Origin of the sequence: Corallococcus terminator (genome assembly GCF_049194865.1) — a bacterium.
Taxonomy (GTDB): domain Bacteria; phylum Myxococcota; class Myxococcia; order Myxococcales; family Myxococcaceae; genus Myxococcus; species Myxococcus terminator_A.
In genome coordinates this window covers 1-48,084 of record NZ_JBLZWL010000118.1, presented here as the reverse complement: position 1 = coordinate 48,084, position 48,084 = coordinate 1, and the positions used below count along the sequence as shown (strand labels likewise).

The 48,084-nt window shown below is 69.3% G+C and carries 15 protein-coding genes; 9 read left to right on the top strand and 6 right to left on the bottom strand.

Features of this window, described 5'->3' with window-relative positions; all coding sequences use genetic code 11:
• Together ACN469_RS35885 and ACN469_RS35880 are read left to right on the top strand one after the other, a co-directional pair.
• Positions 1–32,851 (top strand): non-ribosomal peptide synthase/polyketide synthase (locus ACN469_RS35885; protein WP_498775571.1); only part of this gene is annotated, 32,851 nt, incomplete at its 5' end.
• 185 nt (positions 32,852–33,036) lie between these two features.
• On the top strand, positions 33,037–33,258 hold the full coding sequence (locus ACN469_RS35880; RefSeq protein WP_141648541.1) for an MbtH family protein: 222 nt from the start codon (positions 33,037–33,039) through the stop codon (positions 33,256–33,258).
• Between the two features lie 67 nt (positions 33,259–33,325).
• Here ACN469_RS35880 and fruA read toward each other — a convergent pair whose 3' ends face one another.
• Positions 33,326–34,015 carry a response regulator transcription factor FruA gene (gene fruA / locus ACN469_RS35875; protein ID WP_498775569.1) on the bottom strand — a complete coding sequence of 230 codons (690 nt, stop codon included), beginning with the start codon at positions 34,013–34,015 and terminating at the stop codon, positions 33,326–33,328.
• Positions 34,016–34,536: 521 nt separating this feature from the next.
• On the opposite strand from fruA, the gene ACN469_RS35870 reads away from it, so the two are divergent.
• Together ACN469_RS35870 and ACN469_RS35865 are read left to right on the top strand one after the other, a co-directional pair.
• Positions 34,537–35,307, top strand: coding sequence for an RDD family protein (locus tag ACN469_RS35870; protein ID WP_498775567.1), 771 nt, complete (start codon positions 34,537–34,539; stop codon positions 35,305–35,307).
• Position 35,308: 1 nt separating this feature from the next.
• Positions 35,309–36,295 carry a stage II sporulation protein M gene (locus tag ACN469_RS35865; protein WP_498775565.1) on the top strand — a complete coding sequence of 329 codons (987 nt, stop codon included), beginning with the start codon at positions 35,309–35,311 and terminating at the stop codon, positions 36,293–36,295.
• On the opposite strand, the gene ACN469_RS35860 is transcribed toward ACN469_RS35865, so the two are convergent.
• Positions 36,235–36,738: a J domain-containing protein gene (locus ACN469_RS35860; RefSeq protein WP_498775563.1), complete on the bottom strand. Its 504-nt coding sequence runs from the start codon at positions 36,736–36,738 to the stop codon at positions 36,235–36,237. The genes ACN469_RS35865 and ACN469_RS35860 overlap by 61 nt on opposite strands.
• A 134-nt stretch (positions 36,739–36,872) precedes the next feature.
• Between ACN469_RS35860 and ACN469_RS35855 the strand changes: the two genes are divergently transcribed.
• The 5 genes from ACN469_RS35855 to ACN469_RS35835 all read left to right on the top strand — a co-directional run bounded on the left by ACN469_RS35855 (position 36,873) and on the right by ACN469_RS35835 (position 40,329).
• Positions 36,873–37,418, top strand: a complete 546-nt coding sequence (locus ACN469_RS35855; RefSeq protein WP_498775561.1) for a HEAT repeat domain-containing protein — start codon at positions 36,873–36,875, stop codon at positions 37,416–37,418.
• Positions 37,419–37,532: 114 nt separating this feature from the next.
• A complete protein-coding gene (locus tag ACN469_RS35850; RefSeq protein WP_163870667.1) occupies positions 37,533–38,060 on the top strand; it encodes a DivIVA domain-containing protein in 528 nt (175 codons plus the stop codon).
• Between the two features lie 3 nt (positions 38,061–38,063).
• Positions 38,064–38,360 (top strand): DUF167 domain-containing protein, encoded by a 297-nt coding sequence (locus ACN469_RS35845; protein ID WP_163870666.1) that lies wholly within the window; start codon positions 38,064–38,066, stop codon positions 38,358–38,360.
• A gap of 12 nt (positions 38,361–38,372) precedes the next feature.
• Positions 38,373–39,608 (top strand): peptidase MA family metallohydrolase, encoded by a 1,236-nt coding sequence (locus ACN469_RS35840; RefSeq protein ID WP_498775559.1) that lies wholly within the window; start codon positions 38,373–38,375, stop codon positions 39,606–39,608.
• A 175-nt stretch (positions 39,609–39,783) separates the two neighbouring features.
• Positions 39,784–40,329 (top strand): hypothetical protein, encoded by a 546-nt coding sequence (locus tag ACN469_RS35835; RefSeq protein ID WP_498775557.1) that lies wholly within the window; start codon positions 39,784–39,786, stop codon positions 40,327–40,329.
• Between the two features lie 294 nt (positions 40,330–40,623).
• Here ACN469_RS35835 and polA read toward each other — a convergent pair whose 3' ends face one another.
• The 4 genes from polA to ACN469_RS35815 form a co-directional block, all read right to left on the bottom strand.
• Positions 40,624–43,350 (bottom strand): DNA polymerase I, encoded by a 2,727-nt coding sequence (polA, locus tag ACN469_RS35830; protein WP_498775555.1) that lies wholly within the window; start codon positions 43,348–43,350, stop codon positions 40,624–40,626.
• A gap of 45 nt (positions 43,351–43,395) precedes the next feature.
• A complete protein-coding gene (locus tag ACN469_RS35825) occupies positions 43,396–45,621 on the bottom strand; it encodes an FHA domain-containing protein (protein ID WP_498775553.1) in 2,226 nt (741 codons plus the stop codon).
• A 6-nt stretch (positions 45,622–45,627) separates the two neighbouring features.
• Entirely contained in the window at positions 45,628–47,418 is a 1,791-nt protein-coding gene (locus ACN469_RS35820; RefSeq protein WP_498775551.1) for a TadA family conjugal transfer-associated ATPase, read from the bottom strand.
• Between the two features lie 161 nt (positions 47,419–47,579).
• The coding region (locus ACN469_RS35815; protein WP_498775549.1) for a secretin GspD/PilQ domain-containing protein at positions 47,580–48,084 on the bottom strand (505 nt) is incomplete at its 5' end.

The following is a 48,084-nucleotide window of genomic DNA, read 5'->3' as shown; positions in this document are numbered from 1 at the left end:
GGAGAAGCTCGCCGAGCTCTTCCGCGCCGTCCTCAACCTGCCTCGCGTCAGCGTCACCGAGAGCTTCTTCGCCCTCGGTGGTCACTCACTGCTCGCCACCCAGGTCGTCTCCCGCATCCGCTCCACCTTCAACATCGAGCTGCCCCTCCGGGAACTCTTCGAGGCCCCCTCCGTCGCGCAGCTCGCCGAGCGGCTGGAGCAATACTCCGTCGACTCGAAGGTCCCCGCACTCGTCCCTGTCGACCGTGCTCGGCCGCTGCCGCTCTCCTTCGCGCAGCAGCGCCTGTGGTTCCTCGATCAGCTCCAGCCCGGCGGCTCCGCATACAACATCCCTTGGGCGCTCAAGCTCACCGGCACCCTGGATTCCAATGCGCTGACGCTGTCCCTCCGCGCGCTGATTCAGCGCCATGAGGTGCTGCGCACTCACTTCGCCATTCATGAGGGTCAGCCCGTCCAGCGCATCCTGCAGGACGTCGTGCTGGAGATGCCCCTCGTCGATCTCCGCGCGCTGCCGGAGCAGGAGCGAGACGCGGAAGCCCAGCGCCTGATGCGCGACGAGGCACTGCATTCCTTCGACCTGTCTCGGGGACCCCTGGTCCACGCGACCCTGGTGCGATTGAGCGACGACGAGCACCTCTTGCTCGCCACCGCACACCACATCGTCTCCGACGGATGGTCTGTCGCCATCATCGTCCGCGAGATCGCCGCCTTCTACCGTCAGTTCGCCGGGGGAGAACCCGCCCAGCTCGCGGCCCTGCCCATCCAGTACGCCGACTTCTCCGTCTGGCAGCGCGAGTGGCTCCAGGGCGACGTCCTCTCCGCCGAGATTGCCTGGTGGCGTCAGCAGCTCGCCGGAGTCTCGACGTCTCTCGAGCTTCCGACCGACAGACCTCGTCCCGCCGTTCAGACCTACGGGGGCGCTATCGTCCCCGTGGCCCTCTCCAGACAGTCGAGCGACTGGGTGAAGGCGCTCGCCCAGCGCGAGGGCGCCACGCCCTTCATGGTGCTGCTGGCTTCCTTCCAGCTCCTGCTCTCCCGCTACTCGGGACAGGAGGACGTTTCGGTGGGCTCGCCCCTCGCCAACCGCAACCGCTCCGAGACCGAGGGCCTCATCGGCTTCTTCGTCAACACCCTCGTCTTCCACTCGCGCCTCGACCCGAAGCAGTCCTTCCGTCAATTGCTCTCAAAGGTACGCACGTCCACCCTGGCCGCCTACGAGCACCAGGACGTCCCTTTCGAGAAGCTCGTCGAGGAGCTTCAGCCCCAGCGCGACCTGTCCCGCTCGCCGCTCTTCCAGGTCACCCTCACCCTTCAGAATGCTCCTGAAGAGGAACTCGAGCTGCCCGGCATCACCCTGGGCGCGCTGCAGCCGAGCGTCGAGTCCTCGAAGTACGACATCAGCCTCCTGCTCGAAGAGGGCATCAACGGCTTCGCCGGTGTCTTCAACTACAACACCGACCTCTTCGACGCGGCGACCATGGAGCGACTCTCACGTCACTTCGCGGTCCTGATTGAAGCGCTGCGTTCCGCCCCGGATGCCCAGATCGGTCTGATTCCCCTGCTTACGTTGGAGGAGAAGCAGCAGGTACTCACGGGCTGGAATGGGGTTGTTAGCGATTACCCGCGCGATGCGTCCATCCACGGACTCTTCGCCCAGCAGGCTTTGCGCACGCCGAATGCTGTCGCGGTTGTCGCCGGTGAGGAGTCGCTCTCCTACGCCCAGCTCGATTCGCGCTCCAATCAGCTCGCTCACTACCTGCGTTCGTTGGGCGTGCTTCCCGGCTCGCGCGTCGCTGTCCGCCTCGACCGCTCCGCTGACCTCATCGTCTCCCTCCTCGCCATCCTCAAGGCGGGGGCCTCCTACGTCCCTCTCGACAAGGCCTGGCCCTCAGAGCGCCTCGCCTTCGTCCTCCGTGAGTCCGCCGCTGGCGTCGTCATCTCCCACTCCGACGTCGTCGATGACTTGCCGGCCTTCGGTGCCGTCCTCCTCGTCATCGATGAGGAAGCCTCTCGCATCGCGAGCCAGCCTTCCTCACCTCTCGCGGGTGTCGTGACGGGGGATGACCTCGCCTACGTCATGTTCACCTCTGGCTCCACCGGCGAGCCCAAGGGTGTCTGCGTCCCTCACCGTGGCGTCACCCGCCTCGTCTCTTCTTCCTTCATCTCCTTCGGCGCCTCCGACGTCTGGCTCCACGCGGCTCCCGTCGCCTTCGACGCCTCCACCCTCGAAATCTGGGGGGCTCTCCTCCACGGCTCGAAGCTCGTCCTCGCTCCTCCTCACTCGCTGTCTCTGGAAGAGCTGGGCTCGCTGCTCGTCCGTGAGGGCATTTCCTCCCTCTGGCTTACCGCTGCTCTCTTCGAGCAGATGGTCGCGACCCAGCCCGTTGCACTGGCCGGCGTCCGCCAGGTCCTCGCCGGTGGCGACGTCCTTCCGCCGTCCCGCGTCCGCGAGCACCTCGCTCGCCTCCCTCCGGGCCACGTCCTCGTCAACGGCTACGGCCCCACCGAGAACACCACTTTCTCGGCGACTCACTCGCTGCGGCACGGGGACTCTGTCTCTCGCTCCGTCCCCATCGGCGCGCCCCTCTCCAACTCCTCCGCCTTCGTCCTCGACGCCTCCTTCCAGCCGCTTCCTCCCGGCGTCCCGGGAGAGCTCTTCGTCGGTGGTGACGGCCTCGCTTGGGGCTACCTCAACCGCGCTGACCTCACCGCTGAGCGCTTCGTCCCGCATCCCTTCTCTTCGTCGCCGGGTGCTCGCCTCTACCGCACCGGTGACCGCGTCCGCTGGCTCGCCGACGGCACGCTTGAGTTCCTCGGCCGCTCCGACTTCCAGGTGAAGGTGCGTGGCTTCCGCATTGAGCTGGGTGAAGTCGAGGCCGCTGTCCGCCTCTTCTCCGGCATCCAGGAAGCCGTCGTCCTCGCTCGCGAAGACGTCCCCGGTGACAAGCGCCTCATCGCCTACTTCACCTCAGCGCAGGACGTCGACTCGTCCGCGCTGCGCTCCTTCCTCCTCCAGCGCCTGCCCGAGTACATGGTGCCGGCCGCGCTCGTCTCCCTCTCCTCCTTCCCTCTCTCCGCCAACGGGAAGCTCGACAGGAAGGCCCTTCCTCCTCCCGACTTCGCCGCCGCTGACGCTTCCGGTGACGACTTCGTCGCGCCCTCTACTGCGAGTCAGATCCGCCTCGCCTCCATCTTCGCCGACGTCCTCGGCTTGGAGCGCGTCAGTGCCCACGGCGACTTCTTCGAGTTGGGCGGCCACTCCCTCCTCGCCACTCAGGTCGTCTCCCGCATCCGCTCCACCTTCGACGTCGAGTTGCCCCTCGGTGAGCTCTTCTCCTCTCCCACCGTCGCGCTTCTCTCCGAAAGGCTGGAGTTGCTCCACGGCTCTTCGTCCCGTCAGCCGGCACTCGTCCCCGTCGACCGCTCCCAGCCGCTTCCTCTCTCCTTCGCCCAGCAGCGTCTCTGGTTCCTCGACCAGCTCCAGCCCGGCGCTTCCACCTACAACATCCCTTGGGCTCTCAAGCTCACTGGCAACCTCAACGCGGAGGCCCTGCTCCAGTCCCTCAACGCGCTGATTCAGCGCCATGAGGTGCTTCGCACCCACTTCGCCATTCACGAAGGCCAGCCCGTCCAGCGCATCCAGTCCGATGTCCGCATGACGCTGCCCGTTGTCGACCTGCGCGCCCTGGACTCTTCCGCTCGCGATGCCGAAGCCCAGCGGCTCATGCGCGAAGAGGCGCTTCACTCGTTCGACCTGTCGCGTGGCCCACTGGTGCACGCCACCCTCGTGCGTCTCACCGATGACGAGTACTTGCTGCTCGTTACCAACCACCACATCGTCTCCGACGGTTGGTCCATCGGCGTCATCGTCCGCGAGCTGGCTGCGTTCTACCGTCAGTTCTCCGGTGGCGAGCCCGCGCACCTCTCACCTCTGCCCATCCAGTACGCCGACTTCTCGGTCTGGCAGCGCCAGTGGCTCCAGGGCGACGTCCTCGCCTCCGAAATCGACTGGTGGCGCAACCAGCTCGCCGGAGCCTCCACTTCTCTGGAGCTGCCCACTGACAGGCCTCGCCCCGCCGTTCAGACGTACCGCGGCGCAGTGGTTCCTATCTCGCTGCCGCCTGAGTTGACCCAGGCTGTGAAGGCTCTGGCTCAGCGCGAAGGCGCCACGCCCTTCATGGTGCTGCTGGCTTCGTTCCAGCTCCTGCTCTCTCGCTACTCGGGCCAGGACGACATCTCCGTCGGCTCACCCATCGCGAATCGCAACCGCGCGGAGACCGAAGGCCTCATCGGCTTCTTCGTCAATACCCTCGTCTTCCATTCCCGCCTCGACTCGAAGCAGTCCTTCCGTCAGTTGCTCTCCAAGGTACGCACGTCCACCCTGGCTGCCTACGAGCACCAGGACGTCCCCTTCGAGAAGCTCGTCGAGGAACTCCATCCTCAGCGCGACCTGAGCCGATCGCCGCTCTTCCAGGTCACCCTCACCCTTCAGAACGCTCCTGAAGAGGAACTCGAACTCTCCGGCCTCACCCTCAGCGGGATGCCCGCGAGCCTCGAGACGGCGAAGTACGACTTCAGCCTCTTGCTTGAAGAAGGCAGCAACGGCTTCGCTGGCGGCTTCAACTACAACACCGACCTCTTCGACGCGGCCACCATCGAGGGCCTTGCACGTCACTACGCCGTGCTGCTCGCAGGACTGACCTCTTCGCCCGATGCACAGCTCGGCGCGGTTGCGATGCTGACGCCGGCCGAGAAGCAGGTTCTGCCTTCGTGGACCGGTACCACGTCCGCCTACCCGCGCGACGCTTCCATCCACTCGCTCTTCGCCCAGCAGGCCGCGCGCACGCCTGACGCTGTTGCTGTCGTCTCCGGCGAGGAGTCTGTCTCCTACGCCCAGCTCGACTCGCGCTCCAACCAGCTCGCCCACTATCTGCGCTCGCTGGGTGTCCTCCCAGGCTCGCGCGTCGCGGTCCGCCTCGACCGCTCTGCGGACCTCATCGTCTCCCTCCTCGCCATCCTCAAGGCCGGCGCCTCCTACGCCCCCCTCGACAAGGCCTGGCCTTCCGAGCGTCTCGCCTTCGTCCTCCGCGAGTCCGCCGCTGGCGTCGTCATCTCTCACTCCGACGTCGTCGATGACCTGCCGGCCTTCGGCGCGGTCCTCCTCGTCATTGATGAGGAAGCCTCTCGCATCGCGAGCCAGCCCTCCTCCGCGCTGCCTCGGGACGTGACGGGCAACGACCTTGCCTACGTCATGTTCACCTCTGGCTCCACCGGCGAGCCCAAGGGTGTCTGCGTCCCTCACCGTGGCGTCACCCGCCTCGTCTCTTCTTCCTTCATCTCCTTCTCTTCTTCCGACGTTTGGCTCCACGCAGCCCCCGTCGCCTTCGACGCCTCCACCCTCGAAATCTGGGGCGCCCTCCTCCACGGCTCCAAGCTCGTCCTCGCTCCTCCTCACTCGCTGTCTCTCGAGGAGTTGGGCTCGCTGCTCGTCCGTGAGGGCATTACGTCCCTCTGGCTCACCGCTGCGCTCTTCGAGCAGATGGTCGCCACTCAGCCCGTTGCACTGGCCGGTGTCCGCCAGGTGCTCGCTGGTGGTGACGTCCTTCCGCCTTCCCGCGTCCGCGAGCACCTCTCCCGCCTCCCCCCGGGCCACGTCCTCGTCAACGGCTACGGCCCCACCGAGAACACCACTTTCTCCGCCACTCACTCCCTGCGGAATGGCGACTCCGTCTCCCGCTCCGTCCCCATCGGCGCGCCTCTCTCCAACTCCTCCGCCTTCGTCCTCGACGCCTCCTTCCAGCCGCTTCCTCCCGGCGTCCCGGGAGAGCTCTTCGTCGGTGGCGACGGCCTCGCTTGGGGTTACCTCAACCGCGCCGACCTCACCGCTGAGCGCTTCGTCCCGCACCCGTTCTCTTCGTCGCCGGGTGCTCGCCTCTACCGCACCGGTGACCGCGTCCGCTGGCTGGCTGACGGCTCGCTTGAGTTCCTCGGCCGCTCCGACTTCCAGGTGAAGGTCCGCGGCTTCCGCATCGAGCTGGGTGAAGTCGAGGCCGCTGTCCGCCTCTTCTCCGGCATCCAGGAAGCCGTCGTCCTCGCTCGTGAGGACGTCCCCGGTGACAAGCGCCTCGTCGCCTACTTCACCTCAGCGCAGGACGTCGACTCGTCCGCGCTGCGCTCCTTCCTCCTCCAGCGCCTGCCCGAGTACATGGTGCCGGCTGCTCTCGTCTCCCTCTCCTCCTTCCCTCTCTCCGCCAACGGGAAGCTCGACAGGAAGGCCCTTCCTCCTCCCGACTTCGCCTCCGCCGACGCTTCCGGCGACGACTTCGTCGCGCCCTCTACTCCCACCCAAATTCGCCTCGCCTCCATCTTCGCCGACGTCCTCGGCTTGGAGCGCGTCAGCGCCCACGGCGACTTCTTCGAACTCGGTGGCCACTCTCTCCTCGCCACTCAAGTTGTCTCCCGCATCCGCTCCACCTTCGATGTCGAGTTGCCCCTCGGTGAGCTCTTCTCCTCTCCCACCGTCGCGCTTCTCTCCGAAAGGCTGGAGTTGCTCCACGGCTCTTCGTCCCGTCAGCCGGCACTCGTCCCCGTCGACCGCTCCCAGCCGCTGCCGCTCTCCTTCGCCCAGCAGCGTCTCTGGTTCCTCGACCAGCTCCAGCCCGGCGCGTCCACCTACAACATCCCCTGGGCTCTCAAGCTCACTGGCAACCTCAACGCGGAGGCCCTGCTCCAGTCCCTCAACGCGCTGATTCAGCGCCACGAGGTGCTTCGCACCCACTTCGCCATTCACGAAGGCCAGCCCGTCCAGCGCATCCAGTCCGATGTCCGCATGACGCTGCCCGTCGTCGACCTGCGCGCCCTGGACTCTTCCGCTCGCGATGCCGAAGCCCAGCGGCTCATGCGCGAGGAGGCGCTTCACTCGTTCGACCTGTCTCGCGGCCCGCTGGTGCACGCCACCCTCGTGCGCCTCACCGATGACGAGTACTTGCTGCTCGTTACCAACCACCACATCGTCTCCGACGGTTGGTCCATCGGCGTCATCGTCCGCGAGCTGGCGGCGTTCTACCGCCAGCTCTCCGGTGGCGAGCCCGCGCACCTCTCACCTCTGCCCATCCAGTACGCGGACTTCTCGGTCTGGCAGCGCCAGTGGCTCCAGGGCGACGTCCTCGCCTCCGAAATCGACTGGTGGCGCAACCAGCTCGCCGGAGCCTCCACTTCTCTGGAGCTGCCCACTGACAGGCCTCGCCCCGCCGTTCAGACGTACCGCGGCGCGATGCTCCCTCTTCGGCTGACGCGCGAGCTTTCTCAAGCCGTGAAGGCGCTGGCTCAGCGCGAAGGCGCCACGCCCTTCATGGTGCTGCTGGCTTCCTTCCAGTTCTTGCTCTCCCGCTACTCGGGCCAGGACGACATCAGCGTTGGATCGCCCATCGCCAATCGCAATCGCGCGGAGACCGAAGGCCTCATCGGCTTCTTCGTCAACACGCTGGTCCTGCGTGCGCGAATCGGCTCCCGTCAGTCCTTCCGTGAGCTGCTCTCACAGGTTCGCGCGTCCACCCTGGCCGCCTACGAGCACCAGGACGTCCCCTTCGAGAAGCTCGTCGAGGAACTCCATCCTCAGCGCGACCTGAGCCGCTCGCCGCTCTTCCAGGTCACCCTCACCCTTCAGAACGCTCCTGAAGAGGAACTGACACTCCCCGGCCTCACCCTCGGCGGGATGCCCGCGAGCATCGAGACGACGAAGTACGACTTCAGCCTCTTGCTCGAAGAGGGCGTCAACGGCTTCACTGGCGGCTTCAACTACAACACCGACCTCTTCGACGCGGCCACCATCGAGGGCCTCGCACGTCACTACGCCGTGTTGCTCGCAGGACTGACCTCTGCGCCTGATGCGCAGCTCAGCTCCGTTGCGATGCTGACGCCGGCCGAGAAGCAGGTTCTGCCTTCGTGGACCGGCACCACGTCCGCCTACCCGCGCGACGCGTCCATCCAGTCGCTCTTCGCCCAGCAGGCCGCGCGCACGCCGGACGCTGTCGCCGTCGTCTCCGGCAAGGAGTCGGTCTCCTACGCCCAGCTCGACTCGCTCGCCAACCAGCTCGCTCACTACCTGCGCTCGTTGGGTGTGCTTCCCGGCTCTCGCGTCGCTGTCCGCCTCGACCGCTCCGTTGACCTCATCGTCTCCCTCCTCGCCATCCTCAAGGCCGGCGCCTCCTACGTCCCCCTCGACAAGGCCTGGCCCTCCGAGCGCCTCGCCTTCGTCCTCCGCGAATCCGCCGCTGGCGTCGTCATCTCGCACTCCGACGTCGTCGACGACTTGCCGGCCTTTGGTGCCGTCCTCCTCGTCATCGATGAGGAGTCCTCGCGCATCGCGCGCCAGCCTTCTTCACCTCTCGCGGGTGTCGTGACGGGGGATGACCTCGCCTACGTCATGTTCACCTCCGGCTCCACCGGTGAGCCCAAGGGTGTCTGCGTCCCTCACCGGGGCGTCACCCGCCTCGTCTCCTCTTCCTTCATCTCCTTCTCTTCTTCCGACGTCTGGCTCCACGCTGCCCCCGTCGCCTTCGACGCCTCCACCCTCGAAATCTGGGGGGCTCTCCTCCACGGCGCAAAGCTCGTCCTCGCTCCTCCTCACTCGCTGTCTCTCGAGGAGTTGGGCGCACTGCTCGTCCGTGAGGGCATTTCCTCCCTCTGGCTCACCGCTGCTCTCTTCGAGCAGATGGTCGCGGCCCAGCCCGTCGCACTGGCCGGTGTCCGCCAGGTGCTTGCCGGTGGCGATGTCCTCCCGCCCTCCCGCGTCCGCGAGCACCTCTCCCGCCTGCCCCCGGGCCACGTCCTCGTCAACGGCTACGGCCCCACCGAGAACACCACTTTCTCGGCGACTCACTCGCTGCGGAACGGGGACTCTGTCTCCCGCTCCGTCCCCATCGGCGCGCCTCTCTCCAACTCCTCCGCCTTCGTCCTCGACGCTTCCTTCCAGCCGCTTCCCCCCGGCGTCCCTGGGGAGCTCTTCGTCGGTGGTGACGGTCTCGCCTGGGGTTACCTCAACCGCGCTGACCTCACCGCCGAGCGCTTCGTCCCGCACCCCTTCTCTTCTGCGCCGGGTGCTCGCCTCTACCGCACCGGTGACCGCGTCCGCTGGCTGGCTGATGGCTCGCTCGAGTTCCTCGGCCGCACTGACTTCCAGGTGAAGGTCCGTGGCTTCCGCATTGAGCTGGGCGAAGTCGAGGCCGCTGTCCGCCTCTTCTCCGGCATCCAGGAAGCCGTCGTCCTCGCGCGTGAGGACGTCCCCGGTGACAAGCGCCTCGTCGCCTACTTCACCTCAGCGCAGGACGTCGACTCGTCCGCGCTGCGCTCCTTCCTCCTTCAGCGCCTGCCCGAGTACATGGTGCCGGCCGCTCTCGTCTCCCTCTCCTCCTTCCCTCTCTCCGCCAACGGGAAGCTCGACAGGAAGGCCCTTCCTCCTCCCGACTTCGCCGCCGCTGACGCTTCCGGCGACGACTTCGTCCCTCCCTCCACTCCCACCCAGACGCGCCTCGCTTCCATCTTCGCCGACGTCCTCGGCTTGGAGCGCGTCAGTGCCCACGGCGACTTCTTCGAGTTGGGCGGCCACTCCCTCCTCGCCACCCAAGTCGTCTCTCGCATCCGCTCCACCTTCGACGTCGAGTTGCCCCTCGGTGAGCTCTTCTCCTCTCCCACCGTCGCGCTTCTCTCCGAGCGGCTGGAGTTGCTCCACGGTTCCTCGTCTCGCCAGCCGGCACTCGTCCCCGTCGACCGCGCTCAGCCGCTTCCTCTCTCCTTCGCCCAGCAGCGTCTCTGGTTCCTCGACCAGCTCCAGCCCGGCGCTTCCACCTACAACATCCCCTGGGTCCTCAAGCTCTCTGGATCGCTGGACGAAACCGCACTGCTCCAGGCTCTCAACGCGCTGATTCAGCGCCATGAGGCCCTGCGCACCCGCTTCGCCGTTCACGAAGGCCAGCCCGTTCAGCTCGTCCAGCAGGACTTCCTGCTGGAGATGCCTCTCATCGACCTCTCCGCCCTGCCCGAGCAGGAGCGTGACGCAGAGGCTCAGCGACTGGCCTCCGCGGAGGCCCTGCGGCCCTTCGACCTGGCCCGTGGCCCCGTCGTCCGCACGTCACTGCTCCGCCTGGATGCCTCCCAGCATCGGCTCCTCGTCACCCTCCACCACATCGCGTCCGACGGCTGGTCCATCTCCGTCATGGTTCGCGAGCTGGCTGCGTTCTACCGTCAGTTCTCGGGTGGCGAGTCCGCCCAGCTCTCACCGCTTCCCATCCAGTACGCCGACTTCTCCGTCTGGCAGCGCCAGTGGCTCCACGGCGACGTCCTCGCCTCCGAAATCGGCTGGTGGCGCAACCACCTCTCCGGCGCTCCTCCCGCCATCGAGCTGCCCACCGACAGGCCTCGGCCCCCCGTCCAGACCTTCCGCGGCGCTCTGCTTCCCTTCGAGCTGTCTCCGGAGCTGACCTTGGCCGTGAAGGCCCTCGCTCAGCGCGAGGGCGCCACGCCCTTCATGGTCCTGCTCGCCGCCTGGCAGCTCCTGCTGTCTCGCTACTCTCGCCAGGACGACATCTCCGTTGGCTCGCCTATCGCCAACCGCAACCGCGCTGAAACCGAAGGCCTCATCGGATTCTTCGTCAACACCCTCGTCCTGCGTGCGCGCATCGACGCTCGGCAGTCCTTCCGCGAGCTGCTGGGGCAGGTGCGCCTGTCCACTCTCGCCGCTTACGAGCACCAGGACGTCCCCTTCGAGAAGCTTGTCGAGGAACTCCAGCCTCAGCGTGACCTCAGCCGCAGCCCTCTGTTCCAGGTCTCCTTCGTCTTCCAGAACGCTCCCGACGAAGCGCTTCGCCTCCCGGGCCTCTCGCTCGACTTCCTCACCTCCGAGCTTCACTCCGCCAAGTTCGACCTCACTCTCGGCATGAGCGAGAGCCAGGGCCGGCTGCTCGGCACCCTCGACTTCAACTCCGACCTCTTCGACGCCTCCACCCCGCGTCGCATGGCTCGCCACTTCGAGAGCCTTCTCGCCGACGCCACCTCTCGCGTCGACGTGCCCCTGCGTCACCTCGGCCTGCTCGCCGACGACGAGAAGTCCCAGCTGCTTTCCGACTTCCAGGGCGCGCAGGTGCGCTTCCCGAGCGAGACCACGGTTCACTCGCTCATCCAAGCCCAGGCGCTGCGCACGCCCGAGGCCGAGGCCGTTCGCTTCGAGGACCGTGCCCTCACCTACGCCCAGCTCGACTCACGCTCCAACCAGCTCGCTCACCACCTACGCTCCCTTGGCGCTCGCCCCGGCGCCCTCGTCGGCATCTGCCTGGAGCGCTCGCTCGACCTCGTCGTCTCGCTCGTCGCCGTTCTCAAGTCCGGCGCCGCCTACGTCCCGTTGGACCCCGCCTATCCGCGCGAGCGCCTCGCCGGCATGCTCGAGGATGCTGACGCTCCCGTCCTCCTCACGCATGAGCACTTGAAGTCCGTGCTCCCCCAGCACTCCGCTCGCGTCCTCTGCCTCGACTCCCAGTGGGACGCTGTCTCGCGCCAGCCGTCCTCGGCCCCTGCTCGACTCGCCGGCCCGGACGCGCTCGCCTACGTCATCTTCACTTCAGGCTCCACCGGCCGCCCCAAGGGCGCCATGAACGCCCACTCCGGCGTCGTCAACCGCCTGCTGTGGATGCAGCAGCAGTTCCCCCTGGCTGCCTCCGACTCCGTCCTCCAGAAGACTCCCTTCTCCTTCGACGTCTCCGTCTGGGAGTTCTTCGCGCCTCTCATCTCCGGCGCTCGCCTCGTCCTCGCAAAGCCCGGTGGACACCAGGACCCCGCCTACCTCGTTCGCCTCATCTCCGAGCAGCGCGTCTCCATCGTCCACTTCGTCCCCTCCATGCTCCGCGCCTTCCTCGAGGAGCCGGGACTCGAAGCGCTCTCTCACGTCCGTCGTCTCGCCTGCAGCGGTGAGGCCCTCCCCGCCGAGATGGTGCGCCGCGCCCACTCGCGCCTGCCTCACGCCGAGATTTTCAACCTCTACGGCCCCACCGAGGCCGCCGTCGAAGTCTCCTTCTTCCACTGCACCCCGGGCGACTCCCGTCACTTCGTCCCCATCGGCAAGCCCGTCGCCAACACCCGACTCCTCGTCCTCGACGAGTCCGGACAGCCTTCTCCCGTCGGTGTCCCCGGAGAGCTCCTCATCGGCGGCGTCCAAGTCGGCCTCGGCTACTGGCGCATGCCTCACCTCACCGCGGAGCGCTTCATCCCCGACGCCTTCAGCGCCACCCCCGGCTCGCGCCTCTACCGCACAGGCGACGTCGCTCGCTGGCTCCCTGACGGAACCCTCGAGTACCTCGGTCGCTCCGACTTCCAGGTCAAGCTGCGTGGCTTCCGCATCGAGCTCGGTGAAATCGAGGCCGTCCTCCGCTCCCTTCCCTCCGTCTCCGACACCGTCGTCGTCGTCCGCGACGAAGCCCACCTCGTCGCCTACGTCGTCCCCTCTTCCTCCGCTTCTCCCGACTCCCAAGCCCTTCGCTCGGCGCTCTCGCTCCATCTGCCCGAGTACATGGTGCCGTCGGTCTTCATCCTCCTCGACTCACTCCCGCTCAATCCCAGCGGCAAGGTGGACAGGAAAGCGCTCCCCACCCCGGACTTCGTCCCCGCCTCCCGCGAGTACATCGCCCCTCGCACTCCGTCCGAGGAGTTGCTCGCATCTCTCTTCGCCTCGGTGCTCCGCGTCGAGCGGGTCGGTGTCACCGACAACTTCTTCGCCCTCGGTGGCCACTCACTGCTCGCCACGCAGGTCGTCTCCCGCATCCGCTCCACCTTCAACATCGAGCTGCCCCTCCGGGAGCTCTTCGAAGCCCCCACCGTGGCGGGGCTCAGCGAGCGGCTGAGTCAACAGACGGCCGGTTCACAGACGCCGCCCCTGGTCCGCGCGGACCACACGCAGCCGCCTCCGCTGTCGTTCGCGCAGCAGCGCTTGTGGTTCCTCGACAAGCTCCAGCCGGGCAGCGCGTTCTTCAACATGCCCCTCGCGCTTCAGCTCGAGGGCACGCTGGACGTGGAGGCGTTGCAGCAGTCCTTCACGGAGCTGGTGCGTCGCCACGAGGTGCTCCGCACCACGTTCCGCGAGGGCCCGGTTCAGATCATCCATCCGCCCGCATCCGTGCCGATGCCGCTGGAGGACCTGTCCGCCCTCTCATCGGAGGCGCGCGACGCCGAGGTCCAGCGTCGAATCCTCGCGGAAGCCCAGCGTCCGTTCGACCTCGCACGCGACCCGATGCTGCGGACCGCGCTGCTGCGGCTGAGCGCGACCCAGCACGTGTTGCTGATGACGATGCATCACATCGCCGCGGACGGCTGGTCCATGGGCCTGCTCGTGCGCGAATCCACCGCGCTCTACGAGGCCTTCGCGGCGCGTCGTCCTTCGCCGTTGCCCGAGCTGCCCATCCAGTACGCGGACTACGCCGCATGGCAGCGGGCCTGGCTCCAGGGCGAGGCGCTTGACGCCCAGCTCGACTGGTGGCGTTCGAACCTGTCCGGAGCGACGCTGCAACTGGACATCCCCACGGACTTCCCGCGTCCGCTGGTGCAGGGCTTCCAGGGCGCTCGGGTCGGCCGGATGCTCCCCCGTGAGCTGGTCGACTCGCTCCACACGCTGTGCCGCCAGGAGGGCACCACGCTCTTCATGGCGTTGGTCGCTGGCTTCCAGGTCGTCTTGTCCCGCTACTCGGGACAGCAGGACTTCGTCATCGGCACCGACATCGCCAACCGCAATCGCGCGGAGACCGAAGGCCTCATCGGCTTCTTCATCAACCAGCTCGCCCTGCGCGCACGGCTGGGCGGCGACCCGTCCTTCCGCGAGCTGATCGGGCGAGTGAAGACGGACACGCTGGGCGCCTACGCGCACCAGGACCTGCCGTTCGAGGAGCTGGTCAAGGCCATCAACCCCGAGCGGGGTCTCGGCTTCGCGCCGCTCTTCCAGGTCAAGCTGGTCCTCCAGAATCAGCCGGACCCGGAGCTGAAGATCGAGGGCCTCACGTTCCGCCCGCTGGGCAGCGACACGGGGACCGCGCGGCTCGACCTCACGCTCTCCATCACCGAGACGCCCCACGGGCTCGCGTGCTCCGCCGAGTACCGCACGGACCTCTTCACCTCGGAGACCGTCAACGGACTGCTGAGCCACCTGAGCACCGTGCTCGAAGCAGCGGCGGCCCGGCCCCAGGCGGCCGTCTCCACGCTGCCGCTGATGCAGCGGGACGAGCAGCAGCGAGTGCTCGTCGAGTGGAACGACACGGCGCGGGACTTCCCCCGCGAGTCCACCGCGCACGCGCTCTTCGAAGCCCAGGCCGCGCGCACGCCGGACGCTGCCGCGCTTCGCTTCGAGGGCGAGTCCCTCACCTACGCGCAGCTCGACGCTCGCGCCAACCGCCTCGCGAACCACCTGCGCTCGCTCGGAATCAGGGCCGAGGTCCCCGTCGCGCTCTGCCTCCAGCGCTCGCTGGACCTCGTCGTCTCCATCCTCGCCATCCTCAAGGCGGGCGGAGCCTGGGTCCCGCTCGATCCTTCGTACCCCGTCGAGCGCCTCTCCTTCATGCTCCGTGACTGCGCCGCCCCCGTGCTCGTCACGACGGAGGACATCGCCGACGAGCTGCCCACCAGCGCGCAGCAGCTCGTGCTGCTCGACGTCGACGCGAGTGTCATCGCGGCGCAGCCTGAGTCCGCTCCGGTCTCCGGCACCTCCGCCGACAACCTCGCCTACGTCATCTACACCTCCGGCTCCACCGGCACTCCCAAGGGCACCCTCCTCCAGCACCGCGGCCTCTCCAACACCGCCCTCACCGCGGGCCGTGCCCACGGCTTCACGCCCACCTCCCGCGTCCTCCAGTACGCCGCCTTCGGCTTCGACGCCTCCGTCGCTGAAATCTTCGGCGCACTCCTCGCCGGCTCCACCCTCGTCCTCGCTCCTCGCGAGCGCCTCTTGCCCGGCGCCCCCCTGCGCGACCTGCTCCGCGACGAGTCCATCTCCGCCGTTACCCTCACCCCCTCCGTCCTCGCGCAGATGCGCCCCGAGGACCTCCCCTCCCTCCACACCCTCATCTCCGCCGGTGAGGCCTGCTCTCCCGAGCTCGTCCAGCGCTGGGGCTCCCGCCTCCGCCTCCTCAACGCCTACGGCCCCACTGAAGTCACCGTCTGCGCCTCCATCTCCGAGCCGCTCCTCCCCGGCCAGACTCCTTCCATCGGCAAGCCCTGGGACAACGTCCGCGTCTACGTCCTCGACTCCTCGCTGCGCCCGTTGCCCGTCGGCGTCCCCGGCCAGCTCTGCGTCGACAGCGTGGGCCTGGCTCGCGGCTACCTCTCCCAGCCCGCCCTCACCGCAGAGCGCTTCGTCCCCAACCCCTTCAGCTCCACTCCCGGCGCCCGCCTCTACCTCACTGGCGACAAGGCTCGCTGGCTGCCCAACGGCACCCTCGAGTTCCTCGGCCGCATCGACGACCAGGTGAAGTTGCGCGGCTTCCGCATCGAGCTCGGTGAGGTCGAAGCCGCCCTCCTGCTCCACCCCTCCGTCCACCAGGCCGTCGCCGCCGTCCGCACCGAGGACATGGGCGACAAGCGCCTCGTCGCCTACGTCGTCGCCGACTCCGACGACACCATCGACGTCCTCGCCCTGCGCGAGTCGCTCAAGCAGCGCCTGCCCGAGCACATGGTGCCGTCCACCATCGCCGTGCTCGAAGCGCTCCCCCTCACGCCCAACGGCAAGGTGAACCGCAACGCGCTGCCTTCGCCCGACGCGTCCCTCTCCGCCCCGGTCCGCGAGTACGTCGCGCCCAGGACGCACGCCGAGGTCCAGCTCGCCGCCCTGTGGGCCGAGCTGCTCCATGTCGAGCGCGTGGGTATCGACGATGACTTCTTCGAGCTGGGTGGCCACTCGCTGCTGGCCACGCAGTCGGTGTCTCGCATCCAGGCCACCTTCGGCGTGGAAGTGCCGCTGAGGGAGCTGTTCGAGGCCCCCACGGTGGCGAAGCTGGCCGCGCGGCTCGAAGCGCTCGCGCATGCGGGCGTGGGTGTGGCGCGGGCCCCGGAGATGACGCCGGTGCCGCGCACGGGCGAGCTGCCGCTGTCCTTCGCGCAGCGGCGGCTGTGGTTCCTGGATCAGCTCGAGCCGGGCACCGCGCTCTACAACCTGCCCGCCGCCATCCGGCTGGAAGGCCCGGTGGACGTCTCCGCCCTGGAGCAGGCCTTCGGCGCGCTGGTGCGGCGTCACGAGTCCCTGCGGACCACGTTCCCCGCGAACGCCCACGGCAGCCCGCTGCAGGCCATCGCCGACACGGTGGAGCTGAAGCTCGCGCTGGTGGACCTGTCCTCGGTGCCCGCGGAGCAGCGTGAGGACGAAGCGCGCCGGCTGTCGCTCCAGGAGGCACAGCGTCCCTTCGACCTGGCCAGAGGTCCCCTGCTGCGCGTGACGCTGCTCCGTCTGGACGAGCGGCTGCACGTGCTGCTGCTGACGATGCACCACATCGTCTCCGACGGCTGGTCCACGGCCGTGTTGGTGCGCGAGGCCGCGGAGCTGTACACCGCCCTCCGAGAGGGACGTCCCGCGTCCCTGCCGGAGCTGCGCGTGCAGTACGCCGACCACGCCGCCTGGCAGCGTCGGTGGCTGGAGGCCGGTGAGCTGGAGCGTCAGCTCACGTACTGGAAGACCCAGCTCGCGGGCGCGACCCACGTGCTCGCGCTGCCCACCGACCGCCCTGTTCCGGCGATGCAGACCCAGGCCGGCTCGACGTACCCCGTGCGCCTGTCCTCGGCGGTGTCGTCCGCCGTGACGACGTTCAGCCAGCGCATGGGCGCCACGCCGTTCATGGTGCTGCTCGCCGCGTTCGAGGCGCTGATGTACCGCGTCACGGGTCAGGACGACGTGCTCGTCGGCTCGCCGGTGGCCGGTCGCAATCGTCCGGAGACCGAGGGCCTCATCGGCGTGTTCATCAACACGCTCGTCCTCCGTGGGCGGATGTCCGGTGACATGACGTTCCGCGCGCTCGTCGAGCAGGCCCGTGAGGCGGCGCTCGGCGCGCTCACGAACCAGGACGTCCCGTTCGAGCAGTTGGTGGAGGAGCTGCAGCCCGCGCGCAGCCTGAGCCACTCGCCGCTGTTCCAGGTGATGTTCGCGCTGCAGAACACGCCCGTGCCCTCGCTGTCGCTGTCGGAGCTGAGCCTCACTCCGGCGGACGTGGATCCGGGCATCGCGAAGTACTCCCTGTCCCTCGCCCTCCAGGAGACGTCGGACGGGCTCATGGGCGGGTTCGAGTACAACACCGACCTGTTCGACCTGGAGACCATCCAGGCCATGACGGGTCACTTCACGCGCCTGGTCGAAGCGGCGGTGGCCACGCCGGACCTCACGCTCGCCGCGCTGCCCCTGCTCTCTTCCGAGGAGCGGAGCCGGCTGGTGGTGGAGTGGAACAACACCCGCTCCGACTACCCGCGTGACACGTCTGTCTTCACCTGGTTCCAGTCGCGCGCGGCCCTCGCGCCCGAGGCCGTGGCCCTGGAGTGGAGCGACGGACAGCTCACGTACCGCGAGCTGGAGCGGCAGGCGCTCGCGCTGGCGGAAGTGCTGCGTCAGCGAGGCGTCGGGCCCGAGGTGCGCGTGGGTTTGTTCGCGCGCCGCTCACCGGAGCTGGTCGCCGGAGTCCTCGGCATCCTCGCGGCGGGTGGCGTCTGGGTCCCGCTCGATCCTTCCTCGCCGTCCGAGCGACTGGCGATGATGCTCGACGACACCTCGCCCACCGTCGTGCTGACCCAGCGCGCACTGCGCGAGGCGCTGCCCACGGGGACGACAGGTGTCCTGGTGCTCGAAGAGGTGTTGGCGTCCGAGCCGGTGGCGAGCAGCGCCTTCATGGCGCCGGCCGTGTCCACCGAGAGCGCGGCGTACATCCTCTTCACGTCCGGCTCGACGGGACGCCCCAAGGGCGTGCTGGTGCCGCACCGCGCCCTGGCCCGACACACGGCCTGGTTCAGCACGAACCTGGGCCTGGAGCCGAGTGATCGCGTCCTCCAGAAGACGGCCCCCGGCTTCGACGCCGTGGTGCCGGAGCTCATCTCCACGCTGGTCAGTGGTGCGCGGCTGGTGTTGCCGCCCGCCGCCGCGGACCTGGACATGGACGCGCTGCTGACGGTGCTCGCGCATCGGCGGGTGACGGTGCTCCAGCTCGTCCCCTCGCAGCTCAGCTTGTTCGTCGAGGCCGAGCGGCTCGAGCGCGCCTCGGGTCTGCGCGTGCTGGTGTCCGGTGGTGAAGCGCTGCCGGCGGAGCTGGCTCGGCGCCTCCGCGCGCAGTGGCCGGCGACGCGGCTGGTCAACTGCTACGGCCCCACGGAGACGGCGGTCGACGCCACGTCCTGGACGGTGAGCGGCCTCATCCAGGGAGCCACCGCGCCCATCGGCGGCCCGATTGGCGACACGCAGGTGTACGTGCTGGATGCGCATGGGCAGGTGGTGCCCGTGGGTGTCACCGGCGAGCTGTTCATTGGCGGCGAGGGCGTGGCGCGCGGCTACGTCGGTCAGCCGGCGATGACGGCCGAGCGCTTCGTGCCCGATGCCTTCTCCTCCGTGCCCGGCGCCCGGCTCTACCGCACGGGCGACCAGGCCCGCTGGCGTCACGACGGCGTGCTGGAGTTCCTCGGCCGCGCCGACGACCAGGTGAAGGTGCGCGGCTACCGCATCGAGCTGGCCGAAATCGAGTCCGCCCTGCTAGCGCATCCCGAGGTGCGTGAGGCCGTGGTGCTCGTCCGCGAGGACCGCCCCGGCGACAAGCGCCTGGTGGGCTACATCGTGGGTGCGTCTTCGCTGGAGACGCCCGCGCTGCGAGCGTTCATCGCCCAGCGCCTGCCCGAGTACATGGTCCCGTCCGCGCTGCGGATGATGGACGCGCTGCCGCTGACTCCGAATGGCAAGGTGGACCGCAAGGCCCTGCCCGTGCCGGAGCAGTCGTGGCTCACCGACGACGCGTCCCAGGCCACGCCGGGCACGCCCACCGAGGAGCTGCTCGCCGGGCTGTTCGCCCAGGTGCTCGGTGTGCCGAGTGTCAGCACCACCGCCAGCTTCTTCGAGCTGGGAGGACATTCGCTGCTCGCCACGCAGCTCGTCTCGCGCGTGCGGTCGGCGTTCCAGGTCGAGCTGCCCCTGCGCGAGCTGTTCGAGGCGCCGACGGTCCACACGCTGGCCCTGCGCATCGACGCGGCCCTGAGCGCGGGCGCGAAGCTCCAGAGGCCTCCGCTCACCGCGCTTCCTCGTGAGGGGGACGCGCCCCAGGCGTTCGTGCAGTCCTTCGCGCAGCAGCGACTGTGGTTCCTGGACCAGTTGGAGCCGGGCAGCCCGTCGTACAACATGCCTATCGCGCTGCGGTTGGAAGGCGTGGTGGACACGGGCGCCCTGGAGCGAGCCTTCACGGAAGTGGTCCGGCGCCATGAGGTACTGCGCACCACGTTCCGCGCGGGGCCCAAGCAGCTCGTTCACGCGCCGATGCCTGTGTCGGTGCCCGTGGTGGAGTTGTCCGGCCTCGACGAGGCGGAGCTTCAGCGGCGCGTCGATGAAGAGGCGCGTCGGCCCTTCAACCTCGCGCACGGCCCCCTGCTGCGCGTCACCCTGCTGCGGCTGGGTGAGCAGCGGCACGTCCTGCTGCTGACGATGCACCACATCATCTCGGACGGTTGGTCCGTGGATGTGCTCGTGCGTGAGACGGCCGCGCTCTACGCGGCGTTCTCCTCGGGACAGCCGTCGCCGCTGCCCGAGCTGCCCATCCAGTACGCGGACTACGCCACGTGGCAGCGGACCTGGCTCCAGGGCGAGGCGCTCGACACGCAGCTCTCCTGGTGGAAGGAGCACCTCGCTGGCGTGGCTCCGCTGCTGGAGCTGCCCACGGACTTCCCCCGTCCGGCCGTGCAGGGCTTCCGAGGCGCGAGCGTCGCGCGCATGCTGCCGCGTCAGCTCGTCGATTCACTCCACGCGCTGTGCCGCCGTGAGGGCACCACGCTGTTCATGGCGCTGATGGCGGGCCTCCAGGCCGTCCTGTCCCGCTACTCCGGCCAGGAGGACTTCGTCATCGGCACCGGTATCGCCAACCGGAACCAGGCGGAGACCGAGGGCCTCATCGGCTTCTTCATCAACCAGCTCGCCCTGCGCGCACGGCTGGGCGGCAACCCGTCCTTCCGCGAGCTGCTCGGGCGCGTGAGGAAGGACACGCTGGGCGCCTACGCGCACCAGGACCTGCCGTTCGAGGAGCTGGTCAAGGCCGTCAACCCCGAGCGCAGCCTCGCTCACGCGCCGCTCTTCCAGGTGGCGATGGTGTTCCAGAACCAGCCCGAGGCCGAGCTGAAGCTTCCGGGCCTCACGTTCCACGTCCAGCCGTCCAACACGGGCACGGCGCGGCTCGACCTCACCCTCGCCCTCCAGGAGACGGCGCAGGGCCTGGGTTGCAGCATCGAGTACCGCACCGACCTCTTCACGGCGGAGACCGTCGACAGGCTGATGGTCCACCTCGGCGCGCTGCTCGAAAAGGCAGCGGCTCATCCCGAGGCTCCGCTCTCCACGCTGTCCCTGCTCTCGGATGCCGAGCAGCGACAGGTCCTCGTGGAGTGGAACGACACGGCGCGGGACTTCCCGCGCGAGTCCACCGCCCATGCGTTGTTCGAGGCTCAGGCCGCGAGCACGCCGGACGCCATCGCGCTTCGCTTCGAGGGTGACTCGCTCACCTACGCGCAGCTCGACGCGCGTGCCAACCGCCTCGCGAACCACCTGCGCTCGCTCGGCGTCAAGGCCGAGGTCCCCGTCGCGCTCTGCCTCGAACGCTCGCTGGACCTCGTCGTCTCCATCCTCGCCATCCTCAAGGCGGGCGGAGCCTGGGTCCCGCTCGATTCGTCGTACCCCGTCGAGCGCCTCTCCTTCATGCTCCGTGACTGCGCCGCCCCCGTGCTCGTCACGACGGCGAAGCTCGTGGAGACGCTGAGCCTGAAGGTCGCCAGCGTGGTCCGGTTGGATTCCGACGCGGGCGTCATCGCGGCGCAGCCCGAGTCGGCTCCGGTCTCCGGCACCTCCGCCGACAACCTCGCCTACCTCATCTACACCTCCGGCTCCACCGGCACTCCCAAGGGCACCCTCCTCCAGCACCGCGGCCTCTCCAACACCGCCCTCACCGCCGGCCGCGCCCACGGCTTCACGCCCACCTCCCGCGTCCTCCAGTACGCCGCCTTCGGCTTCGACGCCTCCGTCGCTGAAATCTTCGGCGCACTCCTCGCCGGCTCCACCCTCGTCCTCGCTCCTCGCGAGCGCCTCTTGCCCGGCGCTCCCCTTCGCGACCTGCTCCGCGACGAGTCCATCTCCGCCGTTACCCTCACTCCCTCCGTCCTCGCCCAGATGCGCCCCGAGGACCTCCCCTCTCTCCAAACCCTCATCTCCGCCGGTGAGGCCTGCTCTCCTGAGCTCGTCCAGCGCTGGGGCTCCCGCCTCCGCCTCCTCAACGCCTACGGCCCCACTGAAGTCACCGTCTGCGCTTCCATCTCCGAGCCGCTCCTCCCCGGCCAGACTCCTTCCATCGGCAAGCCCTGGGACAACGTCCGCGTCTACGTCCTCGACTCCTCGCTGCGCCCGTTGCCCGTCGGCGTCCCCGGCCAGCTCTGCGTCGACAGCGTGGGCCTGGCTCGCGGCTACCTCTCCCAGCCCGCCCTCACCGCAGAGCGCTTCGTCCCCAACCCCTTCAGCTCCACTCCCGGCGCCCGCCTCTACCTCACCGGTGACAAGGCTCGCTGGCTGCCCAACGGCACCCTCGAGTTCCTCGGCCGCATCGACGACCAGGTCAAGCTGCGCGGCTTCCGCATCGAGCTCGGTGAAGTCGAAGCAGCCCTCCTGCTTCACTCCGCCGTCCGCGAAGCCGTCGCTTCCGTCCGTACGGAGTCCTCCGGTGACAAGCGCCTCGTCGCCTACGTCGTCGCCGACGGTCTCGATGTCGTCGCCCTGCGCGAGTCGCTGAAGCAGCGCCTGCCCGAGCACATGGTGCCGTCCGCCATCGCCGTGCTCGAAGCGCTCCCCCTCACACCCAACGGCAAGGTGGACCGCAACGCGCTGCCCTCGCCCGACGCGTCCCTCTCCGCGACGGCCCGCGAGTACGTCGCGCCCAGGACTCACGTCGAAGTCCAGCTCGCAGCCCACTGGTCCGAGCTGCTGCACGTCGAGCGCGTCGGTCTGCACGACGACTTCTTCGAGCTGGGCGGTCACTCCCTGCTCGCCACGCAGGTCGTGTCGCGTGTCCGCGCGGCCTTCGGCGTGGAGCTCGCGCTGAGAGACCTGTTCGTGAAGCCCACGGTCGAAGCGCTCGCGCAGCGCATCGACGCGGCCATCCTCTCGGGCGAGAGCGTCCAGCTTCCGCCGCTGCTCCCCGTGTCGCGCGACGGCGGCGCACTGCCGTTGTCCTTCGCGCAGCAGCGCCTCTGGTTCCTCGACCGCTTCCAGCCGGACAGCGCCTTCTACAACATCCCCTCCGCGCTCCGGCTCGACACCGCCGTGGATGTCGATGCGCTCACGCGGGCGCTCCAGGAGCTGGTGCGTCGCCACGAGGCGCTGCGCACCAGCTTCCACACCCGCGAGGACGGCGAGCCCTTCCAGCTCATCCATCCGCGCGTGGAACTGTCCGTCCCCGTGGTGGACCTGAGTCACCTCCCGGAGTCCGAGCGCGAGGTCCAGGCCCTGGAGCTCGCCTCCGCCGAGGCACAGAAGCCGTTCGACCTGACCCGCGTCCCGCTGCTGCGCACCACGCTGCTCCGGCTCTCCGCCGAGCAGCACGTGTTGCTCGTCACGGTGCACCACATCGTCTCGGACGGCTGGTCCAGCGGCATCCTCGGCCGCGAGGTCGGCACGCTGTACACCGCCTTCAGCCAGGGCCTGCCCTCGCCGCTGACGCCGCTGACCCTCCAGTACGCGGACTACGCCGCCTGGCAGCGCGGCTGGCTGCGTGACGACACGCTCGCCGCGCAGGTGAGCTGGTGGCGCAAGCACCTCGACGGCGTGCCGCACGCGCTGGAGTTGCCCACGGACCGGCCTCGGCCTCCCGTGCAGACGTCGCACGGCGCCAGCCTGCCGGTGAAGCTCGGCACCGAGCTGACCTCCGCGCTCCATGCGCTGTGCAAGCAGGAGGGCGTCACGCCCTTCATGGCCTTGCTGTCCGCCCTCCACATCCTCATGGCCCGCTACTCCGGCCAGGACGACATCGTGGTCGGCTCGCCCATCGCCAACCGCCGCCAGTCCGAGCTGGAGAACATCGTCGGCTTCTTCGTCAACACGCTGGCCCTGCGCGCGCGCCTCACGCCGGGGCTGACGTTCCGCACGCTGCTCGCCCAGGTGAAGGAGAGCACGCTCGGCGCCTACAGCCACCAGGACGTGCCCTTCGAGAAGCTGGTCGAAGAGCTGAAGCTGGAGCGCGACCTGAGCCGGTCGCCGCTGTTCCAGGTCATGCTCGCCCTCCAGAGCGCGCCGCGCCAGGACACGGCCCGAAGCGCTCGTGGTGCCAACGCGCCGCGCTCCATCGACGTCGACAGCGGCACCGCCAAGTACGACCTGTCCCTGCTGCTGGGGGATGGCGGTGACGAAATCGAGGGCCTGCTCGAGTTCAACACCGACCTGTTCGACACCAGCACGGCCCAGCGGATGGGCGCGCACTGGGTGCGGCTGCTCCAGTCCGCGGTCGCCAACCCGGACCAGTCGCCCTGGAAGCTGTCGCTCCTGAGCCAGGAAGAGGAGCGCCAGCTCCTCGTCGAGTGGAACGACACGTCCCGTCAGGCCCACACGGCCACGACGATGCACGGCCCCGTGGAGGCGCAGGTCTCCCGCACGCCCGACGCCATCGCCATCACCGACGGCCAGCGCGCGCTCACCTACGCGGAGCTGGACGGCCGCGCCAACCAGCTCGCGCACCACCTGGTCGAGCACGGCGTGTCCCCGGGAAGCGCCGTGGGTATCTGCGTGGACAAGAGCCTGGACATGGCCATCGCCGTCCTGGCGACGCTCAAGGTCGGCGCCTTCTACGTGGCGCTGGACCCCACGTATCCGGCGGACCGCCTCGCGTTCATGCTGGAGGACACGGCCGCGCCGGTCATCCTCACGCAGTCACACCTCAGCGGAAGCCTGCCCGCGGACAGCCGCGCGCGCCGCATCCAGTTGGACACCGAGGCCGCCGCCGTGGCCCGCCAGCCCACGCGCTCCCTGGGACGCGACGTGTCGCCCGAGGCGAACGCGTACGTCATCTACACCTCCGGCAGCACGGGCATCCCCAAGGGCATCGTCATGCCCCACCGGGCCCTGAGCTTCATGCTGGCCTGGCAGATTCGTCAGTCGCCCCGCCCGCTCGCCACCACGCTCCAGTTCGCCTCGCTCAACTTCGACGTCTCCATCCAGGAGCTGTTCGCTTCGTGGTGGGTCGGCGCGAAGGTGGTGCTGCCCACGGACACGCTGCGGCGCGACATCCCCGCGCTGCTCGACTTCATGGACCGGCACGGCGTGGAGCGGCTGTTCCTGCCCTTCGTCGCGCTCCAGGCCATGGCGGACTCCGTCTCGCACGGCGCCACGCTGCCGCGCGCGCTGAACGAGGTCATCACCGCCGGTGAGCAACTCCAGGTGAACGCCACGCTGGTGTCGTTCTTCGAGAAGCTGCCGGGCTGCACGCTGGAGAACCAGTACGGCCCCTCCGAGGCCCACGTCGTCTCCGCGTACCGCATGCGCGGCGCCCCGGCCTCGTGGCCGCGCCTGCCTCCCGTCGGCGGCCCGCTGGGCCACACGCAGCTCTTCGTACTCGACGCGCTCGGCCAGCCCGTTCCCATCGGCGTGGCCGGCGAGGTCTTCGTCGGTGGCAGCCACCTGGCCCACGGCTACCTGGCCCGGCCCGCGCTCACCGCCGCCGCGTTCGTGCCGAATCCGTTCAGTGGAATCCCAGGTGACCGCCTCTACCGCACCGGCGACTCCGCGCGCTGGACGGCGGATGGCAACCTGGAGTTCCTCGGCCGCATCGACTTCCAGGTGAAGGTGCGAGGCTTCCGCGTCGAGCTGGGCGAGGTCGAGTCCGTCCTCCGCGCGGCCCCGGGCGTGCGCGATGCCGCCGCCGCCGTGCGCGAGGATGTCCCGGGCGACAAGCGCCTGGTCGCCTACGTCGTCCCCGTCTCGCCGGATGAGGCGCCCGCTTCCGCCACGACGCCGGAGGCGCTGCGCGCCTTCCTGCTCAAGCGCGTGCCCGAGTACATGGTGCCCTCGGCGTTCGTCACGCTGGAGGCGCTGCCCCTGACACCCAGTGGCAAGCTGGCCCGCAAGCTTCTGCCCGCGCCCGACGCGGAGAGCCTGCGCGGCGACACCGCGTTCACCGCCCCACGGACGCCCGTGGAGGAGAAGCTGGCGGAGCTGTTCGCGACGGTGCTGAAGCTGGCCCGTGTCAGCGTCACGGACAACTTCTTCGAGATGGGCGGCCACTCGCTCCTGGCCACGCAGGTGACCTCGCGCATCCGCTCCTCCTTCTCGGTGGAGCTGCCGGTGAGAGACCTCTTCGAGGCCCCCACGGTCGCCGCGCTGGCCCAGCGGGTCGACACCGCCCTGCGCACCGGCGCGAAGACGGTGGCTCCGGCCATCGAGCGCACGCCGCGCGACGGCAGGTTGCCCCTGTCGTTCTCACAGCAGCGCGTGTGGTTCCTGGACCAGCTCGAGCCCGGAAGCCCCGCGTTCAACATCCCGTCCGCGTTGGTGCTCTCCGGCGAGCTGGACGTGGAGGTGCTGCGTCGGACGCTGGAAGCCGTCGTGCATCGTCACGAGGCCCTGCGCACCACGTTCCGCGCGGAGGCGGATGGCCCCGTGCAGGTCATCCACCCGCCCGCTCCGTTCGAGATGCCCGTCACCGACCTGCGGCAGCTCTCCGCCGAGCAGCGGGAGCTGGAAGCCCGACGTCGCGCGGGCGAGCACTCGATGCGGTCGTTCGACCTGAGCACCGGGCCGCTGCTGCGCGCCGAGGTGCTGGTGCTGGAGGACCGTGAGCACCTGCTGCTCATCAACGTCCACCACATCGTCTCCGACGGCTGGTCCATCAGCGTGGTCATCCGCGAGATGGCGCTCCTGTACGGCGACTTCCAGGCCGGCCGCGCGCCGAGCCTCCCCGAGCTGCCGCTCCAGTACGCGGACTTCTCCGCCTGGCAGCGCAAGTGGCTGGATGGCGCGGAGCTGGACCGTCAGCTCGCCTGGTGGCAGCGGCAGCTCGATGGGGCTCCTCAAGACTTGGAGCTGCCCACCGACAGGCCGCGCACGCACCTGTCGCGGCCTCGAGGCGGCGTGGTGCCCCTCGTCGTGCCGCCCGAGCTGGCGCAGGTCATCGAGACCTTCTGCCACCGTGAAGGCATCACCCCGTTCATGTTCTTCCTGGCGGCGTTCCAGCTCGTGCTGTCGCGCTACTCCGGTCAGGACGACATCTCCGTCGGCTCGCCGGTGGCCGGACGCAACCGCGCGGAGCTGGAGGGCCTGGTCGGCTTCTTCCTCAACACGCTGGTCCTCCGCACGCGCCTGGATGGAGACCCGACGGTGCGCGAGCTGATGGCCCGCGTGCGCGAGACGGCGCTCGGCGCCTACGCGCACCAGCACCTGCCCTTCGAGCAGCTCCAGCCCCTGCGCGACCTCCAGCAGTCGCCGCTGTTCCGAGTGATGTTCATCCTCCAGAACACGCCGGACGCGGCGGCCTCGCTGCCGGGCCTGACGCTGCGCCCGGGCCCCGACGAGGGCCATGTCACCAAGTTCGACATCACGCTCTCCATGGGCCGCAACTCCTCCGGCTTCACGGGTGAGTTCGACTACCAGGCGGACCTCTACGACGCGTCCACCATCGAGCGGATGACCCGGCACTTCCGGGCGCTCGTGGAGCTGCTCGTCGCCGCCCCCGAGCGTCGCCTCTCCTCGCTCACGCTGCTCTCCGGCGAGGAGCGTCAGCGGCAGCTCATGACGTGGAACGACACCCGCGCGGACTTCCCCGAGGCCTGCGTGCACACGCTCTTCGAGGCCCAGGTCCGCCGCGCTCCCGACGCGCTGGCGGCCTCCTTCGAGGGCGCCCAACTCACCTACGCCCAGTTGGACGAGCGGGCCAACCAGCTCGCCCACGTGCTGCGTCGTCACGGCGTCGGGCCCGAGGTCCGCGTCGCGCTCAGCGTGGAGCGCTCGCTGGACGTGGTGGTGGGCCTCTTCGGCATCCTCAAGGCGGGCGGCGCCTGGGTGCCGGTGGATCCGCTGCTGCCGCGCGAGCGTCTGGCCTTCTTGCTGGACGACAGCGGCGCCGCGCTGCTGCTCACGCAGTCCCCGCTCGTGGACCGCTTCCCCGAGCCGCACCGCGCCCGCGCCCTGTGCCTCGACACCGCGCACGAGGCCCTGTCGCGCGAGAGCACCGAGGCGCCCGTCACGGGCGTCACGCCTGGAAACCTCGCCTACGTGCTCTACACCTCCGGCAGCACGGGCCAGCCCAAGGGCACGGCCATCGAGCACCGGGGCGTGGCCAACCTCGTCACGCACGAGGCCACGGCCTACAGCATCGGCCCCGGCGAGCGCGTGCTCCAGTTCGCCAACCTCTCCTTCGACCTGTCGGTGGAGGAGATCTTCACCACGCTGACCTCGGGCGCCACGCTGGTGCTCGCGCCGCTGGAGAAGGTGATGCCGGGCGCGCCGCTGCACACGCTGCTGCGCGAGCAGGCGCTCACCGTCATCAGCCTCACGCCCGCGGCCCTGGCCGCCACGCCCGCCGAGGAGCTGCCCGCGCTCAAGACGGTCATCTCCGGCGGCGAGGCGCTGCCCTCGGACGTCGTCGCGCGGTGGGCACCTGGTCGCCGGTTCCTCAACACCTACGGCCCCACGGAGGCCACCGTCGTGGCCACGCTCGCGCAGGTCGTCGCCGACGACACCCGCCTGCCCTCCATCGGCCGGCCCCTGGCGAACGTGCGCGCCTATGTGCTCGACGCGCGCGGCGAGCTGGTGCCCGTGGGCGTCAAGGGCGAGCTGTATCTGGGCGGCGTCGGCGTGGCCCGAGGCTACGCGGGCAGGCCCGCGCTCACCGCCGAGCGCTTCATCCCGGACCTGTATTCCGGCGTGCAGGGCGCGCGGCTGTACCGCACGGGCGACGTGGTGCGCTGGCGCGACGACGGCACGCTGGAGTTCGTCGGCCGCGTGGACGCGCAGGTGAAGGTGCGTGGCTTCCGCATCGAGCTGGGCGAAGTCGAGGCCGCGCTGGCCCGGCACCCGGCGGTGCGCGAGGCCATCGTGGTGGCCCGCGAGGATGGCCCTGGCGGCAAGCGCCTCATCGCCTACGCCGTGGCGCGCGAGGGCGTGCCCACGGATGGGGCCACGTTGCGAGGGGCGCTGAAGGACACGCTGCCCGAGTACATGGTGCCCACGGTGGTGATGGTGCTGGAGGCACTGCCGCTGACCTCCAACGGCAAGGTGGACCGCAAGGCCCTGCCCGCGCCGGACATGAGCAACGTGAGCGGCCGGCCCGACTTCGTGGGGCCGCGGACGCCCACGGAGGCGCGGCTGGCGACCATCTGGTGCGCGGTGCTCGAAGTGGAGCGCGTGGGCATCCACGACAACTTCTTCGAGCTGGGCGGGCACTCGCTGATGGCGACACAGGCCATCAGCCGGATGCGCGCGGTGTTCGGCGTGGAGTTGCCGCTTCGCGACCTGTTCGACACGCGCGACCTGGCGGCGCTCGCGCAGCGCGTGGACCTGGCGGTGCAGCAGGGCCAGGGCCTGGAGATTCCGCCGCTGGTCCCCGTGCCGCGCACGGGCGATCAACCAGTGTCCTTCGCGCAGCAGCGTCTGTGGTTCCTCGACCAGCTCGAGCCGAACAGCGCCTTCTACAACATCCCCGCCACCGTGCGGCTGGAGGGCCCGCTGAACGTGGACGCGATGGGCCGGGCCGTCAACGAGCTGCTCCGTCGGCACGAGTCCCTGCGCACGTCCATCCAGAGCAACAACGGCCAGCCCATCCAGGTCATCAACCCGCACGAGCCGGCGCCCATCAACCTGTTGGACTTGAGCGCGCTGGAGCCCGAGGCCCGCGAGGCCGAGGCCCTCCGCGCCGCCACCGAGGAGACGCAGCGTCCGTTCAACCTGACGGACCGCTCGCTGCTGCGCGTCCGCCTGCTGAAGCTCGGCGCCGAGGACCATGTGCTGCTGATGTCCATGCACCACATCGTCTCGGACGGTTGGTCCATGGGCCTGCTCGTCAACGAGCTGGCCTCCGCGTACACGTCCTTCGCCAAGGGGCTCCCGCTCACGCTGCCGGAGCTGCCGCTCCAGTACGCGGACTACTCCGCCTGGCAGCGAAGCTGGCTCAAGGGCGACGTGCTCGAGCAGCAGGTGGCCTGGTGGAGCAAGCACCTGAAGGGCGCGCCCCCGGCGCTGGAGCTGCCCACGGACTTCGCCCGTCCGGCGGTCAGCAGCTTCAAGGGTGACATGGTGGGCTTCACCATGCCGCGCTCGCTCCAGGACGCGGTCCAGACGCTGGCGCGCCGCGAGGGCGCCACGACGTTCATGGTGCTGCTCGCCGCCTTCCAGACCCTGCTGTCGCGCTACTCCGGTCAGGACGACATCAGCATCGGCTCGCCCATCGCCGGCCGGCGCCACTCGGATTTGGAGAAGCTCATCGGCTTCTTCGCCAACACGCTCGTGCTGCGCACGCAGCTCTCCGAGCACCAGACGTTCCGCGAGCTGCTCGGACGCGTGCGTGAGGCGACGCTGGACGCGTACGCGCACCAGGACGTGCCGTTCGAGAAGCTGGTGGAGGAGCTGCAGCCCGAGCGCAGCCTGAATCGCACGCCGTTGTTCCAGGTGCTGTTCGTCCTCCAGAACGTCTACAAGGAGACCTACGAGACGTCGGACCTGCGCATGTCGCCGATGGAGGCCACCAGCGGCACGGCCAAGTTCGACCTGACGCTCTCCGTGTTCGAGTCGTCACACGGCCTCACCGGCTACCTGGAGTACGCCTCCGACCTCTTCTCCCGTCAGACGGCGGAGCGGATGGTGGGTTCGCTCCAGCGCCTGCTGGAAGGCGCCGTCACCCAGCCGGACCAGACGCTGGGCCGACTGCCGCTGCTGTCGGACGGCGAGCGCCAACAAGTCATCCAGGGCTTCAACGCCGCGGTGGACCCGACCTACGTGCCGGGCTTGATGCACCGCTGGGTGGAGGCCCAGGTCGCCCGCACGCCAGAGCGCGTGGCCGTGACGGACGGAGTCCAGTCCCTCACGTACGCGCAGCTCGACGCGCGCGCCAACCAGCTCGCTCATCACCTCCTGGCGCTCGGCGTGCCGGTCAATGGCACGGTGGGCCTGTGCCTGGAGCGCGCGAGCCTGGACATGCCCGTCGCCGTCCTGGCCACGCTCAAGGTCGGCGCCGCGTTCCTCCCGTTGGACCCGAGCTACCCGGCGGACCGCCTGGCGCTGATGCTGGAGGACACGGGCGCTCCCGTCGTCCTCGCGCACTCGGCGCTCGTCTCCGCGCTGCCTCCCGGCCTGTCCGCGCGGGTGGTACGGCTCGAGGAGGAGACAGCCGTCGCCTCGCGGCCCACGCACTCGCCCGACGTGGACATGTCGCCGGAGACGAACTGCTACTTCGTCTACACCTCCGGCAGCACGGGCCGTCCCAAGGGCATCGTCATGTCCCACCGCGCGGTGGGCAACATGCTCTGGTGGCTGATGAAGCGCGCGGTGAAGCCGGACGCGACGACGCTCCAGTTCGCCTCGCTCAACTTCGACGTGTCCTTCCAAGAGCTCTTCGGCACCTGGTGCCTGGGCGGCAAGGTGCTGCTCATCAACGGCTCGCTGCGGCAGGACCCGCCCGCCATGCTCCGCTACATGCGAGAGCACCGCGTGGAGCGGCTGTTCCTGCCCTTCGTCGCCCTCCAGGCCATGTGCGACGCGGCGCTCACGGAGAAGGACCTCCCGCCGCTGGGTGAAATCGTCACCGCCGGCGAGCAGCTCCAGGTGACGCCCGCGCTGCTGGCGTTCTTCGACCGGCTGCCGGAGTGCACGCTGGAGAACCAGTACGGCCCGTCGGAAGCCCACGTCGTCACGGCGTGGCGCGCCCCCGCGGACCGCAAGCGCTGGCCGGCGCTGCCCCCGGTGGGCTCGCCGCTCACCAACGTGCAGCTCTACGTGTTGGACCCGCACGGCGCGCCCGTCCCCATCGGCGTCGCGGGCGAGGTCTACGTGGGTGGCGCCAACGTGGCCCACGGCTACCACGGCCGCCCGGACCTGACGTCGGACCGGTTCCTGCCGAACTTCATGGGCGGCGCGGACGGCTCGCGGCTGTACCGCACGGGCGACAAGGCCCGGTGGCTCGTGGATGGCAACCTGGAGTTCCTCGGCCGCCTGGACAGCCAGGTGAAGCTGCGAGGCTTCCGCATCGAGCTGGGTGAGGTGGAGGTGGCCCTGCGCGCGCTGCCCCAGGTGCGCGACGCGGTGGCCATCGTCCGCGAGGATGTCGCGGGAGACCGCCGCCTCGTGGGCTACGTGGTGCTGCCGGCCGACGCGCCGTGGAGCACCGAGGAGGCCCGCCACGTCCTCCGCGAGAAGGTGCCCGAGTACATGGTGCCGTCCATCTTCGTGCGGCTGGAGGCGCTGCCGCTGATGCCCACCGGCAAGGTGGCGCGCGGCGCGCTGCCGGCTCCGGACGAGGAGAGCCTGCGTGGCACCACGCCGTTCTCCGCGCCTCGCACGCCGCTGGAGGAGCTGCTGGCCAGCGCCTTCGCGGAGGTGCTGCGCACGCCTCGGGTGAGCATCACCGACAACTTCTTCTCGCTCGGTGGCCACTCGCTGCTGGCCACGCAGGTCGTCTCCCGCGTCCGTGTGGCCCTGGGCGTGGAGCTGCCGCTGCGCGCCCTCTTCGAGGCCCCCACCGTCGAGTCGCTCGCCCTGCTGCTCCAGCGCGCCCAGGAGGCGCTGAAGGCCCAGGACACCCGCCCCAAGGCGGCCCGGCCCGCCACGCCCACCTGGTCGCCGCTCGTCACGCTGCGCCCGGGTACCGATTCGAGCCGCGTCCTCCACGTCATCCACGGCCTGGATGGACGGGTGGACGGCTACTCCGAGCTGGCGAGCCACGCCCCCGAGGGCTGGAGCATCGTCGGCATCCAGGCCCGTGGCCTGGAGGAAGGCCGCGCCCCGCTGGAGTCCGTGGAGGCCATGGCCACGCTCTACGTGGAGGCCTTGCGCGCCTCCGCGCCGCGGGGACCGTACCGGCTGGCGGGCCCGGGCATGGGCGCGCTGGTGGCCTGGGAGATGACGCAGCAGCTCCAGCGCGAGGGCCACGACGTGGAGCTGTTGCTCATCGAGCCGCTCCCCGCGGAGCCGGATGCCAGCACGTCGGCCACCACGGCGGGCGCGCAGGGTGCCCTGTTCGCCAGCCACCTGGCGGCCCAGGCGGGTAGCGAGGCCCCGGTGCTGCCCTCGACGCTCACATCCAGCAAGGACGCGGAGCCGCTGCTCGCGCACCTGCACGCCGAAGGCGCGAAGTCAGGCCTCTTGCCGGAAGCGCTGTCGCTGGAGGAGCTGCGGGTGCACTTCAAGGTCTTCGCCAGCCACCTGCGCGCCGCGCGGCGCTACCTGCCCGAGCCCACCGAGGGCGCCGTGCGGCTGCTGCGCGCGACGGAGGCTCCGGAGCGTGACGAGGACGCGCTCGACGGAGGCTGGGGCGAGCTGGCCGAGGGCGGCCTGGAGCTCCAGGAGTCACCCGGAGACGCCGTCTCCGTGCTGCGCGCACCGCACGTCGCGGGGTGGTTGAAGCGGTTGTTGAACCCGGAAGGTCGGGAGTGATGACGGGCCACCTTCACGACGGGGCTGGTGGCCCCTCGCGCACCAACACGCACGGTCGCGGGAAAGTCAGCCTGTCGGAGCAGTGTCCCAGCGGAGGGGTTGGTAGGCATCCGCCTACTTCTGGCGGTATTGACCCCTTTTCCTGGGATGTGAACAAGATGCAGTCAATTTCAGGAGTCACTCACATGGCGGACGAGCGCGAGGACACGACGATCTACAAGGTCGTCGTCAACCACGAGGAGCAGTATTCCATCTGGCCGGCGGACCGAGAGAACGCTCCGGGCTGGAAGGACGCGGGCAAGCAGGGCCTGAAGGCCGAGTGCCTCGAGCACATCAAGCAGGTGTGGACGGACATGCGTCCGCTGAGCCTGCGCAAGAAGATGGAAGAGCAGGCCCTGAAGAACTGATGTGACGGGCGCCCCGCCCGACGGACCCTGGGGAATTCACTGGGGTCCGAGGGCGGGGTTCAACGTCTCAGAGGTCCGGAGGCGGACGAACCCCCAGATGGCAGGCGCGCAACGCCAGCTGGGTGCGGTTCTCGGCCCCGAGCTTCCTGTAGAGCTGGGTGACGTGAGACTTGACGGTGCGCTCGGCGATCATCAGATGCGCGGCGATCTTCAAGTTGTCCGCGCCACCCGCGACATACGCCAGCACCTCGCGCTCCCGCTGCGTGAGCGCCAGGAGCACGCTCGCGGTGGGCGACGTGACAGGCGGATGCTCGAAGTCGTTGCGCAACAGCTGCACCGGGAAGAGGCGCTCACCTCTCACCAGCGAGTTGATGGCCGAGGACACGGCGGATGTGCCGAGCCCCTTCCGGAAGAGGTAGCCCGAGGCACCCTCGTCGAAGCACTGGGAGATGACCTCCGGCGCACTCACGGCAGAGAGGAGCAACATGCGCACCTCCAGCCGACGCTTGCGGGCCTCGCGTAACAGGTTGATGCCTTCGGTCACCGAGCAGCCCACGGCCGCTTCACTGTCTCCTTCCACATCCATCACCGCCACTTGAGGCGGATCGGTTCCCAGCCCATCGAGAAAGAGTCGCACGTCCCTCGTCACCGAAGTGACGGCGACACCCTCGCCACGAAGACCATCGGCGAGGCTTTCCCACGCCGCCCATGGTCCTTCGAGAATGGATACACGAATCGCTGCTTGATTAGTTGCCATGCGAAGGCCCCCCAGCCGCCATGGCGAAACAACTTGGCCTGCCGTGTTGACTGCTTGCGACCTCCGGACAGCTCAGGCCAGCGGGAAGCGTCTTCCAGGTCGTGCGTGCACGTCCGCTGAACCACTCCGGGGTCGGTCCATCGATGTAAGACCCGACTCCCTGACTGCTTTCAACTACCTACAACTCGTGACGTCCTTCTGGGCTCCACCTCCGCTGGAGCCAGCTCCAGGTTCAACGCCACGAATACCCTAACACCGGGAAAGCGCAGAGGCGAAGGCGCCCCTGGCGCGAGTGTCAAGTGTGCGCGAATCGGATTGGATTCAGCCACCGCGTCCGTTGGTTCGTCATCGCTGTCGCGTCCATGACAGCCTTTTCCGTCCAGCACCCGATAGCCGCCGTCCCCCACCGCGAGCCTGGGTGTCCACCACGCAACACCCCTATGGGACCTGATTAGTCAGACAATCCGGCCCCAACAGGTAGGAGATGGTACGGCGGGCGGCGTGTATGCTGGGTGGCGGACATGAGTACCGCATCGAGCCCGCACCTCGCAGTGGCCACGCCGGAGCGCGTGGCGCTCTCCCTCCCCGTGGCCGGCATCGGCTACCGGTGTCTGGCGTGGCTGGTGGACGCCAGCCTGCTCTTCTTCTTCTGGGTGGTGGCGTACTTCGTCTTCACGCTGCTGGTGTCGGACGTGCTGGGCGTCTTCCAGGGGCTGTCGAGCCTGGGGCAGACGCTGCTGGTGGTGGGCATCTTCGCCACGCAGTGGCTGTACTGGACGCTGGGCGAGGTCTTCTTCCATGGGCAGACACCGGGCAAGCGCGCGCTGCGAATCCGCGTGGTGCGATTGGATGGCTCACCGGTGGGCCTCTACGAGAGCGCGGTGCGCAACCTGTGCCGCGCGGTGGACTTCCTGCCAGGGGTGTACGCCGCCGGCTGCATCAGCATGCTGCTGACGCCCAGGCACCAGCGCCTGGGAGACCTGCTGGCCGGGACGGTGCTGGTGCGCGAGGAGCGCATCGACCTGGACAAGTACACCGCGCAGGCGCCCGAGGTGGGCGCGCCGGGCGTGCTCGGACCGAAGGCCACGCGGGCGCTGACGCCGGACGAGGTGGAGCTGGTGCTGGCCTTCCTCGCGCGCGCGCCAGGCCTGGAGGCGGACATCCGGCGGAAGATGGGGACGCGGCTGGTGGACAAGCTGGGCGGGCTGACGGACGAGGAGCGGACCACGGTGCTCGCGTCGGCCGAGTCCACCGAGGCGTTCCTGCGGGCCCACGTGCGGGTGGGGAGCTGAGATGGCCATCGCCCTGCCGGCCTTCGTCGCCAGTCACCGCGCGCGCTGGGACTCCCTGGAGGCGCTGCTCACGCGCCAGCGCGAGGGCACCCTGACGCTGGAGGAGCTGCGCACGCTGGACACGCTGTACCGCCGCGCCGCCTCGGACCTTGCGCACGCGCAGACGTTCTACCCGGGCACCGACGCGCACCGCTTCCTCAACCAGCTCTGCGCGCGCGCCTACGCCGCCATCTACCAGCCCCCGCGCGAGCGCTGGGCGTCGGTGAAGTCCTTCTTCCGCCGCGAGTTCCCCCAGACGCTGCGCCGGGAGCTGCGCTTCGTGGGCGCCAGCGCCGCGCTGTTCATCCTGGGCCTGCTGCTGGGCGCGCTGGTGGTGCTGTGGGAGCCCCGGGGCGCGGAGCTGCTCGTGCCCGTCGGAGTCCGCCAGTACGTCTCCCAGGGCCGCATGTGGACGGACGACATCCTGTCGGTGGCCCCGCCCAACTCGGTGTCGTCGGGCATCGCCACCAACAACCTCACCGTCACCATCCTCACCTTCGCCATGGGCCTGCTCTACGGGCTGGGCACGGTGTTCATCCTGGTGAACAACGGCGTGCAGATTGGCGCCATCGCCGCGCTGTGCGCTCGCGAGGGGATGCTGGGAGGGCTCCTGGACTTCATCTCCGCGCACGGGCCGGTGGAGCTGTCCGTCATCGTCATCGCCGGTGGGGCCGGGCTGATGGTGGGCCAGTCGCTGGTCGACCCGGGGGAGTTGCCCCGGGGACAGGCGCTGGCCCTGCGCGGGCGGGAGGCCGTGAAGCTGGTGCTGGGGTGCGCGCCCTTCCTCGCCCTCATCGGCGTGGTGGAGGGCTACGTGTCCCCGGGCGACTTGTTCCCCACCTGGGCCAAGGCCGCGCTGGGCCTGGCCCTGGGGGGCCTGTTCTGGGGCTACCTGCTGCGGGCGGGCAGCGCGGAGGCCGGGACGGAGCCGGAGGTCAGCGCCTCCTGACGCTTGCGCTGCTGGTGCCGGAGGATGCGCTCGTAGGCCACGTTCAGCTCGCGCATCTTCTCCGCGGAGCCGCCCCGGTCCGGGTGCCGCTCCAGCGCCAGCGTGTGGTAGCGCGCGCGGACCTTCTCCGGAGAGTCCAGCGGCGACACGCCCAGGAGCTGGTACGGGTCCTGGTCCTCGATGGCGGACAGCCAGCGCTCCAGCCGGTCCTTCACCTCGATGTGGCGCTCATCCTGGACACCGGTGTCCTTCACCGGGTGGGTGCGCACCTTCACGTCCCCCCGGAGCACATCCGTGTAGGTACTGGAGACCCAGCGGTGGCAACCGGAGCACCGGTAGTAGCGAACCCGGTTCCCCATCTGAAGGGTCATCCGGATGCCGCAGTGGGTGCACTCCACCTCCACGTTCTCCAGGGTCCGCCAGCTCGAAACCGCCGCGTTCATCAGCACTTGCTCCCGTCAGCAACACGCCTGTAGCAGCGGCAAACTCCCATGTCGGGAGATCGCGTCAAGAAAATCTCCGCGAGCCCAGGGCCCGGCTGCGCCAGACGCCCGGCTTTCGGGGTAGAACGCGGCCCATGAGCCCCCTGCTCGTCGCCGGACTGCTGCTCGTCGCCGCCGCCCCGGCCCGGACGCCCGCCGCCAGCCGCCCCGCCCCCACGGCCTCCAAGCCCGCCCCGGAACCTTCGGCGCCTCCCGCCCCGGTGGCCTCGGCGGACGACTCCGCCCTCCTGCGCGCCCTCTTGTGGGCCGCCCGCCCCGCACCCGAGGAGGTCCGCGCCATCGCCGTGGAGGACCTGGCGCTGCTGGGAGACCCGCGCGCGCTGGACTCGCTGGCCACTCACCTGTGGGACCCCAATCCCCGCACCCAGCAGGCCGTGCTGCGCGCGGTGGCCCTGTTCCAGCACCCCCGCGCCGAGGAGATTCTTGGCAACGTGGTGCGCCACCCCCGCATGCCGGACGCGCTGAAGATCCAGGCCCTCAACGGCCTCGTCTTCCAGCGGACCACCTCCGCCCGGCGCACCGTGCAGGACGCCGCCACCGACTCGCGCCTCACCTCGGTGGTGCAGAACGCCGCACGCGCCGTCGTCGCGCAGTGGGACGCGCCGCCCGCGTCGCGCTGAAGCCCCCGCCCGCCGCCATACCAGGCGAGCAGGCACGAGCGGCCTCGCGAGGGTGAAGACGCCCTCCGGGGCCGATTCCTGGAGAACTCGTCTCCGTGCGCTAGACTGGCGCGCATGAAGATCACTCCGCTCGACATCCGGCAGAAGCGGTTCGACACGGCGCTGCGAGGTTTCTCGCGCCGCGAAGTCGAGGCCTATCTCGAGCTGATCGCCGGTGAGTTCGAGGAAGTGGTGAAGGAGAACATCGCGCTCAAGGAGGAGCTGAAGCGCACGCAGCTCAAGCTCGAGCAGCACCAGGAGCGCGAGCGCACCCTCCAGGAGACGATGGTCACCGCCCAGCGCATCAGCGAGGACCTGCAGTCCGCCGCCAAGAAGGAGGCGGAGATCATCATCGCGGACGCGGAGCACCAGGCCGAGAAGATCGTCCATGGCGCCCACCAGCGACTGGTGCAGGTGGTGGAGGACATCAACGAGCTGAAGCGCCAGCGCACCCAGTTCGAGTCGCAGGTGCGCTCGGTGCTGGACGCGCACCAGAAGCTGCTGGAGACCTTCAAGGCCCCCACCTTCGCGGACCGCGACTACGCCCGCGTCGAGGACAACGTGGCCTACCTGTCCCAGAAGAAGGCCAACGGCAACGAGTAGCCCATGGCCGCGCCCTGGCTGAAGTCCTTGCCGGACGGCGTGGAGCTGGCCCTCCTCATCCAGCCCCGCGCCTCGCGCACCCGCGTCGTCGGCGAACATGACGGGCTGTTGAAAATCCAGCTCGCCGCTCCGCCCGTGGATGGGGAAGCCAACGCCGCCCTCCTCGAGTTCCTCGGCAAGCAGCTCGGAGTCCCAAGACGGCAGGTGACGCTCGTCGCCGGTGACGCATCGCGACGAAAACGCGTTCACGTGGTGGGGGTTGATGCGGCGCGGGCCGAGGCTGTTATGTCTGGGGGATAGCGAGGCCCCCGCATGCGCCACCTGCTCGTCCTGCTCCTGTTGCTGCTGGCCATGCCTCGGGCGTGGGCCCAGGGTTTGGGTGAAGGCTCCGGTTCCCATCCTCACGGGGGCGAAGCCCTGATGGACGACGTGGTGCTCGTCCCCCACTCCCGGCCCGCCATCGTCGCCGGAGAGGTGGCGACGAAGCGCTTCCGAATCCTCCACACGGCGGCGGCCACCGTGGCGGCCAAGGAGCTGTCGGAGCAGATCGAATCCGTGCGCGACGGCTTCGGCAACATCCTGGGGCGCGACTGGCCTGGGATGACGGAGATCCGCCTGGGCGTGGGCCGCGAGGAGTTCGAGGCGCTGGCGCTTCCCGGCGGCCGACCTCCGGGCTGGGCCGTGGCGCTGGCCTACCCCGCGCATCAAATCATCCTGCTGGACGCGCTCAGCCTCCACGCGCCGGACGGCCAGCAGACGCTGCGGCACGAGCTGGCGCACGTGGCGCTGGGCCAGCTGGCCCGAGGGTGGCCCCGCTGGTTCCAGGAGGGCGTCGCGCAGAACGTGACGGGCGAGCGCTTCTCCATCACCCACTACTCCGCCCTCTTCCGCGCGGTGACGCAGGAGCGCGTCTTCCACTTCGAGGACCTGTCCTCCGACTGGCCGGACCTGCCCGCGGACGTGGAGATCGCCTACGCCCAGAGCGCCGCCTTCGTCGCGCACCTGTCCACCCGCTACGGCCCCCAGGCCATGGGCCTGCTCATCGACGGCGTGCGCGGGGGGGAGCCCTTCGAGACGGCGTTCGGCAAGGCCTTCCACACCTCGCTGGATGTGGAGGAGTCCGGCTGGCGCGACGGGCTGGCGGCGCGCTACGGCTGGCTGCCGCTCACCACCAGCTCCGCGCTGCTGTGGTTGACGGCCTCCGTGCTGTGCGTGGCCGCCTATGCGCGCCGTCGCCAGCAGAAGGCCGCGCGGCTGGCGGAGATGACGGCCCAGGAGGCCGCGGACGAGGCCGCCCTGCGGCTGATGATGGTGGCCCAGCAACAGGCCGCCGAGTCCGTCACGCCCATGGCCGGCCCCGCGCCGCACCAGGAGCTGTACTGGCCCGGCCCCGCCCCCGCCGAGCCGGAGCCCGAGCACCCCGAGGCGCCGCCCCACGCGGAGTCGACGTCGGGTGAGTTCTCCGTGGGCCCCGAGCACGAGAGCGAGCAGACAGGCGGGGGCGACGACGCGCTGAAAGCCCGCACCGCCAAGCCGACGCTGCACTGAGACGCGGCCCTTCTCCGGGCCCTGTCTGGACCTTCGGACAGGTCTACAAGCCGAACCCCGAAGTTTTTACCTTCCCCCGCCACGGCACGCGTGTACGTGCTCTCCAAGTGGCTGAATTTCCAGGGGACTCGGTTCCTCAGCCGCTGGCAGCAGCCTTGCTATAGCTCCCGGAGCGATGCGGAAGGCACCGGAAATGACTGAGCGAGGACGTAAGGCAGCCGGGCTGGCGCGGTTCTTCCGCCAGCAGCCGGACCGAATCGCGGCGCTGTGGCGCCGGATGCGGATGACGGCTCACGAAGCGACGGACGGCACCCAGACTCCCCTGAGTCAGTTGGACGGGCTGGTGGAGCCCTTCGTCCGGGAGCTGGGCCTGACGCTGGAGGGGGACGACACGAGCCCCTGGAGCCGTACGAAAGCGGTGCTGCGCCTGTCGCCGGAGCGTGGCGCGCGCGCCCTGCACGAAGAGTTCTCGGCGCTGCGGCGCTGCCTGGTGGACGCCGCGGAGGTGCTCGGCGGTGGTGATTGGGAGAAGGAGCAGATCAACCGCGCCGTGGATGAGGCGGTGGACTCGGCGGTGGCGCTGCTCCAGCGACTGAGGGATTCGAGAGTCGAGGGGCCCAGGGTGCCCTTCGGAGGTTTGGTGGTGGAGTACTTCGAGCGCCCGTCACGCGTCAGACACGTGCCGCCGGGCTCGAGGGACGGACGTACCGCGATGCATTGAGGGGTGGTCGGTTTTGCCGACCCGTCCGGCTTGACGCTCCAATCCTGGGAGCGTCCGAGGCCGGCGGGAGGGAGCGTGCCAGGGGTGGGGACCTCATGGCGCGCCTTTGGGGTGGCGTGCTCCCACTGGGGAGTGGTGAGCGCTCATCGCGAGCTGCTGGCAAGACGCGTGGATGGGGGTCCGCGCGGCTCGCCGGTCGGACGGGTCGGCATTGTTTGTGGGGGTGGTAGCGAAAAACGAGCGGGTCCGCGGGGGGAGCGTCTACGGGGGTGGGCGCTCCTCCCGCGTTGTTTTTCAGTGGGCGTCCGACCAGCTCCGCCCCGCGCCGACATCCACCTTGAGCGGCACCTTCAGCGTGGCCACACCCGCCATGCCGCGCGCCACCAGCGCCTTCACCTGCTCCACTTCCGCGTCGGGCGCCTCCAGCATGAGCTCGTCGTGGACTTGAAGCAGCATCACCGTGCGCAGGCCCTGGGCGCGCAGCTCCGCGTCCACCACCAGCATGGCCTTCTTGATGAGGTCCGCGGCGGTGCCTTGAATCGGCATGTTGATGGCGGCGCGCTCGGCGGCCTGGGCCACGCCCCGGTTCTTCGAGTTCAGGTCCGCCATGTACCGCCGGCGGCCGTAGAGCGTCTCCACGTAGCCCGTCTTGCGCGCCGTGTTGACGGTCTCATCCAGGTAGCGGCGGATGCCGGCGTAGCGAATGAAGTAGCGCTCGATGATGTCGCGCGCCGTCTCCTGCGGGATTCCAAGCCGCGTGGCCAGGCCGTGCGGTGACAGGCCGTAGGCGATGCCGAAGTTCACCATCTTCGCCACCCGGCGCTGCTCGCGGTCCACCTGGTCCGGCGCGACGCCGAAGACCTCGGCGGCGGTGCGGCTGTGGACGTCCTCGTCGTTGCGGAACGCCTCGACGAGCACGGGGTCATCCGCGATGTGGGCCAAGAGGCGCAGCTCCACCTGGCTGTAGTCGGCGCTGACCAGCTGGTGGCCCGGGGCGGCCACGAAGGCGCGGCGAATCTCCCGGCCCAGCTCCGTGCGCACCGGGATGTTCTGGAGGTTGGGGTCCGTGGAAGACAGGCGCCCGGTGGCCGTGGCCGCCTGGTGGTACGTGGTGTGGATGCGCCCGTCGGGGGCCACCAGCGTGGGCAGCGTGTCCAGGTAGGTGCTCTTGAGCTTGGACAGGCTGCGGTACTCGATGATGGCGCCAGGCAGCGGGTGCTCCTCGGCCAGCTTCTCCAGCACCTCCTGGTCCGCGGAGGGGCCCGTCTTGCCGCGCTTGATGATGGGCAGGTTCAGCTCGGTGAAGAGCACCTGGACCAGCTGCGGGTTGGAGCCGATGTTGAACTCGTGGCCCGCGTGCTTGTAGACCTCCTTCACCTGCGCCTCGACGGCCGCGTCCACCTTCACGGAGATGCGCGCCAGCTCCACCGTGTCCAGGCTCACGCCCCGCTGCTCCATTCGCGCGAGGATGGGCAGGAGCGGCAGCTCCAGCTCCTTCGCGAGCTGCGCGAGCTTCGCCTCCTCCAGCTCCTTCCACAGCTCCGGCGCCAGCCTGCGCGCCGCCTCCGCGCGCACCGCGAAGCCCGACGCCACCTCCTCCGGCGAGTGGTCCGCCAGCGCCCTGTCCTTCTTGCCCCGCTTGCCCTCGGCCGCCGCGGGGAGCGCGGGCAGCTCCGTGGCCAGCCGCTCGCGCGACAGGTCCGCCAGCGCGTGCTCGCGGCGCGACGGGTTGAGCAGGTAGCTCAACAGCTCCACGTCGTCGTGCGCGCCAGCCAGGGTGACGCCCTCGTTGGCCAGGACCAGCGTGAGGGCCTTGAGGTCATGCCCGCCCTTCTTCACCGCCGGGTCCTCCAGCACGCCCCCGAACACGGAGGTGAAGGACTCGGGCCTCACCTGCGTGGCGCCCAGCACCGCGTGGCGCAGCGGCACGTAGCGGGTGCTCGCATCCGGCAGCGCCACGCCCAGGCCCACCAGCTTCGACGCGAAGGGCATGCCCTCGTACGCCGGAATCAGGCTGACCGAGCCCGCAGCGCGCACGGCCTCCGCCAGCGCCAGCAGCTCCGCGTCGGTGCCCACCAGCGTGGTGGTGACGGCCAGGGGCGCGGGCCGCTCCTTGGCGGGCTCCGAGGAGGACTCGCTCGGACCCTCCCGCGGCAGGTCCTTGAGCAGCGCGTAGAACTCCAGCTCAGTGAAGAGCTCGCGCGCGCGCGCGGAGTCCACGTCCTTGCGGGTCAGCTCCGCCACGCGCACGTCGAGCGGCAGGTCCGTCTTGAACGTCACCAGCTGCCGGGCGCGCAGCAGGCTCTCCTTGTGCGAGGCGAGGTTCTCCCGAATCTTGGGCTTCTTCACCTCGTCCAGCCGGGACAGGAGCGTGTCCACGTCACCGAACTGCTGGATGAGCTCCGTGGCCGTCTTGGGGCCGATGCCCGGCACTTTGGCCACGTTGTCCACCGCGTCGCCGATGAGCGCCAGGTAGTCGCGCATCTGGCGGGGCTCGATTCCCAGCCGCTCCTTCACGTCCTCGGGCCGGGTGTGCACGTCCTTCATCGGGTCGAAGAGGCGCACGTCCTCGTCGACAATCTGGATGAAGTCCTTGTCCCCGGTGACGACCTGGACGCAGAAGCCCTCGGCCTTCGCCTTGTGGGCCAGCGTGCCGATGACGTCGTCCGCTTCCCAGCCCGCGAACTCCAGCACCGGCAGGTTGAGCGCCTCCACCACGCGGCGGATGAGCGCGAACTGCGGCACCAGGTCCTCGGGCGGGCCTTCGCGGTGGGCCTTGTAGTTGGGGTCTATCTTCTGGCGCTCCGTGCGGCTCTCCTTGTCGAAGGCGAGCGCCACGTGCGTGGGCTTCAAGTCCCGCAGGGACTTGAGCACCATGCGCGTGAAGCCGAGCACGGCGTTGGTGGGAACGCCCTTGCTCGACGTGAGCGGCGGAATGGCGTGGTAGGCGCGGAAGATGAAGCCGGACGCGTCGATGAGGACCAGGGTGGGCGCGGTGCGCGGGGGGCTGGTGTCGGCCATGCCCCCGTGCCTAGCGCGCCCGTCCCGCCCTGTCCAACTCGCTTGCTACGGGCAGCTCCACTCCTTCTTCTTCGCGACGACCATCTCCTCCACCCCGTCACCCTTGACGGCGAAGTCCATCACCGCCGCCAGGTCCGGGCAGCCGCCCGCCTGACGGAACGAGGAGAGCGCCGTGGCGGAGCAGAAGCCCGCCGCCTTGTTGAGGTCCGCGCTGCCCGCGTAGAAGCCGAAGCCCAGCTTCCACACCTTGCAAGCACGGCGCTTGTCGTCGCGGTCCGCCCAGTGACGGCCGCGCTGGTACGCCTTGTCCGCCATGTCCTGGAGGATGCTGCGCCGGTAGAACGACGGCTTGGACTCCGCCAGGTTCAGCATCAGCGACTTGTCCACATCCAGCGCCTCACGCAGCGGCTCGGCGGCCTTCTCCGGGTCATCCGCGGCCAGGTAGCTCTGACCGCCCTTGAAGAGCTGATCCACCGTGAACATGGTCTTCATCATCTCGTCCGCCTGGGCGTGGAACTGCGCGGACTCGTCGTTGGCGCGCAGCTTCTGCAACGTCGCCAGCGCCTCGCTGCCACGGCCGGACCAGTAGTCCATCATCGCCGCCTGCATCAGCTTGTTCGGGTAGCGCGCCTTCACCGACTCCAGCACCACCGTCTTCGGGTCCGTGGGCAGGTTGTCGCGGTTGAGCACCTCCGCCACCGGACACGTCCAGGGAATCGAGTTCGGGTCCAGCTTGATGCGCGAGATGAGGAACTTCACGAACAGCGGATCCTTGGGCCGCCACTCGTTCTTCTTCAGGCGCCCTTCCAGCTTGAGGTCGAACCCCAGGGGCGGCTGCAGGTCGTCTCGCGGCTGGTTCTGGCACCACACCGCCATGTACGCCTGGCAGCGAGGCACGGCCGCGCTCCACTGCGAGTCGCGCAGGTAGCGCCTGCAGTCGTCCAGCGCGCGCTTCGTCACCTGCTCGGCGGCCTCGGCCGCCTTGGCGCGGGCGCGGCGGAAGTACTCGCTCTCCTTCGGAATCTTGCGGAAGGAGTCCAGCGCATCCTCGGACTTCAGGCGCTGCAGGAGCTTCTCACCCGTGGTGAAGTGCTCGAAGGCGTCCTTCTCCAGCTTGATGCGGCGGATGAGCGTGTTGGCGTCGGTGTTGATGGGGTCCAGGTCCAACACCTGCGAGCAGACCTGCTCGGCCTTCGTCCAGTTGGGCGGGCCCAGTTCGCTGGAGGCAAAGGAGCGGCACTCGCTGAGCAGCTCCGACACCTGCTGCGCGGGGTCGACGGGGATGCCCTGGCCCATGGGGCCTCCGGAGTCCACGGCCGACGCGGGCATCAGCGCCTTGCCCAACGCCGCCAGCAGCAGCACGCCCACCAGACCGCCGCCGGCGATGAACAGCTTCTTGCGCCGGGCCTCCGGGTCCGCGCCGCCGTCCTGCCCGCCGGCACTCCGCCGCGACGGAGGCGCCGACCCCGCGCCCCGACGGGCCGGAGCGTCGGACTGAGACGCCTCGAAGGTCATCTCCACCACGCCGAACTGGAGCTGGTCCCCGGGCTGCAGGTCCACCAGCTCCGGGCCCAGCGGGTCGCCGTTGAGCAACGTGCCGTTGGCACTGCCCAGGTCGCGCACCGACACCACGCCACCGACGGACTCCAGCTCCGCGTGCTTCCGGCTGACCGAGTCGTCTTCCAGGATGATGCCCGCGGGAGGCAGGCGCCCCACGAGCACCTTGCCCTTGAGCGGATAGGTCTTCCCCGCCCATGGCCCCACGGCGCCGCGCAGCAGAGGCCCGCCACCACCGCCGGGAGGACCGCCCGCGGGCTTGGGCCGCCTCGGCCCCGCGCCTGGTGCTGGGGCACTGCCTCCGGCGGGCTTCGCCTTGATGCTGGGCAGGGCCCGGGTGGCGCGAGCACCGCCGCCCTCCGCCCCCACGGGCATGGCCTCCGCGCCCGCGGGCTTGGCCGCGCGACGAGCGCCGGTGGCCCTGCTGGGCGCCGCCTTCAGGCTCAGCGTGTAGTCGCCGAGGATGACCTCGGACTGGGGCGTGAGCGCGGTGGGCTCGGCGATGCGCTCGCCGTCCACGAAGGTGCCGTTGGCACTGCCGAGGTCCTCGATGAAGACCCCTCCCGACTCGGTGAAGACGCGCGCGTGGGTCCGCGAGACGCCTCCCTCGGTGAGCAGGACTTCACAGCCCTGCTGGCGGCCCAGCTTCAGCTCGCCGACGACCTCGTGTTCGTTCTCCGTGCCATCAGGCAGACGGACGACCAGTGTAGGCATGGCGCGTCAGTCCTCGCGGAAGATGCTCATGTTGACGGGAATGCCCTTGCGCTGAAGATCTTCGTAGAACTTCGGCACGAACCCGGACGCCACGAAGCGACCCCGCACCTTGTGGTCCTCCGTGAAGCCGTCCTGCTTGTAATAGAAGATGTCCTGGAGCGTGACGATGTCGACCTCCATGCCGGACACCTCGGTGACGTAGCAGATCTTCCGCGTACCGTCTGAGAAGCGCGTCTGCTGCACGATCATGTGCACCGCGCTGGCGATCTGCTCTCGGATGGCCTTCACCGGCAGGTCCATGCCGGACATCAGCACCATCGTCTCCAGCCGGGCGATGGCATCACGCGGCGTGTTGGCGTGCAGCGTGGTGAGCGAGCCGTCGTGGCCCGTGTTCATGGCCTGGAGCATGTCCAGCGTCTCACCCGAGCGGCACTCACCCACGACGATGCGGTCCGGCCGCATGCGCAGGCAGTTCTTCACCAGGTCACGGATGGTGATGGCGCCCTTGCCTTCGAGGTTGGGCGGCCGGCTCTCCAGCTGTACCCAGTGGTCCTGGGGAAGCTGCAGCTCCGCGGCGTCCTCCACCGTGACGATGCGCTCACTGTCCGGGATGAACGAGCTGATGATGTTGAGCGTCGTCGTCTTGCCGGAGCCCGTGCCGCCGGAGATGACGATGTTGCGCTTGGCCTTGACGCACATCTCCAGGAACTCGGCCATCTGCGCGGTGAGCGTCTTGTACTTCACCAGGTCCGAGATCTTCAGCGAGTCCTTCTTGAACTTGCGGATGGTGATGCAAGGACCCTTCAGCGCCAGCGGCGGGATGATGGCGTTGACGCGGCTGCCGTCCTTCAAGCGCGCGTCCACCAGCGGGCTGGACTCGTCGATGCGTCGGCCGATGGGCGCGACGATTCGCTCGATGACACCGAGCACCGCCTGATTCGAGGAGAAGGTCTTCTCCGACAGCGTCAGCTGGCCCTTGCGCTCGATGTAGATCTGGTTGGCGTGGTTCACCATGATCTCGCTGATCTCATCCGACGCGAGGAACGCCTCGAGGGGCCCCAGGCCCAGCGCCTCGTTGATGACGTCGGTGAGCAGCTCCTCGCGGTCCACGTCCTCCGGAAGCTCTCCGTCCGCTTCCATCTGGTCGATGATGTCGCGGATGGCCTTCTCGGTGCGGCGCCACAGCTCGTCGTCGCCGAGCCGGTCCATGTCCATGCGCCGCAGGTCGAGGTACTCGATGAGCCGGTCGTGGATCTCCTTCTGGAGGCGCGTGTAGCGCTCCATCCGGGGGTCCACCTTCTTCTTGTTCTTCGCCATCGCGGAGGCCATGGACGCGGGCATGCGTCCGGCGACGGGAGCCTTCGCCGCGAGAGCCGGAGGTGGCGGCTCCTCCTCGTACGGCTCTTCCTCTTCGTACTGCTCCTCCTCCTCGTACTGCTCCTCCTCGCCACCGTCCTCGTAGGCCTCCTCGGCCTGGCCGGCTCGCGTCATCTGCGGGCCCGCGTCCTCCAGCGGCTCCACGTTGATGATGTAGTCACCGATGTAGATCTGATCGGTCGGCTTGAGCACCTGTGGCGCGGCGATCTTCTTGCCGTTCACGAAGGTGCCGTTCGTGGACTTCATGTCCACGATGATGCACTTGCCATCCTTGGCGACGATGCGGGAGTGGTACTTCGAGACATTGCCCTTCGCGAGCATGATGTCATTGCCGGGCAGCCGACCGATGGTGATTTCCGGCTTGGTGTACTCACGCTGCTCGGTCCCGCCGCCCTTTTCCGCGAGGGTGATCAAAAACATGGGACGGATGCTAGCAAGCACCCCTTCCACCTCAAAGCGCCAGCCGCAGTCGACCTGCCCGCCCGCAAGGCGACGGGCCGGCATCCACCCCGGAAAAAGGGAGGAAACCGGCCCGTCCAGGGCCCCAGGGCCCAGACCAGGCGCCTTGAGGCGCCCAGGCGTCAGTCGAAGATGTTGAAGTTCACCTCGGACCGGGCCTGCTTGTAGCGGCTCTTCACGTCCTCGATGATGGTCCGGACCTTGTCCGAGTCCGGGTTGACGATTCGCGGGGTCACGAAGATGACCAGCTCGCGCTTGGTGGAGTCGAACCCGCGGCTCTTGAAGAGCTCACCGATGATGGGGATGTGGCCCAGGCCGGGGATCTTCGAGATGGACTTCTGCTCGTCGTGGCTGAACACGCCGGACAGGACGATGGTCTCTCCGTGACGCACGGTGACGTTCGTCTTCACCTTGCGGGTGCGGAAGCCAGGAATCGTGGACGAACCGCCGAAGGACACGGCGACGGAGGTGTCGATTTCGGAGGCCTCGGCCTCGATCTCCGTCTGGATGTTGCCGTTGCGGTCCGCGGTGGGGCGCAGGTTCAGGATGACGCCGTACTTCTTGTACTCGATGGAGAACTGGTTGTTGGTGATGAGGGGAATCGGGACCTCGCCACCGGCCAGGAAC

What these genes read in the sequence shown, in the direction of transcription:
- ACN469_RS35880 (WP_141648541.1), top strand. Translation starts at nt 33,037, where the DNA reads ATGGCGGACGAGCGCGAGGACACGACGATCTACAAGGTCGTCGTCAAC.
- fruA (WP_498775569.1), bottom strand. Translation starts at nt 34,015, where the DNA reads ATGGCAACTAATCAAGCAGCGATTCGTGTATCCATTCTCGAAGGACCA.
- ACN469_RS35870 (WP_498775567.1), top strand. Translation starts at nt 34,537, where the DNA reads ATGAGTACCGCATCGAGCCCGCACCTCGCAGTGGCCACGCCGGAGCGC.
- ACN469_RS35865 (WP_498775565.1), top strand. Translation starts at nt 35,309, where the DNA reads ATGGCCATCGCCCTGCCGGCCTTCGTCGCCAGTCACCGCGCGCGCTGG.
- ACN469_RS35860 (WP_498775563.1), bottom strand. Translation starts at nt 36,738, where the DNA reads ATGAACGCGGCGGTTTCGAGCTGGCGGACCCTGGAGAACGTGGAGGTG.
- ACN469_RS35855 (WP_498775561.1), top strand. Translation starts at nt 36,873, where the DNA reads ATGAGCCCCCTGCTCGTCGCCGGACTGCTGCTCGTCGCCGCCGCCCCG.
- ACN469_RS35850 (WP_163870667.1), top strand. Translation starts at nt 37,533, where the DNA reads ATGAAGATCACTCCGCTCGACATCCGGCAGAAGCGGTTCGACACGGCG.
- ACN469_RS35845 (WP_163870666.1), top strand. Translation starts at nt 38,064, where the DNA reads ATGGCCGCGCCCTGGCTGAAGTCCTTGCCGGACGGCGTGGAGCTGGCC.
- ACN469_RS35840 (WP_498775559.1), top strand. Translation starts at nt 38,373, where the DNA reads ATGCGCCACCTGCTCGTCCTGCTCCTGTTGCTGCTGGCCATGCCTCGG.
- ACN469_RS35835 (WP_498775557.1), top strand. Translation starts at nt 39,784, where the DNA reads ATGCGGAAGGCACCGGAAATGACTGAGCGAGGACGTAAGGCAGCCGGG.
- polA (WP_498775555.1), bottom strand. Translation starts at nt 43,350, where the DNA reads ATGGCCGACACCAGCCCCCCGCGCACCGCGCCCACCCTGGTCCTCATC.
- ACN469_RS35825 (WP_498775553.1), bottom strand. Translation starts at nt 45,621, where the DNA reads ATGCCTACACTGGTCGTCCGTCTGCCTGATGGCACGGAGAACGAACAC.
- ACN469_RS35820 (WP_498775551.1), bottom strand. Translation starts at nt 47,418, where the DNA reads ATGTTTTTGATCACCCTCGCGGAAAAGGGCGGCGGGACCGAGCAGCGT.